Raw genomic sequence first — 57,671 nt, forward strand, 5'->3', positions numbered from 1 at the left:
CTGAACGATGTCTATTTAAAACTTCATTTACGCACAGAAGTTTAAACTCATAATTGTACTTGATTTTTCTTTCCATAAAAATGCCCCCAAATAGTGTCTAACTTTTTGGGGGCAGTTCATTTTTAAGCTTCGGATTTTTTTGTTCTATTTAGAAAGCTCTGATTTTGTTTGTAAACAAATTGTGATGATACTATATCGTATTCCTGCGGTTGAAACCTCAGGCTATATTTTTACAATGGAATTGGATGAGTTAATTTTTGTATATTAGTTTTGATAAAGGAATTTTAAAGTTGTAGTTGTTACAATTAACAATTAACAATCAACAATTATTAAAATTACCATTCATTTACTTTATTAGCATCCATTTTAAGGAAAATAAACAGCAATATGGTAAAGCCCCAAAGTCCAGATCCTCCGTATGAAAAGAAGGGCAGAGGCACTCCAATAGTAGGGAAAATTCCAATTACCATAGCAATATTTACGAAGAAGTGAATAAAGAGAATTCCAGCGACGCAATAGCCATAGACTCGGCTGAATTTGGTTTTCTGTCTTTCGGCTAAATAAATTACTCTTAGTAATAGTCCCACGAAAAGGGCAACAACGGTTAATGAACCAGCAAATCCCCATTCTTCACCAACTGTTGTAAAGATATAATCGGTATGTTGCTCAGGTACAAATCCGCCTTTGGTTTGTGTTCCTTCAAGAAAACCTTTTCCAATCCATCCGCCAGATCCAATTGCAATTTCAGATTGGTTGGTATTATATCCAATACCTTTCATATCGACTGTTTTACCTAGTAAAATATTGAAACGGTCTCTATGATGCTGTTTGAAAACATTATCAAAAACATAATCTACAGAAAACACAAAACCAGACATTAAAGCCAATAAAATTGCACTTAATAACAAGTTTCGATCAACAACTCTTCCCTTGAAATGTATAATTGCCAAAACAATAAAAGCGATCCCGATAACTACATAAGGCTCTAAAACCAATGTAAGAACGAAAAGCACAATAGTTATAAAAGCCGTCCAAACATACCAAGAAGGCAATCCTTCTCTGTATAGAACAAGAATAAAAACGCTGTAAATTAAAGCACTTCCAGGATCCGGCTGAGGTAAAATTAAGATTACAGGCAAAAGCATAATTGCCAGCGCCTGAATTTGTCTATTTGTTTCTTTTAGATTAATTTGAGTATCACTTAAGTATTTGGCTAGAGCCAATGAAGTTGCGGCTTTAGCAAACTCTGAAGGCTGTAAAGTAAAACTTCCTATCGCATACCAGCATCGCTGTCCTGCAATTGTTTTTCCAAAAAGAAACAACCCTGCAAGAGAAAGTAAAGAGACTCCAAATATGATACTGGCGTACTTTTCGTAAAATTTACCATCAACAAAAAGTACAACAAATATCAAAGGAATGGTACAGCAAATAAAGATTAATTGCTTTTGATAAGTTCCATCTGTAGATAAAAGAGAAGACGAATAAATATTCAGCCAACCTAAAGTTACCAGCGCAATGTAGATAAAGACACTTATCCAATCAATATTATTTTTTACACTTTGATTCTTCATTTGAAATAATCTTTCTTAGTTTTTCTTAGTAGTGTCTACCGCTGTTTTTTTAACTTCAGTTTTTGGTGCGGTTGTAATTGGCGCTTTTGGTTTTACAATTTTAGCTTGTAAAGCAGAGTCTTTTGGCACAGATTCAATTTTAAGAGCAGCGCTTATTCCGCCTAGTTTCGCATATTCAGAAAGTAAACTTTTGTTTAAGACTCTTACTTCCAAATCAGTTCTCGTAATTTTCTTTCTCAAATATTTTTCAATCATCAAACTCGCAATAGGACCTGCAACTGTTGCTCCAAAACCTCCATTTTCAATCATAACAGCAATTGCAATCTTTGGATTATCTTTTGGTGCAAAAGCCACAAAAATAGAGTGATCCTTTAGTTTTTCTCTTTTGCCGTTTATTTTAGCATAATTCTCTGCGGTTCCTGTTTTTCCGCAAATATCAATTCCTTCTACTCTAAGCGCGTAAGCTGTACCTTTATTGTATACATCAAATAATCCGCTAATAACTGGCGGGAAATATTTTTGATCAATTGAAGTCACATGTTTTGTTGTGAACTTTTCATCTATTTTTTCTCCTTCAATTTTTTTAATGATATGAGGAGTATAGTAATAACCTTGATTGGCAACAGTTGCCATCATATTAGCTAGCTGAATAGGCGTCATCAAAACCTCTCCCTGACCAATTGCATTCGATACAATGGTGGAGCTTCTCCATCCTCCGTTAGGATAAATTCTCTTATATGTTTTTGAAGTTGGAATATTACCTCTTTTTCCAATAGGTAAATCATAACCCATAAATTGTCCTAAACCAAAACTTTTTACGTGATCACTCCAAACATCTACGGCTTTGCCTGGATCTTTATACTTATTGATCGTAAGCATATAAGCTTGACCAAAATAGGTGTTACAAGAGTTATAAATTCCGTTATGCAATTGATGTGGTCCAAAACCGTGACATTTCATAAATCGGCCACCACCATAACTAAAACCATGATGACACATAAAAGTCGTTTGTTCATTTACAACACCTTCTTGAAGAGCAATTAAACCAGTTAGGATTTTAAAAGGAGAACCTGGAGGATATTCTGCTAAAAGACCTCTGTCATATAATGGTTTTGCAATAGAATCGTAATATAAAAGCGTGTAATTCTTAGATCTTTGGCGTCCAACAAGAATTCCGGGATCGTAAGAAGGAGCGGTTACAAGTGCTAAAATTTCGCCAGATTTAGGTTCGATAGCAACAATTCCACCTCTTTTATTGATCATTAATTCTTCGCCATATTTTTGAAGTTCAGCATCAATGGTCAAATTAATGTCTTCTCCAGCAACAGCAATAGTATCGTATTTTCCTTCTTTGTAAGGGCCTATTTCTCGGTTGTATTTATCTTTCTGAATATATTTTACACCTTTAATTCCCCGTAAAGTTTCTTCGTAGCTTTGTTCTACACCTTGTTTTCCAATTAAATCTCCGCTGTTATAGTATGGATTTTTGGCAATTAATTTTTCATTAACCTGAGTAATGAAGCCAAAAATGTTTGCACCATAGTCTACCTCATAATCACGCAATGATCTTTTTTGAAAATAGAAACCTTCATATTTTCTTATTTTTTCTTGAAAAGCGGCAAATTCATTTTTATTTAACTGAGATAAAAATACAGAAGGAAGTCTAGGGCTGTAAACTTTTGCCTTTTCGATTCGTTTATGGTATTCTTCTTGAGTTATGTTTAAAAGTGCGCAAAACTCTGCAATATTAAGGTCTTTTTTTATTTCCCTCGGAATAACCATAATATCATATGAAGCCTGATTTGCAACAAGAAGTTTGCCGTTACGATCATAAATATATCCTCTTTCAGGATAATCATACACTTTTTTGATCGCGTTATTTTCCGATTTCAATTTGAAAGAATCATCGATAACTTGAAGGTAGAAGATTCTGATCACTAGCAAAGATGCTGCAATAATAATTATAGTGGGCAGCAGAACTTTTCTCATCGTTTATTGGGCTTAATAAGATAAATTATTATTATAGAGGTAATTATCGTGAAAATAGAGCTAAATAACGTTCGGAGTAAAATGTCCCAAATAAAATTGAACTGGAAGGCTAGTAGTACAAATAAAACAATGTGATGCATTAAAACCGAAACCAATATAAATGAAAATCGTTCTGGCGTTAAAGAGTCATTCAGTTTAATAGTCTGGTATTCATAACTTAATCCAAACGAAAATTTAAAAATATAAGGCCTATAGTAAGCTAAGATAACACAGGCAGTCGCGTGTATTCCGCCCGAATTACAAAACATATCCATTGTTAATCCAAGTAAAAAACTCGAAAGAATCAGACCGGCTTTATTACTGTTTACAGGATAAAGAATAATGTATAAAATATACGGAAAAGGACTTATGTATCCTAAGAAATTCATATTGTTGAAAATAACAATCTGAATTGCTAGCAGTATAATAAATCGAAAAATATTGAGTAACACTGCGCTATTCATCTTTTCCTTTTTTTTCTAAATTAATAAGTTCTTCTCTGTCCTTGCTTTTGATAATATAAACGTGTCCTAAGTTTGTCATGTCATTAAATAGCTTGACTTTTATAACATAAAAACTTGTTTGCGTTTCTTTGTAAATGGTTTCAACAGTTCCGATATTAATCCCTTCTGGGAAAATTACAGATTGTCCACCAGTTACAATAGTGTCACCTTTTCTAACAGAAGCTAATCTTGGAACGTCTTTAAGTTGTACAAAACCTGTGCTAGCTCCATCCCACGTCAAAGAACCAAAATGATTTGATTTTTTTAACTTGGCATTAATCTGAGATTTCATATTCAGAATACTGATGACAGTAGAATATCTTGGTGATGTATTGTCCACAATACCAACAATTCCTAAACTGTTTATTACTCCCATATCTGGTTTTACTCCTTCGTTAGAACCAGAGTTTAAAGTAATAAAGTTTTCGTGCGTGCTGTATGTGTTATGAATTACTTTTGAAACAATGATATCAGCAGGTTTTACACCTTTGATAGTATCAGGTAAAGGTAATTTTGTAGTGTCTTCTTTATTGAATAAAAGACTTTTTAATCTTGCGTTCTCAAGTACAAGTTCGTCGTTTTCAGCTCTTAAATTCAAGTATTCATTAACACGATTGATTTTTTCATAAACTCCGCCGCTTAAAAAATTAGCTGAATTTATTACTCTGCTTCTGTGAAAGGAATGGGACTGAATAGTGAGTCCTAACGAAATACCTAAAAGCAGCAAAAACAGCAATCGATTACTGTTTCTTATAATGAAATTAAATATTTGCTGCATTTCTTGTCTGGTTATTTTGTTTCAGGATATGCTTTAAGGTTTCAAGTTTTACAAGGGTCAAATATTAAAAATTCAACCCTTATAAAAGTAAATTGATTGTTATTTTGAATCTTATTTGATTAAGATACTTTTAAATTTTGCAATATTTTTAAGTGCCATCCCTGTACCGCGAACAACAGCTCTTAATGGATCTTCTGCAATATAAACAGGTAAATCTGTTTTTTGAGAGATACGTTTGTCAAGACCTCTTAACATAGATCCACCACCAGCTAAATAAATACCAGTATTGTAGATATCTGCTGCTAACTCTGGTGGAGTCTGAGATAATGTTTCCATTACTGCATCCTCGATACGCTGAATAGATTTGTCTAACGCTTTCGCAATTTCGCGGTAAGAAACATCAACTTGTTTTGGTTTTCCAGTAAGTAAATCTCTACCTTGAACTGACATATCTTCTGGCGGTCCGTCTAAATCTTCGATAGCCGCTCCAATTTGAATTTTAATTTTCTCAGCAGTGCTTTCTCCAACAAATAAATTGTGTTGTGTACGCATATAGTACACAATATCATTTGTGAAAACGTCACCTGCAATTTTTACAGATTTGTCGCAAACAATACCTCCTAATGCGATTACAGCAATTTCAGTTGTACCACCTCCGATATCAACAATCATGTTTCCTTTTGGTTGCATGATGTCAATTCCAATACCGATTGCTGCGGCCATTGGTTCGTGAATTAAGTAAACTTCTTTTCCATTTACTCTTTCACAAGATTCTTTTACTGCACGCATTTCAACCTCAGTAATTCCAGAAGGAATACAAACTACCATTCTTAATGCTGGAGTAAACATTCTCTTTTTTAACGCAGGAATGCTTTTAATGAACATATTGATCATTTTTTCAGACGCGTCAAAATCGGCAATTACACCATCTTTCAAAGGCCTTATGGTCTTGATGTTTTCATGCGTTTTACCTTGCATCATGTTGGCTTCTTTACCAACAGCGATGATTTTGCCTGATACTCTGTCGCGTGCTACGATAGAGGGGCTGTCAATAACAACTTTATCATTGTGGATGATTAAAGTGTTTGCGGTACCAAGGTCTATTGCAATATCCTCGGTCATGAAATCAAAAAATCCCATAAGTTTTTTAGGGGTTTAAAATGTTATAAATTATTTATCGAACAAAGTTAAACAAATTAATGTTTAAAATGACGAGTTCCAGTAAATACCATTGCAAGATTATTTTCATTGCAATAATTTATGCTTAATTCGTCTTTTATTGAACCTCCTGGCTGAATTACAGCTGTAATTCCTGCTTTTTTAGCCAATTCTACACAATCCGGAAATGGGAAAAATGCATCACTTGCCATTGAAGCACCGTTCAAATCAAATCCAAAAGCTTTTGCTTTGTCGACAGCTTGTATTAAAGCGTCAACTCTTGAAGTCTGACCTGTACCAGAAGAAATCAATGTTCCGTTTTTAGCAAATACAATAGTGTTTGATTTTGTATTCTTGCAGATTTTAGAAGCAAAGATCAAATCTTCGATCTCTTGAGCAGTAGGTTCTGTAATTGTAACGGTTTTTAAATGCTCTTTATTATCCGTAATATTATTTCTGTCTTGAATTAACAAACCATTAAGACAAGTTCTTACTTGACGAGCTGGTAATTCAACTTCGTTTTGAACAAGAATAATTCTGTTCTTTTTCTCTTGTAAAACGTTGATAGCCTCATTATCATAAGATGGAGCAATTACTACTTCGCAGAATAATTTGTTGATTTCCTGAGCTGTTTCTAAATCAATTTTGGTATTAGAAATTAACACTCCGCCAAAAGCAGAAGTTGGATCACAAGCTAAAGCTGCTAAGTAAGCCTCGCTGATTGTTTTTCTAGAAGCCAATCCGCAAGCATTATTGTGTTTTAGAATCGCAAATGTTGGTCCGTCAGTTTTAAATTCAGCAATTAAATTTACTGCAGCGTCAACATCTAATAAGTTGTTGTATGATAATTCTTTTCCGTGAACTTTTTTGAACATTGCGTCAAAATCTCCAAAGAAGAATCCTTTTTGGTGAGGGTTTTCACCATATCTTAAAACTTGACCATCTGCAATACTTTCTTTGTAGATAGTTTCGTCTGTATTGAAATAATTAAAAATAGCTCCATCATAGTGAGATGAAACATGGAATGCTTTAGTAGCCAACAATCTTCTGTTTTCTAGAGTTGTTGCTCCGTCTTGTTCTGTGATTAAATCTAAAAGCAAGCTGTACTCATTAACAGAAGCAACAATTACAGTGTCTTTGAAATTTTTAGCACCAGCACGAATTAATGAAATTCCACCGATATCAATTTTTTCGATAATATCTTGTTCACTTGCACCAGAAGCAACCGTTTTTTCAAAAGGATACAAATCAACAATTACTAAATCAATTTGAGGAATGTCAAATTCTTTCATTTGCTGAACATCGCTTTCGTTGTCCTGACGATTTAAAATTCCACCAAAAATCTTTGGATGTAAAGTTTTTACTCTTCCTCCAAGAATTTCAGGAAATGAAGTAATATCTTCAACAGGAACTACTGGAATTCCAAGGTTTTTAATAAAATCTTCTGTTCCTCCAGTTGAGTAAAGTGTTACATTTTGTTCGTGTAATTTTCTAACAATTGGTTCTAATCCATCTTTAGAAAAAACAGAAATTAATGCTGATTGTATTTTTTTTGTTGTGCTCATTGTGTAGTTATGATTTTGAGACTGCAAAAGTAGTTTTTTTATATATTATTTTAAAGAAATTAATGTAACATTATGCTAAAAAAATCTACTGATGAGTAAGTTAACTTTTATTAGGTTTTTGAATTTAAATTATTGAATTTTACTTTATTGAAAAATACGAAAATATGCTTGTTTATCTTAGATTATTAAAAGAAAGTTTGAGTTTCGCCATTAATGCTTTGCGAAATAATAAATTGAGAACTTTGTTGTCTTTATTAGGCGTGACTATTGGTATTTTTTCAATTATTGCGGTCTTGGCGGCAGTTGATTCTTTAGATAAAAAGATTTCGAAAGATCTAAGCAGTTTAGATAAAAATACAATTTATTTAATGAAGTTCTGCTTCGGACCATCTAATATTCCGCAATGGAAACGCGAACAATTTCCAAATGTAAAGTACGACGAATATATAGGCTTGAAAAATTCGATGAATAATACCGATCAAGTCGGATACCAGCTTTTTGTAAATAGAGAAAGTTTAAAGTACGATTCTAAAACAGTCAGCGATGTAAATATTATTCCGTCTTCAAACGAAATGGTCGATATCGATGGGTTGAGTTTTGATAAAGGAAGATTTTACAATGAATCTGAATCTAATTCGGGAACTCCAGTTATTGTCTTAGGATATGATATAGCTGACGGACTTTTCGGGACAAGCGATCCGATTGGGAAAAATATTCGTTTATACGGACAGCGTTTTACTGTAATTGGTGTAATGGCAAAGCAGGGTGCAGGTTTCTTTGGAGACAGTAATGATACTTCTGTTTATCTTCCTGCTAATTTTTTAAGAAGAATGTATGGCGATAGCGATGCGATGACGCCTGTAATTGTCTTGAAGCCTGAAAAAGGGGTTGATATGGAGGCGTACAAAGCAGAAGTAGCACAAAAATTAAGAGCAATACGCGGAATGAAAGCAGGAGAAATGGATAATTTCTTTATCAATGTTCTTTCTGGATTTACCGATTTCATAGACGGTATTTTAGGTCAGATGAATGTAGTAGGATGGATCATCAGCGGATTTTCTCTTCTTGTTGGTGGTTTCGGAATTGCAAATATTATGTTTGTTTCGGTTAAAGAAAGGACTAATCTTATCGGAATTCAAAAATCACTTGGCGCAAAAAATAAATTTATCTTATTCCAATTTTTGTTTGAAGCAGTAATCTTGTCTGTTATTGGAGGAATTATTGGTCTTTTAATGGTTTGGGGAATTGCTTTTCTGCTAACAAAGTTATTGGACTTTGAATTTGTTCTAAGTTTAAGTAATATCCTTTTAGGTACTGGTTTAGCGGCATTTATTGGTTTGGTGTCTGGAATTCTTCCCGCAGTTTCTGCAGCAAAACTTGATCCCGTAGAGGCGATTAGAACGGGAATGTAGTTGTTTAAGATACAAAGGTTCTGAGGTGCTAAGATTCTAAGGTTTTTAGTGACAAAGGTTCAGAGAAACAAAGTTGCAAAGGTTTTTAAGCTTTGGTGCTGTTTCAACTAAATTTGGAATTTTTAATGAATTGCCTCTAGCTTTTGCTGGAGAATTATTTTAAGATTAGAAAGAGACTTTAGTCGAATTTTTATAGCTCATTTTTTTGAAGTTTTGGTTTTATAAAGGGAAGTGTGATTCTGTCTTCATTCCATTTTATATCTTCATAATTATAGTACTCATTTCTCTTCTTGTATTTTAGAACGGTATCTTCTTCTTGTGTTGTTCTTCTAATTTTGTAAGCTTCTAGTTTATTTGCAAAATTAAGAATTGATGTATTTTTTATTGTGTCATTTTGAGATGCAATAATTAATCTTTGTTTATTTTTTTCTTTACTAAGAATGTTTAGAGAAAGAAAATCATTTACATTTGAAGGTGGGAGTTTGATTAAATCTATAGGTTCTAATTTTAATAGGTATGGAATAGTATCAGTTTCGATTGTAGTTCTGCATATTCTCGGAATGTATTCTATTTGATAAAAGAAAAGGTTTCCTTTTTTGTCTATTAAAATTTGATTTTGGCAATAAAAACCTTTTCTAAGAAATACTACAGTTTTACTGTTGCTTTTTTTCAAGGAATCAATATAGTTTTGAAGTTTTCTGTCTTCATAAGAAATAATGTAATCTTTATTTTTTACGGCAGTTTCTTCTTTTTTCTTTTCACAATTCAAAAAGAAGAAACAAATTATAAAACCAATAAAAATTCTTTTCATAAAAATCAGATTTAAAATAAAGATATAAAAAAATCCCAAGAAGTAATTTCTTGGGATTTTGTGTTTTAAATAGTCTTAAAACTATTTTCTAATATCATTATTTTGAATCAAATCGATATATAAGTTGATCTTATCTTTCAATTCTTTTCTAGGCGTGATAAAGTCTAAGAAACCGTGCTCTAATAAGAACTCAGCAGTTTGGAAACCTTCTGGTAAATCTTTTCCTGTAGTGTCACGAACAACACGAGGTCCAGCGAAACCAATCAAAGCACCCGGCTCAGAGATATTAATGTCTCCTAACATAGCGTAAGATGCAGTTGTTCCTCCAGTTGTTGGGTCTGTACAAAGAGAGATGTATGGTAATTTAGCTTCCGCTAATTGAGCCAATTTCACAGAAGTTTTTGCCAATTGCATTAAAGAATAAGCAGCTTCCATCATACGTGCTCCACCAGATTTAGAAATCATTACAAAAGGCAATTTGTTTTTGATCGCATGATCAATTCCTCTTGCAATTTTTTCACCTACAACTGCTCCCATAGATCCACCAATAAAGGCAAAATCCATACAGCAGATTACAAGTTCTCTTCCTTTAGATTTTCCTACTCCCGTGCGTACAGCGTCTTTAAGATGAGTTTTTTCCATTACATCTTTCAAACGCTCTGCATATTTTTTTGTATCCACAAAATGCAGAGGATCTTTAGAAGTCATGTTTTTATCTAACTCAACAAATTCATTGTTGTCGAATAAAATTTCAAAATAGGTTGCGCTTCCAATTCGAACGTGAAAATCATCTTCAGGGCTAACGAATAAATTTCTCGCTAATTCGTCTGCATCAATAATTTTTCCAGTAGGAGATTTGTACCACAATCCTTTCGGAACGTCCATCTTGTCTTCTGTCGCGGTTGTAATCCCTTTTTCTTGTCTTTTAAACCAAGCCATTTTTTTAATTTTAGAATGTAGATTTTAAATTTTAGATTTTTCAATCTGAATTCAAAATTTAAATTTCAGGCTTCATTAGAAATCTGAAATCTAAATTCAAAAATCTAAAATTTAAAGCGTATTTACGTTATTTAAGTCTGCAAAAGCTTGTTCAAGTCTTGCGTTGAATGTTACTTCGCTTTCACGAACCCATCTTCTTGGGTCATAATATTTTTTGTTAGGAACATCAGCACCTTCTGGGTTACCAATTTGAGATTTTAAATAGTCAAGGTTTTTAACCATATAATCACGGATTCCTTCAGTGTATGCAAATTGTAAATCTGTATCGATATTCATTTTGATAACTCCGTAGCTAATTCCTTCTCTGATTTCTTCAAGTGTAGAACCTGAACCTCCGTGGAAAACGAAATCAACTGGATTATGTCCTGTGTTGAATTTGTTTTGTACGAAATCCTGAGAATTTTTTAAGATTTTTGGAGTTAATTTTACGTTTCCTGGTTTGTAAACACCGTGAACGTTTCCAAAAGCAGCAGCAATTGTAAATTTAGGACTTACTTTAGATAATTCTTCGTAAGCGTAAGCTACTTCTTCTGGTTGAGTATATAATTTTGAGCTGTCAACATCAGAGTTATCAACACCATCTTCTTCACCACCTGTAATACCAAGTTCGATTTCCAATGTCATACCCATTTTGCTCATTCTAGCTAAATATTCTTTACAGATCTCGATGTTTTCTTCGATAGGCTCCTCAGACAAATCGATCATGTGAGAACTGAATAATGGTTTTCCTGTTTCTGCGAAATGTTTTTCAGAAGCATCTAATAAACCATCAATCCAAGGTAAAAGTTTTTTTGCACAGTGGTCAGTGTGTAAGATTACAGTTGCACCGTAAGCTTCTGCCAAAGTGTGAATATGTTTTGCTCCTGCGATTCCTCCCGCGATTGCTGCTTTTTCACCTGCATTAGATAATCCTTTTCCAGCGTTGAATTGTGCTCCTCCGTTAGAAAATTGAATGATAACTGGCGCGTTTAGTTTCGCTGCAGTTTCAAGAACTCCGTTAATTGTGCTTGATCCAGTAACGTTTACTGCTGGAAGAGCAAACCCCTTCTCTTTAGCATAATTAAAGATCTCTTGTACTTGATCTCCTGTAGCTACTCCTGGTTTAATGTTATGTGCCATTGTAATTTTTTTTATAGTTGTTTTTAGTTTTTAGGTTGCAAAAATAAGAATTAATTAGCATTAGAATGGATAATTTATTCCAAAATTTAAAACCGAGTGCCCAAAATTGTATTCTTTAAACCATCTATCTCCTTTGTCATGCGAGGGATTATAGGTCTTAAAGCCTAAATCTAAACGAATAACAAAAAAGCTTAAATCGTATCGTAAACCGAATCCTGTACCCAAAGCAATTTCTTCTAAATCGTTTAAGTTGTCAAATTTTGCTTTCGGATCTACAACATTATCGAGTACATTCCAGATATTTCCGGCATCTGCGAAGAAAGCTCCTTTAACATCTCCGAAAATTTTGAAACGGAATTCTGCACTTGCCGCAATTTTCATGTTGGCCTCGTTAAAGTCGTTTACTGCATTTGTGCTTCCGGGACCTAAAGCATAGGGTTGCCATGCACGGTTGTCATTTGAACCTCCGCCATAATAACTTCGTGAAAACGGAATGTAGTTTGAATTTCCAAACGGAATAGCAATTCCGAAGAAAGTTCTAACAGCCAAAACCTTTTCTTTCCCAAAATCCCAATGTTTGATGTAATCAAATTCAGTCTTAATGTATTCGGAATATTCTAAATTGAAAATTTCGTAATTTCCTCTAGTGTTTTTCTGCAGATTACCAACTTCAGAAACCAACGTTAGTAAAGTTCCCGCTGATTCAATCTTTGTTCTGAATTGATAAAAGTTATTGTCAGCCAGATCTTTTTTAGTGGTTTTGGTGAAAGTATAACTAGTCGCTAAAATAAAGTCATTTTCAGTCAAACGAACTCTTCTTTCTTCTATACTCGCCACTTCTTGATATTGCGGATCACCAGGTTGTAAAGCGGTGGTATTAGTTAAAACATCATTGGTAAATCCTGCTGTTCCTGTAGGTATTGTTAGGTTTTTATTAGCTTGTTCTTCTGGTGTTAATCCCCAGTTATTAAGTGTTTGATTATAATCTTTACCAATGTTATTTAAATCATCATAAGAAGAAGTATAAACTCTAAAATAATTTCCTGGATTTAAATTACGAACAAATTGCGCATTCAATAACTCCAGTTTCGCTGTATTATGGCGTTTTGGGGTCCAGTTATATGAAATACCTCCCGTGAAATTCTCTTTATCCAAACCAATATTTCGCTGTTTAGAAAAACCAGATGTTATAGAAGTGTAAGGTATCATGCTTTTCGGAATAATTTTCTCTGTTCCAAAAGGCAATAAAATTCTTGGGAAATTCAGCTTTAAATCTAAACCATATTCCGAAACATTGAAGAAATTATCATTCGGATTGGCCATGTCTCTTGAGGAACCAACATTTAAACGAGCTGAAATTTCTAAAGTTTCCGCACGGTTAAATACGTTTCTAATAGTTTCTGAGATACTGGCTCCAATACCAAAATCTTGAATATTGGAATGGGTTAAATCGAGGGTAGCTCCAAAACTATATTTTTTTCGAGGTGTCAGATAAACATTTGCAATAAGAGATTGAGCGGTAGAATCTCTCTTGTCAACTTCATATTGAATAGAAGGGTAATTAAAAACCCTTAAATTGTTTAAATATCTTGACGATAATGTAGTTCTAAAATCGGCAAAAGTACTTCCTTTGGTTATAAAGATAGCATCTGTAATAGCACGCGGTTTGTATTTTAATTTATTATAACTGTAAAGATTGAAATTGTTGTACGTTGTACTATCCGTTGGCTTCTTCTTTGCATTTGCAGCCGAATAATCGGTATAAATATTTACATCGCTAATAGTGTAAAGTTTAAAAGGTTCTGTACGGCTCGAATCTCTTCCTTGAATAGTATTGTCACTAACTTTTAAAGTCACATCGGCTTTGGCTTTTTTGCCTATGGTATCAATGTCAAAAGTTACATAAGTTGGCTGGAAATAATAAGCACCGTGATTTCTAAAATAGGTTGTGATACGATTTTTTTCGTCTTCAAAATCTGTTGTTTTGTATTGATTGCCAGATTTTAATAATGAAGGTTCGGGATTAGTTCTATATAAAGAATCTAACGCAGGAGTTTTGATGTTGGTTCTAATGGTGTCTAATTTATAAGCAGGCCCTGTTGTAATGTTGTAATTAATTGCAGCTCTTTTACGGCCAACAGTATCAATAGTGTAATCTGTCAGAACGTTAAAATAACCATTATTGAAATAATAATACTTCAAACGTAATAATGATTTTTTAGTTTTTGCTGTATCGACAATTACAGGTGGCTCACCGGTACTTTTTAAAAACTCATGGATTCCTTTATAATAAAAAGATTGCCCAAGACGATCAACTTGTTTTGCTGAAAATATTTTAGACATGCGTTCATACTTTCCTGGATTGTTTTTGAACTTTGCCTGATAAGTCGAATCTGGATTTAAATTGGCTAAATTGTATAAATTCAAACGAAGTTTATAACCTAATAGTTTTCCATTCGGTTTTTGATACATTTGATTAGAAGCCGTTTCGTCGTTTGTTGACTTTCCATTTACTAAAATATTGTTTCTTACAAGAAGGTTTTTTCCATCTGGAACTCTTTTTACGGCATTACAAGCGCAAATTAATATTGCAATTAGAAGAAATGCTATTATTTTTGTGGAATTATTTTTCAAGTGTTGTTAAATATTTAATTCAAAAGTACATTATTTTATGGTTAGTAAAAACCAAATAAAGCTTATCTCAGGCTTACATCAAAAAAAGCAGCGTTTTGTTAATCAATTATTTTTTGCCGAAGGAGTAAAAGTAATTCAAGAATTGCTGCAATCCAATTTTGAATTAGAACATTTATACACGACTTTAAATGATTTTGAAGCTGTTGAAACTTCAAAACGAACTTTAATCAATGAACAAGAGCTTAAAAAAATAAGTGCTTTGTCTACTCCAAATACCTGTTTGGCAGTTTTTAAAATTCCAACCGAAAAGAAAATAATCGATTCGGGTTTAATTTTAGCTTTAGACGATATTAGAGATCCTGGAAATCTAGGAACTATTTTGCGTCTGTGCGATTGGTTTGGCATTAAACAGGTAATTTGTTCAAAAGAAACAGTAGATATTTACAATCCAAAAGTGGTGCAAGCTACAATGGGATCTATTTCTAGAGTCAATGTTAACTATGTCGATTTGAATCTTTTCCTGGCTCAAACTAAACTGTCTGTTTTTGGAACTTTTATGGACGGAGAAAACATTTATCAATCCATTTTGCCCCAAGACGGAATCATTATTATGGGTAATGAAGCCAATGGAATATCATCTGAAATCGAAAAATTAGTAACCTCTCGTCTAACAATTCCTAGATTTGGAGAACTGCAAAAAACTGAAAGTTTAAATGTAGCTACCGCAACAGCAATTATTCTTAGTGAATTTAAACGAAATAGTTAAGATTTTGTTTTAATGAAAAGTGAAATTTATTAAAATCGCTCTAGATTTCATCGAATCGATATTGTCTGTATAAGCACTTGGCGAAGTATTGTCTCGAATTAATTCGTCTGTGATGCCGAACATTCCTCTTATCGAAGGAGAAAAGATGAAATATTCGGTAAAAATATCAATTCCTACACCTAGTTCGTAAGCAGCTGTCCATTGTTTTACTCTAAATTTCTGCTGGTAATTATCATCCTGAGATTTCGCATTGCTCGATAAATTTAGAGTCGTAGACATACCGCCAACTAAATAAGGACGGATGTTTCCTGTTCTCAAGGCAGAAAATTTTAGTAATAAAGGAAAGTGAATGTAAGTACTGTTTACTTCTCTTAAGTAATCACTTTCCGAATTTCCTACACCATTAAAGTATAAATCGCGTTTTGTATAATACAAACCAGGTTCAAAACGAAGATTAATATATTCCTGAAGTCTCAAATCGGCTACAACACCAACATTAAAACCAGTAGTTTTTTTAACCTGAATATCTTGCGGTACAGGAGTTTTATAATCAAATTTAAAGTCAAAACTGTTAAAACCTAAATAATAGCCAAAGTAGACACGCTGCTTTTGCCAGTTTTCAAGATTAATAATAGGGTCTTTGCTAAACAAATTTTTAGCAAATTGCGAATGCCCTTTTGTCGTTAAGACTAATAAAAATAAGATTACAGCTTTTTTCATACTATTTTTTAGATGCAGAATAAATTGTTGCGACTCCAAAAGTTTGAGGCATTGCCACAACATCTATAAACCCAGTTTTTCTCAAAATATTGTTTAAGGCTTCTCCATACGGAAAAGCAGCAGCAGATTCAGATAAATAGCCATAAGCGTCATTGTCTTTAGAAAATAATTTTCCGATTAAAGGAAGTATATTTTTGCTGTAAAAATTGTAACCTTGTTTGTAAGGAAATTTGTCTGGAACAGAAGTTTCTAATATTACAAATACCCCGTTCGGTTTTAAAACTCTTAAGATTTCTGCAAAACCTTTTTCAAGATGTTCAAAGTTTCTTACACCAAAACCTACTGTTATGGCATCAAAATAATTATCTTCAAAAGGCATATTTTCAGAATCGCCTAGAACTAATTCAATAATGTTAGAAAGGTTTTTTTCTTCCACTTTCTTTTTTCCAACTTCAAGCATTCCGGCAGAAATGTCTAAACCGATAATTTTTTCAGCTTTTGTCTGTGTTAATAAAATAGCTAAATCGCCAGTTCCAGTTGCAATATCTAAAACAATTTTTGGTTTTTTGTCTGAGACTATTTTTAATACTTTTTTACGCCATTTCACATCAATTCCAAATGAAATGACACGATTCAAATTATCGTAATTCCCAGAAATGGTGTCAAACATTTGGGTTACTTGCTCTTTTTTTCCTAAAGAAGAGTCTTTATACGGAGTTATTTTTTCAGACATTTTTTTTATTTGGGCAAATATAAACAATCTAGTTTAACTGTAATTGAGTTTTTTACTTAGTAATTAAATGTTTTAAGACGATTGGCTTTAAGTTTTTAAAGCATCCCTAAATCTAGGTATTTTAATAAAATCACTAAAAACTGGTATTGTGCAATGTTCCTATTTTGAACAACTTTGCTAAAGTAAAAATGATTAAGTTTTAAATGATTGGTAGAGCCAAAATGACTTAAAGCAGGTAATTACTTTTTTGCGCTGGTATTTTATCTGTTCTTGAAAAGGTTTTGAAAAGTATTGTTCTTTGGGGGGAAATACTAATTTTAAAGTGCAAAATACGTTCTTAGGATTAAATTTGTTTTTGGAAATTTTAATTTTCTGCCTTTAATATCTTAGTGGTATTTGTTATTAGAGGCTTTTTGAGATGTAGGTCTCAAATTAACATTAAATGTTATTCAGTTATTTCAAATGTTTTAAACATTTGTGATTTTTAACAAAACTAATTCTTGAGCGAGTCCGGTTCAATAACTAATCGTTTTAAAAACATCCTCTGAAAAGAGGATGTTTTTTATTTTCTAATGTATGTTTCGTAAGTATAATCGTAAAGATGTTTTTCGTCTTTAAAATTTTCTTCAGATTCTACCAAAACCCATTCACTTTTATTAAGTTTTGGAAAAAAAGTATCAGCTTCAAAAGTATGATGAACTTTAGTTAGTTCTATTATATCTGTAAAAGGAAGTGCTAGGTTGTAAATTTCACCTCCTCCAATAATATAATTATCTTCATTTTCAGGACAAATCGCTATTGCTTTCTCAATACTGTCTACAACAATGCATCCTTCTGGTTTATAATTTTCTTGACGCGTGATAACAATATGCACTCGATCTGGTAATGGTTTCGGAAAACTCTCAAAAGTTTTTCTTCCCATAATGATATGATGACCAGTGGTAAGTGATTTGAATCGTTTAAAATCGTTTGGCAAATGCCATACTAATTCATTGTTTTTTCCAAGCGCATTATTTTCGGCTGCAGCCGCTATCATTATAATCATGGTATGCTGTACTAAATTTTATTTTGATTCTCTTCGCTGATAGAAGATTCAAGCTGACTGATTCTTTTTTGCTGTAAAGCAACTAGTCGGTCAATTTGTTCTCTTTCCCATTTTTTATTCATAAAACGGTCAGTTATGTACACTTTAATAAAGTGCAGGATAAAAATAAAAAGCCAGATCGTGATACCCCAAATGCACCAATTTTGAGTTGTGACTTCTCCAAAACCAAAAAATCTATTGGCAATAAATAAAAATAAACTTCCAAGCAGGAAAAGAACAAAATGAAGATATAAAACTTTTTTTTGTCTTAATCGTCGTCTGGCGTATTCGTATTGTTCGTGCACTTCTTTTTCCATAAGATAAAAATGAGATTATAAAGTTAAAATTTATTTTTGAAAGTCAATATTTTGGCTACAGAATATTTGCCTTTAAAAACAAGATGAATTTGAAAAACAAAATTTTAAGTGCTTTAAATTACATATAAAGCTAAAATAAGACGCTGTTTTTAATATTATGATAAATCGGTAAGCGGGTTAGTGAGGGTTTCGTTGAATTTGATTAATTTTAATTCTATAAATCTAAAAACTAAATAGTTATGTCTTTAAAGAAGCAATTCGTAAAAACGAAACCCGTATGTAAAGTTACATTTTCTATAGATGCCAAAGATGCTGATTCGGCAGCAGTCGTTGGAGATTTTAATAATTGGAATGTTGAGGAAGGAACTTTAAGTAAGTTGAAAAACGGTACTTTTAAAGCAACTTATGATTTGGTTAAAGATGCTATTTATGAATTTAAATACGTGATTGACGGAATCTATGTTAATGATCCTGAAGCAGACTTTTACAAATGGAATGATTATGCTGGAAGTGAAAACAGTGTATTAGTTGTATAAAAAAATCCGCTTATTAAGCGGATTTTTGTTTTTTATACGGCAACACTTCCTTTTATAGCAGGATGCGGATCATAATCAACTAATGTAAAATCATTGAAATCAAAATCAAAAATGTTTTTAATCTCTGGATTTAAAATCATTTTTGGTAATGGTTTTGGTTCGCGTGTTAATTGCAGTTCTAACTGCTCAAAATGATTATTGTAAATATGCGCGTCACCAAAAGTGTGAATAAAATCTCCTGCTTCTAAATCGCAGACTTGTGCAATCATCATCGTTAATAATGCATAAGATGCAATATTAAAAGGAACACCTAAAAAGATATCAGCACTTCTTTGATATAACTGACAAGACAATTTTCCTTTAGTTTCACCTTTTTCTAAATCTGGTGAGGCAACATAAAACTGAAAAAAGGCATGACATGGAGGCAAAGCGGCTTTATTATTAGCGACATTTTCCTCAAATGATTTTTTAGTATCAGGTAAAACAGAAGGATTCCATGCAGAAACCAACATTCTACGGCTGTTCGGATTTGTCTTTAATTCTGTAATTAATTCCGTAATCTGATCGATTTCTTCGCTGTTCCAATTTCTCCATTGATGTCCGTAAACAGGACCTAAATCACCGTTAGAATCTGCCCATTCATCCCAGATTTTAACTCCATTTTCCTGAAGATATTTGATATTCGTATCGCCTTTTAAAAACCAAAGCAATTCGTAAATAATCGATTTTAAATGTAATTTTTTGGTCGTAACCATTGGGAAACCTTCACTTAAATCAAAACGCATTTGATATCCGAAAACGCTTTTTGTTCCAGTTCCTGTACGATCTCCTTTTTGATTGCCGTTTTCTAAAACGTGTTTTACTAAATCTAAGTATTGTTTCATGTTTTGTTTATTCGGTTATTCGTTTAATTGTTTAATCGATTTAACGAATAAACAAATCAACGATTAAACAATAATTTTATCTTTTCGAGATTTCATCTCTAATTTTAGCGGCTTTCTCGTAATCTTCCTGAGAAACTGCCTGATCAAGAAGGTCGTTTAATTCTTGTAAACTGTGTTTAGAATAGACGTCGCCAGATTGATTGCTTTCTTCTTCGCGTCCAAAAGTTTCTGGATTAGAAAGCACATCGTCAATTTCCTGAGCTCCAGAATCTGTTTCAGCAGTATTAGATTTTAAATAAATACCAGCTTTATCTAAAATGTTCTTATAAGTAAAAATAGGAGCATTAAATCGCAATGCTAAAGCAATTGCATCAGAAGTTCTGGCATCAATAATTTCTTCAATTTTATCTCTTTCGCAGATTAAACTTGAATAAAAAACACCATCAACCAATTTATGAATGATAACTTGTTTTACTACTATGTCAAATCTTTCAGCGAAATTTTTAAATAAATCGTGCGTTAATGGGCGAGGTGGCTTAATCTCTTTTTCTAAAGCAATAGCGATTGACTGGGCTTCGAAAGCACCGATAACAATAGGTAGTTTTCTTTCGCCATCAACTTCATTCAAAATTAAGGCATAAGCGCCATTTTGAGTTTGACTGTATGAAATTCCTTTTATGGATAATTTTACTAGACTCATATATGTTTGTAAAACGGGCACTTAGCACCGCATTTTAATACTTTTTGTGTTTGAAAAATAAAGCTGCAATTTTAGTCAAAAAATATGGAACAAAAAAGCTGCCTATAAACAAAGATACAATATCTTGTTTTTAGGCAGCAAATATTTTGAAGAGAATTCTTGAATTAAGAATGCTGAGCTTTAAAAGCTTTTAATTTCTCTGTTAATTGCGGTATGATTTCAAAAGCATCTCCAACTACACCATAATCAGCAACTTTAAAGAAAGGTGCTTCTGGATCATTATTGATTACTACTTTTACCTTCGAAGAGTTGATTCCAGCAATATGCTGAATAGCTCCAGAGATTCCAACTGCGATATACAAGTTGGTTGCAACTGGTTTTCCTGTTTGTCCAACGTGCTCGCTATGAGGTCTCCATCCTAAATCTGAAACTGGTTTAGAACATGCAGTTGCAGCACCTAAAACAGCAGCAAGATCTTCAATTAATCCCCAGTTTTCAGGGCCTTTTAATCCGCGTCCGCCAGAAACTACAATATCAGCATCAGCGATAGAAACTTTTCCAGAAACTTTTTCTACAGATTCTACTTTTACACCAAAATCGTTATCTCCGATTGTTGGGTTAAAATCTTCTTCAGTTGCAGATCCTGCACTTTCGAAAATTCCGTAAGAGTTTTTAGCCAAACCGAGAACTTTTACATCGGTATCGATTTGTGTAATGTTGAAAGCTTTGTTTGAAAAAGCATTTCTTTTTACTTGAAATGGAGAAGTGCTCACTGGCAATCCGACAACATTTGATGCAAAACCAGCATTTAAAGCTACTGCAACTAATGATGAAAGATAAATGCTGTCTGTTGTAGAAGAAAGTAAAACTACTTTTGTGCCTTCTTTTTCAGCAGCTTGTTTAATTACATCAGCATAAGCTTTAGCAGTAAAACCAGCTAATTTATCATTGCTTACTTTTAAAACTTTATCAACTCCATATTTGCCTAGTTCGCTTACGTCGCTAATGTTTACTGTTAAAGCAGTAACAGTTGTTCCTAAACTTTCGGCTACTTTTTTTGCATAAGAAGCTAATTCGAAAGCTACTTTTTTAAATTTTCCTTCTGCAGATTCTGCATATATTAATATTGACATAATAATTTTAGATTTTAGATTTTAGATTTCAGATTTTTAAAATTGAAATCTAAAAAGATTATTGATTTTAGATTTTGAAGTGAATCAAATGTTGATTTTAGATTTAGTATTGCGATCTGCAATCTAAAATCTACAATCTTAAATCACTTTAGCCTCGTTGTGTAATAAATTGATTAACTCATCTAAATTATCTGCAGAAACTAATTTTACTGCTGATTTTGGAGCTGGTTTTTCAAATTTCACTGCTTTTGTATTTACAGCTGCATCAACTGGCTCTAAAATTGTAAGCGCTTTAGTTCTTGCAGTCATAATTCCTCTCATGTTCGGAATACGTAAATCTTTTTCTTCAACAAGACCTTTTTGACCACCAATAATTAAAGGTAGAGTAGTGCTTACTGTTTCTTTTCCGCCGTCAATTTCACGAACCGCTTTTACATTATTTCCATCAACAGTTAAAGAAGTACAAGAATTTAAAAAGTTAGAACCTAAAATTCCTGCAATCATTCCAGGAACCATTCCACCATTATAATCAAGAGATTCTTTTCCTGCAATAACAAGATCGTAACCGCCGTTTTTAATTACTTCTGCTAATTGTTTTGCAACGAAAAAACCATCAGTTGGATTTGCGTTTACACGAATTGCTTCATTAGCACCAATTGCCAAAGCTTTACGCAATGTTGGTTCTGTATCTGGACCTCCAACGTTTACAACTGTTACATTTGCACCTTGTTGCTCTTGGAACCAGATAGCGCGTGTAAGACCGAATTCGTCGTTAGGATTAATTACATATTGTACGCCGGCTGTATCAAATTCTGAATCGCCGTTTGTAAAGTTAATTTTTGAAGTAGTATCAGGCACATGGCTGATGCAAACTAGTATTTTCATAAGTATATATTTTGAATTTATAATATGCTTTTACAAATTTAGAATATTATTTGGAATAATTATACTATGCATGCATAATATTTTTTAAAACTATTACGATTTCGCAAATTGTGTAGTTTTAGATGGTTTTAATCGGAAAGTAAAAATAAAAAATCATTCATTTAATCTGATTATTAGGAATTTTGCAATATTTGACGACAATTAAGGCAATTGTTTTTTGTCTGATAAATACTAAAATTTGATTTTTTACGTTTTTATGAAGGAATTTTGAAAGAACAGGAATTAAACAAATAAATTAAAGTTTGTAAAAAAAAGTTTTAAGCTGATAAGTGTGAATTGCACGTTATTATATCGTTTTCGTAAATATCACAATTAAGTTTAAAAAGTTAAAACCCAAAACGAGATTGAAGTTAGTGCGATTTTAAATTCAATTTATGCTTTTAAGTTATTTAAAATATTTATTTTTGCTCTTCAGAAAATTCAACATACAATATAAAATATGAGAACAATACAATTTAGAGAGGCCATTTGTGAAGCGATGAGCGAAGAAATGCGTCACGATGAATCCATATATTTAATGGGCGAAGAGGTTGCAGAATACAATGGAGCATACAAAGCTTCAAAAGGAATGCTTGCTGAGTTTGGAGAAAAAAGAGTAATCGATACTCCAATTGCTGAGCTTGGTTTTACAGGAATTGCAGTAGGTTCTGCAATGAATGGTAACCGACCAATTGTAGAATATATGACTTTCAACTTCTGTTTAGTTGGTATTGATCAAATTATAAATAACGCTGCTAAAATGCGTCAAATGACAGGTGGACAATTTAATGTGCCTATCGTTTTCCGCGGACCAACAGCTTCTGCTGGTCAATTAGGAGCAACTCACTCTCAAGCTTTAGAAAACTGGTTTGCTAATACTCCAGGTCTTAAAGTGGTTGTGCCTTCAACACCTTACGATGCAAAAGGACTTTTAAAATCTGCAATTCGTGATAATGATCCAGTTATTTTTATGGAATCTGAGCAAATGTATGGTGATAAAGGTGAAGTGCCAGACGGAGAATACACTATTCCATTAGGAGTTGCTGACATCAAACGTGAAGGAACAGATGTAACTATTGTTTCTTTCGGAAAAATCATCAAAGAAGCTTTTATCGCTGCTGATGAATTAGCTAAAGAAGGAATTTCTTGTGAAATTATCGACTTAAGAACTGTTCGTCCTATGGATAAAGATGCGATTCTTAAATCTGTTAAAAAAACAAACCGTTTAGTAATTCTTGAAGAAGCTTGGCCATTTGCAAGTATTTCTTCTGAAATTACTTATATCGTTCAAGAGCAAGCTTTTGACTTCCTTGATGCGCCAATTCAACGTATTACAACTGCAGATACTCCAGCGCCTTACTCGCCAGTATTACTAAAAGACTGGTTGCCAAATGCTGGTGATGTAGTAAAAGCAGTTAAAAAAGTATTATACAAATAATACATATTTAAAATACTCACAAAACTTCATCATTCATAGTTAATTGATGAAGTTTTTTTTTGTCCAGACAATGAAAAGAATAATTTTACTCAGCCTATTTTTTGTATTCGCATTTGCGACTATTGCTACTGCACAAACGAAAGTGAGTGGAATTGTTTTGGACAAGTCTAATCAACCAATACCTTTTGCAAATGTTGTTTTTAAAGGTTCAAATATTGGAATTGTTTCTAATGAAGACGGTCGTTTTTACTTAGAATCGCCAAATACGTATACGGCTTTAATTGTTACTTCGGCAGGATTTTCAGATAAAGAAATTCCCTTAGAAAAAGCAGTTAATTATAATTTCAAAATTGTTTTAGGTGAAGCCGAAGCATTGAATGAAGTTGTAATTTTTACAGGAAAGACTTCTAAAAAGAACAATCCAGCATTAGATATTTTGAGAAAAATATGGGAAAGAAAGCGTAAAAACGGACTTTACCAATTCAATCAATATCAAATGCAGAAGTATGAAAAAGTAGAGTTTGACATGAATACTATTGATAGTGCCTTCATGAAAAACAAACTTTTCAAAGGAATGGAATTTGTCTTCAATCATGTTGATACTTCAGATGTTACGGGAAAAACATATCTTCCAATTTTCATTAACGAATCTGTTTATGATGTTTACGGAGATAATAAATTAAAGAAGGTAAAAGAAAACTTGACAGGAAATAAAATGTCTGGTTTTAATGGAAATCAGCAGATTTTATCTTTCGTAAAAGACCTTTATTCAGATTATAATATTTACGACAATCACCTTAAATTTTTTGATAAAAGTTTTACAAGTCCGCTTTCTAAAACCGGAATCGACGTCTATAATTATGTCTTAAAAGACAGTGCGTATATCGACAAAAAATGGTGTTTTAATATTGTTTTTTATCCAAGACGTAAAAACGAATTAACTTTTAAAGGAGATTTTTGGGTTAACGATACCACTTTTGCCATCAAGAAAATTAATATGGGCGTTACTAAAAGTGCCAATATTAACTGGGTAAAAGATATTTATATCGAACAGGAGTTTGAAGTAGAAAACGATTCAGTTTTCCTTTTAACGCGCGATTATATGATGTCTGATTTTGCTTTAAATAAAAAAGAAAAATCAAAAGGAGTTTACGGAAAACGAACGACACTGTATCGTAATCATAAATTCAATATTCAGAAACCTGATAAATTTTATAAGGAAGAAGTCAATTTTATAGATAATGCCGTCTATGATCGACCGCCTGAATTCTGGGAAGAAAATCGTTTTGAAAAACTAAATAAAGACGAAGCGGGTATTTATAAAATGCTCGATACATTGCAAACCGTCAAGCGATTTAAGCAGCTGTATAATCTCGTCTCCATTTTAGGCAGTGGTTATGTCGAATTTAAAAACTTCGATTACGGACCAATTTTCTCTACTTTTGGTTATAATGAAGTAGAAGGTTTGCGATTGAGAGTTGGAGGAAGAACATATTTCGGTCCAAATGATCCTTGGCGTATACAAGCTTATACGGCTTATGGATTTGATGATAATAAATTCAAATACGGAGTTTCTGGAAAATGGATGGTCGATAAGAAAAATCGAGTTATTATCTCTGGAGGAAATAGGCGTGATATCGAACAAATTGGAGCTAGCTTAACCACAACAAATGACGTCTTGGGACGAAGTTTTGCATCTTCCGCTTTATTCACTACGGGAAGTAATGGAAAGCTAACCAACATTAATTTGAGTAACGTTTCTGTTGAAATGGAAGTCAAAAAGAACTTTGTAGTTTCGGCAGGACTTTCATATCGAACGTTAGAATCGGCGTCAAAAACTTTTAGCTTAGATTATTATACGACTTTGCCAAGCGCTACAAATCCTACGGGAGTTATAAAAAGTGATGTAAAACAGTCCGAAGCAAATATTCAGTTTGAGTATATGCCAAACCGAAAAACCATTGGTTATGGTGTTGAAAGAGATTTAGTTGATAGTCCTTTTAGTCATTTCTTTGTTAATTTTAGTTACGGTCTAAAAGGAGTTATGGACAGTGATTTTGCTTACGAAAAAATTCAGATCTTTTACAAACAACCTATTATAATCGGACCTTTAGGAAGATCTAATATTATTTTGGAAACAGGAAAAACTTTCGGAACAATTCCGTTAGGTTTAATGAGTGTGATTCCGGGTAACCAGACTTATTTTACAATTGAAAATACGTTTAGTAACTTGAATTTCTACGAGTTCGTTACCGATCAATATACAACTTTGCAATGGAATCATGATTTTGGTGGAAGATTGTTCGCTAGAATTCCATTTATGAGAAAATTGAATTGGAGAGAATTTATTGGAGTTAGAGCAGTTCATGGAACTATTTCTGATGCTAACCGTGCCATTAATGCTTCGGGATTGCCATATAATGCTCCAGAAAAAGTGTATTGGGAATATAACGCTGGAATTGGAAATATATTCAAAGTTTTCCGTCTTGATTTTTCATGGAGAGGAAACTATTTAGATATGCCAGATGCACATAAATTTGCCATAAAAGGATCTTTCGGGTTTTATTTCTAGTTAGAAAAGGCACAAAGATTCAAAATTACAAAGTCGCAAAGGTTTATATTCTTTGCGACTTTTTTTATACTTATTTTTTTTCACGCAGATTTTGCAGATTTAAGCAGATTTATTTTTACAATTTTAAATTATTTAATCTGCGTTTATCAGCTTAAATCTGTAAAATCTGCGTGAAACCAAAACTATCATTTACTAAATACTTTTTTATTTAATTTTGAAATAGATTTAAAAACGAAAGTAATGCAAGAAGCTATCGATTTCTTAACCAATAAAAATTCCATATTTCGGGAAATAATCGAAAAGTATGGATTGCCGCCCATTCCAAAGCGTCCGCAGGGTTTTGAAACTTTAGTGTTATTAATTCTGGAACAGCAAGTTTCTATCGATTCGGCGAAAGCTACATTTTTAAAAATAAAATCGTATACCACTTGCAATCCTGAGACAATGGCTGTTCTTTCAGATGAAGAATTTAGAAATCTCGGAGTAAGCCGTCAAAAAACAAAATATATTAAGATTTTAGCAGAGGCAATTTTAAGTAAAGAATTAGATATTGAAAGTTTAGCTTTAAAATCTGCAAAGCAAGTTCGAGAAGAACTAATTAAACTAAAAGGTATCGGAAATTGGACTATTGATATCTATTTAATGTTCTGTCTTGAAGAGTCCGATTTAATTCCGTTGGGAGATATTGCAGTAATTAATACCATAAAAGAATTGCTTGATATTCATGATAAGCAAGAAATGCAAATTCATGCTGAACAATGGAGTCCGTATCGATCTTATGCAACTTATTTGCTCTGGCATTATTACCTCAAGAAAAGAAATCGAACAATAACTTATTAAATGCTTGTTTTTTAAACTCTAATGCGGATAATTTAACCTTGTTTTTTATTGTAAAACTGGATTCTTTAGTTATTTTTGCAACCGAAATTATAGAAACAATAAAAAACGAAAATGACCGCAGACAAATTAACGACTTTCGATGTATTAATCGAAATACCAAGAGGAAGCAGAAATAAATACGAGTACGATTTTGAAATTAAAAGAATGCGTTTCGACAGAATGTTATTCTCTTCAATGATGTACCCAGCAGATTACGGATTTATTCCAGAAACTTTAGCTCTTGATGGTGATCCTCTTGATGTATTGGTTTTAATAAACGAACCAACTTTTCCTGGATGTGTTATTGAAGTAAAACCAATTGGTGTTTTCCATATGGCAGATGATAAAGGACCAGACGAAAAAATCATTTGTGTACCAGTTTCAGATCCAATCTGGAATTCATTAAATGACCTTTCAGATATTAATGGACACTTATTGAAAGAAATCGAGCATTTCTTCCAAGTATACAAAGATCTTGAAAACAAGCAAGTAGATGTTGAAGGTTGGGGAGACGTTAACGAGGCATTCGCAATTATTGCAGAATGTACAAAACGTTTTAACGATATTGAAAATAAACCAGAGGGATTATTTAGTATTAAATAATTTATACCCTTTTCTATTATAAAAAAAGCAATACTGCCGTCAGGAGTATTGCTTTTTTGTTTAAATTCGTTTCAGTTAGATTGTTGACTATTAACCAAAACCATTAAAATATTATGAATGCATTTATGATTTACCTGCCAATTGTTATGGCAGTTTTAGGATTATTCTTCATGGGAATAAAAAGGACTTGGGTTTTAAAACAAGACGCTGGAGACGGTAAGATGAAAGAGATTTCAGATTACATTTACGAAGGAGCCTTAGCCTTTCTAAAAGCAGAATATAAATTACTAACCATTTTCGTAATTATTGCCAGTTTAGCTTTGGCAGGAATTACATTTATTCCAGGAGTTAAAACACATTTATTAATCGTAATTGCCTTTATTTTTGGTGCTTTATTTTCAGCTTATGCTGGAAATATTGGGATGAAAATAGCAACTAAAACAAACGTAAGAACAACTCAGGCTGCTCGTACAAGTTTACCGCAAGCGTTAAAAGTTTCTTTTGGAGGAGGAACAGTTATGGGTTTAGGCGTTGCAGGTTTAGCCGTTTTGGGTCTAACATCATTCTTTATTATTTTCTTTCATTTATTTTCTGACGGAGTTTGGAAAGATACCGAGACTATGACGGTTGTTTTAGAGACCTTAGCGGGCTTTTCGTTAGGAGCAGAATCAATCGCTTTATTTGCTAGAGTTGGAGGTGGAATTTACACAAAAGCCGCTGACGTTGGAGCCGATTTAGTGGGTAAAGTAGAAGCTGGAATTCCAGAAGATGATCCTCGTAATCCAGCAACAATTGCAGATAATGTTGGAGACAATGTTGGAGACGTTGCAGGTATGGGCGCTGACTTATTTGGTTCTTATGTAGCAACGGTTTTAGCCGCAATGGTGCTTGGAAACTATGTCATAAAAGATATGGGCGGAAATATTAATGATGCTTTTGGCGGGATTGGTCCAATTTTACTTCCAATGGCAATTGCTGGTTTCGGAATTATATTCTCGATTATAGGAACACTTTTAGTGAAAATTTCAGACGATAATGCAAAAGAAGCGCAAGTGCAAAAAGCATTAAATATTGGAAACTGGGCTTCTATCTTATTAACGGCTGTCGCTTGTTTCTTCTTAGTACAATATATGCTTCCAGAAACCATGCAGATGAGTTTTTTTGGTGAAGGATCAAAAGCCATTTCCTCAATGCGTGTTTTTTATGCAACTTTAGTCGGATTGGTTGTTGGTGGAGCTATTTCATCAGTAACAGAATATTATACAGGATTAGGGACAAAACCCGTTTTGGCAATTGTTCAAAAATCTTCAACAGGAGCAGGAACAAACGTTATTGCAGGTTTAGCAACAGGAATGATTTCTACATTTCCAACAGTAATTTTATTTGCTGTAGCAATCTGGATTTCTTATGCTTTGGCAGGGTTTTATGGGGTTGCATTAGCGGCTTCTGCAATGATGGCAACAACTGCGATGCAATTAGCAATAGATGCTTTTGGACCAATCTCTGATAACGCTGGAGGAATCGCAGAAATGAGCGAATTACCAAAAGAAGTTCGTACCAGAACCGATATTTTAGATTCAGTAGGAAATACAACTGCAGCAACCGGAAAAGGATTTGCAATTGCTTCTGCAGCTTTAACTTCTTTAGCTTTATTTGCTGCGTATGTAACGTTTACTGGAATTGACGGTATTAATATTTTTAAAGCGCCAGTTTTAGCAATGTTATTTGTCGGTGGAATGATTCCTGTGGTTTTCTCCGCTTTAGCGATGAATTCTGTTGGAAAAGCAGCGATGGATATGGTGTACGAAGTGCGTCGTCAGTTCAAGGAAATTCCTGGAATTATGGAAGGAACAGGAAAACCTGAATATGGAAAATGTGTTGAAATTTCTACAAAAGCCGCTTTACGCGAAATGATGCTTCCAGGAATTTTGACAATTGGATTTCCTATTTTAATTGTTCTTTTAGGCAAATTAGTCTACTCCGATAATAATCAGTTGATTGCTGAAATGCTAGGAGGTTATATGGCTGGAGTTACCGTTTCTGGTGTACTTTGGGCAGTTTTTCAAAACAATGCTGGAGGTGCTTGGGATAATGCTAAAAAGTCTTTTGAAGCTGGAGTTATGATCAATGGTGAAATGACTTATAAAGGTTCTGATGCACATAAAGCTGCCGTAACAGGTGATACAGTTGGAGATCCATTTAAAGATACATCTGGACCTTCAATGAACATTTTAATCAAATTAACTTGTTTGATAGGATTGGTAATTGCGCCAATTTTGGGTGAAGGAAAAACACCTTCTGATATTGCAGGAAAAACTTCTTGCTGTGCTAAAACAGAATTACATGCAGGAGGAGTTTCTAAATGTGGCGATCTGTCTAAAATAACAAAAGAAGAATGTATTAAAATGTGTAAAGAAAAAGGCTGTTCTCCAGAAGAAACGGCTAAATGTTTAGCTCACTTTGATGAAAATGGAAAACCTTATCAAAAAACAGATTGTTTTGATACCAGCAAATATGAGAAAAAATCTGTTCGTGTTGAGGTTAAAAATATAAACGGCAAAGCTACGGGAACGATTACCAAAACTGAAAATGGTAAAACTACTACAGAAGTTTATGAAGGAACTGAAGAAGAAGTTCAAGCAAAAATTAACGCTGCACAATAAAATAACTTTTTAAAGATTAAATTTTGATAAAGTTTCTTAAAACAAAAATGCCTCTAAATAATTTTAGAGGCATTTTTTTATTTCGTGTAAATCTGTGTAATTCGTGTTTTAAAACAAACCGTTTAATTCAGCATCAATTCTATTAATGATGTCTCCTAAATCTTCAGGATTGTCAACAAAATTAATATTGTCAACATCAATAATCAATAATTTTCCTTTAGCATAAGTCTGAATCCACGCTTCGTATCTTTCGTTCAAACGGCTTAAATAATCGATAGAAATCGAGTTCTCATATTCGCGTCCGCGTTTATGAATTTGCCCTACTAAATTTGGAATAGAGCTTCTTAAATAAATCAACAAATCTGGAGCTTTTACCAACGATTCCATCAATTCAAAAAGAGAAGTATAGTTCTCAAAATCACGACTTGTCATTAATCCCATTGCATATAAGTTCGGAGCGAAAATATGCGCATCTTCATAAATCGTTCTGTCTTGAATGATTTTTTTACCGCTTTCACGGATTTGCTGCACTTGACGAAAACGGCTGTTCAGGAAATAAATTTGAAGATTAAATGACCAGCGCTCCATTTGATGGTAAAAATCATCTAAGTACGGATTATCAACTACATCTTCATAATGAGGTTCCCATTTGAAATGTTTCGCTAATAATTTGGTCAGAGTAGTCTTTCCTGCGCCTATGTTTCCTGCTATTGCTATGTGCATTACGGTGTTACGATTTTATAATTTGATATATCTGTAGTTGTAAAAATAGATAAAATTTGGTCTTTGTAATAAAAATTGTCAAAGGTTTTTTCTAAAATTTTAATCTCAGAAACCGTGCTTGGATTTGATTTGTCAATTCCCCTAAAAAACAATAAATTATCTTTAGCAAAAAGATATTCTGAAGAACTAACAATTGCAATTTTATCAAAATCAGCTATTTTGCCTAATAAACTTATTTTTCCAAAAATATCACAAGAGTACCAGTTGTTTTTTTTATCAATCCAAATGAAAGTATTAAAGTCAGTTTGATAATATTTAATAGGCTCTGTTAATGGTATGGAAACGGTCTTGTATTCGTTTTTTAAATAATCAAAAAGACTAATTTGTTGATTTAAAGTGTTATAAATCCAAATCTGATTTTGCGTTGACATTCCGATTGCTGTAACTACAATTGGTGTTGGATTTTGAGAGAAATTAATTTCAGTCATTTTATTTAGCTGATTATCTAATAAAACAACACTATTAAAATCTTCGTAAAACAATACTATTTTTAATGGATTTTGTAAATCGACTTTGGTAATTTTTCCTAAAGAAACATTTTTATACTCAAAAAGTTCGCTGTCTTTTACTTTGCTAAAAACATTGTTTTTAATTTGATAAGAATATCCAAATGCATCAAAGCCTAAAAATTCATCTGAGTTATTTTTAAAATGCGAAAGTAAAGTAGGGCTTATGCTTGAATTCTGGGCAGAAACCGCATTTATAGTGCAGAAAATAAGAAAAGAAAATATAAGCTTTTGCACTTTTTTAGACATTAGAAAATGGATTTATAAGAGTACCAAATTACAAAAAACCTTTATTAGAAAATCAATTTTGACGCTTAAACCTTTTTTTATTCTAATAGTCTAAAAAATAGTCGGTTCTATCTATATCCTTTAGCAGTTAATATATTTAATTTTTAGGATTTTAAAATTAGTAATACATTTGAATGTAAGTTTTCTCGGATTTACTCACTTTAAAGAAAATGAAATGAAGAAATTATTTTTTTATATGACATTGATGCTTGTTTCTCTACAAATTCAGGCTCAAAAAGATTTTCAAGGAATGGCTGTTTATGAGTCAAAAACGCAGGCGCCAAAGTTTGAAGGAATGCGCGGAAACAGAGACATTACCCCAGAAATGCAGAAAAGCATGGAAGAGCGTATGAAAAAAATGCTCGAAAAAACGTTCGTTTTAAACTTTGATAAATCGGCCTCTATTTATAAAGAAGAAGAAAAATTAGAAGCGCCAGGTCAACAGCAAGGTGGTTTTCGTGTAATGTTTGGTTCATTAACAGGCGGTGGCGGAACGTTTTATAAAGATGTTAAAACAAAATCGTATACAGTTGATAAAGAATTTATGGGCAAGGAATTTCTTGTTGTCGATTCTCTGCCAAAATTAAATTGGAAATTAGAACAAGAAACGAAACAAATCGGCGGTTATAATTGTTATAAAGCAACTGCAGTAAAAGTAGCTAGTAAATCCGATTTCAGAAATTTCAGGCCTAAAAACAACGACGATAAGAAAGATGAAGCGAAAAAAACTTCTGGAGATACCAAAACCAATTTTACAGACAATTTTGAAATTCCAAAGGAAATCGTGGTAACCGCTTGGTACACTCCCGAAATTCCGGTTAATCAAGGGCCAGAAAATTATTGGGGACTTCCTGGTTTAATTTTAGAAATTAACGATGGAACAACAACTATTTTATGTTCTAAAGTAGTTTTGAACGCAAAAGATAAAGTAGAAATAAAACCTTCTAAGAAAGGAAAAGTAATTTCTCAGAAAGAATATGACGAGACGGTTATTAAAAAATTGGAGGAATTTAGAGAGATGAATCGTGGCCGTGCTGGTGGACCGCCACCAATGGGAAGATAAAATTCTAAAATTTCAAAGTTTAAATGCCAAACTCCAATATTCTGATAATGAATAAAACGCTTTTTATTTTTGCCTTACTTTTTACTTCTTTATGCTTTTCTCAAAGTGTTCGTTTTGATGGTTTTATTCGAGATGAACAAAAAAATCCATTGGAAATGGCCAATATTATGGCGATTAACAATGGTACAAAAGCTATGGATTCTTACGGAATTACCAACGATAAAGGAAAGTTTCAGCTGACCTTAAAACCAAATACGGCTTATACGATTAAGGTTAGTTATCTCGGAATGAAATCTAAAGAAATTCCGGTTGCCACAAAATCTGAAAACATGACCCAAAATATTGTTTTAGATGGCGCAGGAATTGAGCTTGAAGGTGTTGAAATTGTTCGTGAAATGCCTGTTTCAATCAAAGGAGATACAATTGTTTACAATGCTGATTCTTTTAAATCTGGAACAGAAAAGAAGTTAGAAGATGTTTTGAAAAAACTTCCAGGTGTCGAGGTAAATGCTGATGGAGAAATTGAGGTAGAAGGAAAAAAAGTGAGTAAATTGATGGTGGAAGGCAAAGATTTTTTTGATGGAGATACCAAATTAGGGGTCAAAAATATTCCTGCAGATGCTATTGATAAAATTCAGGTTTTACGAAATTACAATGAAGTAAGCCAACTAAAAGGCCTTGAGAACGATCAGGATAATGTGGCAATGAACATTAAATTGAAGGAAGGTAAAAAGAACTTTTGGTTTGGAGATGTAACGGCAGGAATTGGTGTTGCAGAATTGGATAGCCGCTACATCATTAACCCGAAGCTATTTTATTACAGTCCGAAATACAGTATCAATTTAATTACCAATTTTAATAATATTGGTGAATTGCCGTTGACTGCACAAGATTATTTTAAGTTTACAGGCGGATTTAAAAATATGATGAAAAAAGGAGGAAGCAGCTTTAATGTATCTTCTAACGATTTAGGAATTTCGCTGCTTCGAAATAATCGAGCAAAAGAAATTGAAACCAAATTTGGTGCAACAAACTTTGCTTATTCGGTCAATAAAGCTTGGAATTTAAGCGGTTTTGGAATTCTTTCTACCTCAAAAACACAATTAGAAACCAAATCGCAGACTACCATTTTGGATTCTGGCAATAAGGACAATCGTAACGAAAATACGAGCCAGAAAAATAATTTGGGACTTTTTAAGTTAAGTTCAACTTACAAGCCCAATGACAAATTTCAGTTTGATTATGATATCTTAACCAAATTGACTAAACAAGAAGAATATTCAGATTTGTTTAGAGAACAGATTGTGAAGAATGTCGCCACTTCAGAAGATATTTTTACAACTAAAAAGCAAGATCCGACTTCTGTTAATCAGAATTTGAGTTTGTATTATACCCAAAGCGCTAAAAATATCTTTGCTTTTGAAATGCAGCACTTATATCAGGACGAAAATCCGTTTTATAATGCCAATCTGCAGACAGCTCCTTTTGATGAGGATGTTTTATCAGGGTTTACTCCAAATCAAAATAGAAATGATTACAATCAGAATCGTTTTGTAAAAACTAATAAGTTGGATGCAAAATTGGATTACTATTATATGGTAACGCCAAAAAGTAATTTCAATATTACATTAGGAAATACGTATTCTTATCAAAATTTCAATTCTCATATTTTTCAGATGTTAGATAATGGAGATAGAAACGATCTGAATGATCCCCAAAACAATAATGATGTAGATTACAGATTTAATGATGCTTTCGTAGGTTTCCATTATAAAATACTCACAGGAAAATTTACGTTGACACCAGGTGTAAGTCTGCATACTTATCAAATGGCGAACGGACAGCTAGGAACAGATTATTCTCAAAATTTCACTAAAATACTGCCAGATTTCTTTGCTTTATATCAAATCAAAAAATCAGAGACATTGACATATAATTTCTCTTTAACAAATGATTTTACCGATATTAATCAGCTGGCAGCGGGTTATGTTTTGTCTAATTACAGTAGTTTATTTAGAGGAAATCGTTATTTGGAAAATGCAACTTCACAGGTTCATTCGCTTCGTTATTTCAAGTACAATATGTTCAATTTTGAAAATATTTTTGCCAATGCAACTTATACAAGAAAAGTGGATGCCATTAAAACGAAAGCAGATTTTGATGGAATTAATCAGTCTTCGGTTCCTTATAATTCCAATTTAGCCGATGAAACTTTTTCTGGAATGGGAGCTTACGGACGTTCATTTTTGAAAAACTATAAAGCTTCTGTAAATGGAAGTGTAAACTGGTCAAAATTCAACAACATTCAAGATAACGAACAAAGAACAACAGAAAGTTTTGTACAGAGTTATACAGTAAGGGCTTCGACAAATTACAAAAAACTGCCAAATATTGAATTTGGATACAACCTTTTGATTAATAAATATAGTGGTTCTACTTTTTACACCGATAAACCTTTTGCAAGATTGGATTACTATTTTTTAGATAGTTTTTCTTTTGTATCTGAGTACGAATTTTATCATTATTACAATGGAGATAAATCGGTTGATAATGAATATGATTTCTTAAGTGCCAGTTTAATCTATCAAAAGAAAAATAGTAAATGGGAATACAAATTGGCGGCAACCAATTTATTAAATACAAGATATCTTAACGATGATAACTTTACGCAATTCTCTACAAGAGTTTCGCAATATACAGTTCAGCCTCGTTATATTATCTTTTCAATGAAATACAATTTATAAGACATTTGGCTGATTTTTGAAATAAAGACATATGATTTTGGAATGAATGGAATATCTTTACATCAATATTAACAGCCAAATTTTTATATTATGCGCAATTTTATTTGGAGTCTACTGCTATTTACTTTGGCAGTTTTTACGTCTTTTTCTCAAACAAAAGGCATCGAAAAAGGTACTTACTTGTCAAACAATAAAGGTCAAAAAATTAAGCTGAATTTATTAGACGATAACAAATATGAACTGGTATTTTATTCAGGAGAATATGCAATAAAAGGAGACTCGTTATTATTTATTAAAAATACTCCATCAGGAAATAGTTTCGATCTAGCTTTTAAAATAGATAAAAAAGCTAAAAATATAAAAGTAAATTTTGTAGATCCATCGTACTATTCATTTTATGTTGGAACACAAAAAGGAAAAGAAGAGGTTAAGTATCAAAGGCTTACTGATATTCGTTCCAAACAAGATCCAGAATGGGTCAAAAATAATTTAGAGTTTGAGATTGAAAAAACAGACTTTTTGTATTTAGTCTATGAAGAATATGATGGAAAAAGTGATGTTTATAAATATGAACTTCCAAAAGATGTTTCAGAAGTTACTATTACTTATGAATTAGCTGTTTTAGGAGATTTAAAAATTTCCGGCTTCTTTGATAAAAATGCGAATGAGCTGCGAATTTCAGAGAAATCAGGAGTAAATCCTTTGGTTTTTACCAACGAAAAAGATCCTCAGCCAGTTAAGAAAACTTCAAAAGTAATTCCGCTTGAAAGCAAATCCGTTTCAAATTGGACTTATCCAGGAAAAGAAACTTCAAGTTATGATTATGGAGCAGGAGTGGTTGTTGATAGTGTTGCAACTGCTACAGATCTTACAATAGCTCCACCAGCCTACAATCAATATAATTTTAAATTAAAGATTGAAAGTAATTTAAACAAGGCTATTTCAGAAACTAAAAAATCGAATACTACTAAGTTTTTGGGAGTTTACGTAGATAGTAAAAAAAACGCAAAAGAAAGTTTTGATTTTTTTGTGAAAGATCAGGAAACGCAAACAGGTTATAGTATGTACGATGGCTATAATCCTATTTATGATGTTTTTAATTATTATTTGGCTGGAGCCGATGATAAAAAATGGCTAAAAAACAATGCAATTGCAAATAATCCAAGTGTTGTTGTTGTAAACGGACAGGGAAATATATTGGCTATTGCAAAATCTGACTTAGAAACGCAAAAATATCAATTTAACTATTATGGCGATTTCTATCGTAAACTTCTCAGAGCAAATGCTTTTGTTTCTTTAAATAACGCGTTAAAGAATAAAAAAGCTTCAGATGCAGATTTAATTAATGCCTTTAACAAAGCGGCAGCGTTAGAATCTGCTTATGATTATGACGCTGAATATAGTGTAGATGCTAGCAATTCGACCGAATTTGTCATTACAAAAACAGCTTTAGACAAAAAAGAAGTCTCACAGGCTTGGAAAAAGTTAATCGAAGCACATCAAAAAGATAAGCAGGTAAACATGTATTTGGCAGAAACTATTGTTAAAGAAATCAAGAATTTAGGTTTTACAAAGCAGCTTTTTAATGAAGATAAAATCTTAAATGACACCGATTTCTTGGCGATTGATTATCTGTTGAAACATTCTGAAGAAATAGAAAACAACCGCACAGCATTTAATAGTAAACAAGGAGAAATTCATGCTCTTAATAATGCAGTTTCAGAAGTTTCTAATGCTTTACAGCAGAATCTTTACGCTTCTCAAGATGGTTTAACGGGAGATGTAAATAAGGATAAAATCAATTCTGTCTATAAAAAGATCATTGCATCTGGAAAAGGAAACTTTGATGCTTACAGAAATTACTTTTACTATCTAAGTCAACTTCAAGAAAATGACGGTTCTAATACAACGTATTTAAAAGAATTTAATACTTATTTTGATTCAGCTCTTGCAGGCGGGAGCCCAATTGAAAAATTAGATGCAATGTTTTCTGGTTTAGATTCTAGTTCAAGTTATTCTTATGATGGATGGAATTCGTTTAAAGAATATCATTCTAGTACAGCCAATTCTGCAGCTTGGACAGTTGTAGAAAATCCAATGAATGCAAACTATTTGAAAGATGCTATAAAATGGTCTGAATATAGTTTGGCAGTAACTAAAAATAATCCATATTATTTAGATACACTTGCTCAGCTGTATTATAAAGATGGGCAAAAACAAAAAGCAATAGAAACTCAAGCACTAGCGGTAAAATATTTAGATGCAAGTACAGACGAAGTAACCGCACAAGAGATTAAAGAAGTTTTAACTAAAATGCAGAACGGAACTTACTAAAATAAAATAATCCTAAAAAATATAATGGCTGTCTGAGTAGACAGCCATTTTTATTTGATTTTTTACGGGTAATATCTGATTTTGGTAGGAAAAAATTAAAATTTTTCCATGAAATGATTAAATTTATAAAGTAAAATTAAAATGTATGAAAAACAAAATGACTCTTGTTTTACTTGCTTGTGGTGCAATGACTTTTGCACAAGCAGTTAAAAAACCATTAGTTTCAGCCATAACGGATAAAGATCTTAGAACAGATATGTATCAAATGGCTGGCGACCATTTTAACGGTCGTGAAGCTGGAACTTTAGATGAACTAAAAGTCTCGATGTGGCTGGCAAATAAAGCTAAAGAAGCTGGAATGGCTCCAGCAGGTGATGATGGAACCTATTTCCAGTTTTTTGATTTGTACAGACATCAAGTTACGTCAAATTCTAAATTTAAAATTGGACAAAAGGATTATAAATTATGGAAAGATGTTTTGGTTGCAGAAACCACTAACATAAAAGTTGAAGGTTCTCTAATATATTTGGGAGCAGCAACAAAAGAAGAAATTGAAAAAGCTGATATAAAAGGAAAAGCAGTTGTTTTATTGGCATCAAAAGAAGGAATTGCCGATGATATTTCGCTATTTGACAGACGTTATCCGGGTTTAGTAAGAAATAAGTATTACGATCTAGTTGTTAAAAAAGGTGCTATAGCACTTATTATGGTTGCAGATGAATTGGCAGAGCAAAGCTGGTCTCAGGTTGAACCGCAAATGACGAGAGGATTATACGGAATTGAGGGTGTTCGCGATAAAATTGGTTCGACAATGCCTGTTTTTTGGGTACATGGAAATCAGCTAGAATATTTGAAATCGACGAAAGATGTATTGTCAGCAGAAGTGGTTTCTGAAACATACAAATATCCTTCGGTAAATGTTGTAGGTACGATTGCAGGAACTGATGCAAAACTAAAAAGTGAATATGTACTTTTTAGCGGACACCAAGATCATGATGGAGTGCGTCAAAAATACGGGCAAGATTCTATTTATAATGGAGCCGATGATAATGCCAGTACGTGTGTAGCAATGTTAGCGATTGCAAGAGCTTATAAAAAACAACCTGGAAAAAGAACGGCACTGTTTGTATTTCACGGTTCTGAAGAGCGTGGTTTGTTAGGTTCTAGATGGTATGCATCGCATCCGACTGTTCCTGAAAAAGATATTATAGCGGTTTTAAATGGTGATATGATTGGAAGAAATAATGTCAATCAAGCAGCATTATTAGGATCTAGTTCTCCACATGAAAATTCTTCAGATTTAGTAGCAATTGCGAAAAGAGCTAATGATGAAGGGCCAAAATTTGATTTGGATAAGCTTTGGGACAGACCAGAACATCCAGAGTATTTTTACTTCCGTTCGGATCATTTACCATATGCAAAAAAAGGAATTCCTGCAGTTTTTTTTACCAGCGTGCTGCATAGTCAATACCATACGCCAATGGATGAATCTGAAAATATTGATTACGTAAAATTGCGTAAAATGACCGAATGGATGTACCGCACAGGGTGGATTTTATCAAACGATGTCAATCGCCCAAAAACATTGCCGAATGTACAATTAGAAAGATAAGGTTAATATTTTAAAGAAAATTAGGTGTTATATTGTATTTTATTGTAGTAAAATATTTGCAATTTTAAAATGTTTTTGAATATATTTAAAAGATATAACCAAAAATAACATTCAAAAATTGACGCCATGTTTAAAAAAATTAGCATTTATTTTTATACTTTAATAGTTCTTACTTTTTTCGGATGTAATTCGGATGAACACAATACTCCAAACGATAGTATTGGTAGAGCTCACGTATGGTTTGATGATTTTAAATCAAATATATCGCTTTATACACGATTTAAAGATTTGAGTTATCATTGGGAAGCGGCCAAAGAAACGGTATTGCCAGATGGTTCGAAAACAATTGTAGTGCCTGTATCAATTAAAAATGTGCAGCTTGATTACAAAGGCTCAACATTTCTATATCTTTATAAGATAGAGCAAAACAAATATGATGCTGCATTGTTTGAAATTATACCAAGCAAAGAATATGAAGAAGAATTAAGTGTTATTAATTTAGATACTTTTAACGGATATATTCTTAAATGGGATTTGGTTGAAGGGTTTATTAAAGGAAATAAGTTTGTTTCAGGTCAAGAGGGAAGGGAGGTTGTAGATACAGATAATCCTAAATCTGCAAGCAGTATATTTAGCAAAAAAGGGCCTATAGAGCTAGATGAAGTTGTTGTAACAGCTCCAGGACCTGGAAACCCTTCTGGAATTCCTACAGGTTCAACGGTTGTAATTGGTGGAGGTCCCGCAAGTAATTATTTTAGTTATGTAAGCGGAGGAGGTGGTGATGGTGCCCCTACAGCAGCTACTAGAGCACAAGTAGCTAAAGCAATACAAAAGAAAATTGACGGAAGTAAACTTGATCCATGTGTAAAAGCAATATTAGATAAACTAAAAACCTTAACTCAAAATGATATTGCTAGTATTTTTAGAAAACTAGGAGGAGATTCGGATATTTATGTGTTGTCTATTGAGTTTGGAGAAGTGGAAGGTAATGATGTTGCAGGTACAAAACAAACCTCTTATAATTGTTATACAACAGTATTGGATAATGATTTTGTTTATGGCCTAAATGGTACTAGTAAAAATACACCGCCTACAGATTTAGCAATTGCTGCAGTAATGATACACGAAATGGTTCATGTTTATTTTTTTAGTGTGTTTGATGACAAAGTTAATAGCGGTATGGCTCATGCACTTGATAATTATGATATTTTGTATCAAAAATATGTAAACAATACTTACATTGATAAAGGACAGGATAATGCACAGCATGCACAAATTTGGAAAAGTTACATAAATATTATGTCGTCAGCGCTAGAGGAATATGCTACAGGTAATATAACAGACACTCCAAATCAATTTTATCAAGATATTATTATGGGTACTTTGATGAGAACTAAAACTTTTGACGATAAATTTCCTGATGGAAGTGAAGGAAAAAGAAGAATAATTAATAATTATATTTCTGAGAAAAATGGAGAAAGTAATGATCCAAACTATCAACCTAAAGGGAAACGATGTAAATAAGCAATTATGAAAAATGTAGCTGTATTAATTTTAGGAGTTTTAATTTGTTCATGCTCATCATCACAGTTGGAAAAACAAATTATAAACGATTTTTTGGATAAAGAATTTTTAACGGATAAACATGTAAGTGTTTTAGTAGAAGAAGCTATACCCAAAATAAAAGCTTTAGAGTATTACGAAAAAGCTTATAGTGAGAGAAATCTCTATTTTGGAGAAATTCGTTTTGCGCCATTAGGTCCTCCTCCTTACAAATGGGAAATTGATTCTGTAGAAATTAATCTTTTAAAGAAAAAATATAAAAATGATACACTAGTTTATTATTGGAAAACATCTGATTTTAAAAACCCAAAATTCCAGATTTATCCATATCAGATTTTAAGAAGACCAGATTGTCCTAAGGTAGGTTCTAATGGGATTTATTTGTCAAAACCTTTAATCAGTTTAGATGAAAAATATGCATTTTTATTTTACCGTCCATTTGCTGTGGGATTTGGAGGGGGTGATGAAAGAGCTGTTTTATTGAAAAAAATAAATGGAAAATGGGAAGAACAAAACAGTTATACTAATTCAAAGTCAATTAATTGATTTAAGCAAAAAAACATAGCCTAGATATTGGGCAATTATAGCATTAATGCACCAGACGATTCATATGTGTTTTTTTAGTTTATTCGAGGATTATAAAAATATGCGTATGACCAAGGTATTTGACCGCTTTAATTATTTATGTCAAAGATAAGAGTTGAAAATAATTGAAAGTTATGAGAAAAATAGTAGCAACAATATTTGGTTTGCTATTTGTTTCCTGTTCATCAATGAAAATGAAACAAAATGGCTGTCCAATTAGACAGCCATTTTAATATGTAAATATTTTATATTGAATTACAATCCAAATGCAGTTTTAACTTGGTCAACAAAATCAAGTTTTTCCCATGTAAATAATTCAACTGTAACTGTTTTTTCGTTTCCGCCTGGAGCAGAGAAAGTTTTAGTTACTGTTTCTGGTTTACGTCCCATGTGTCCGTAAGCAGCAGTTTCACTATAGATTGGGTTTCTTAATTTTAAACGTTGTTCGATAAAGTAAGGACGCATATCGAAGATAGCTTCTACTTTTTTAGCGATTTCACCGTTTGTTAAGTTTACTTTAGAAGTTCCGTAAGTTTCAATGAAAATTCCCATTGGTTCAGCAACTCCAATTGCATAAGAAACCTGAACTAAGATTTCATCAGCAACACCAGCAGCAACTAAGTTTTTAGCGATATGACGAGTTGCGTAAGCAGCACTTCTATCCACTTTACTTGGATCTTTTCCAGAGAATGCACCACCACCGTGAGCACCTTTTCCACCGTAAGTATCAACGATAATTTTTCTTCCTGTTAAACCAGTATCTCCGTGAGGTCCTCCAATAACGAATTTTCCTGTTGGGTTAATATGGTAGTTGATTTTATCGTTAAATAAATGAGCGTGCTCAGGATTTTTAGCGATAATTCTAGGAATCAAGATTTCGATAATATCTTTTTTGATTTTAGCCAACATTGCAGCTTCTTCATCAAAATCGTCGTGTTGCGTAGAAATTACAATTGCATCAATACGAGTTGGTTTATTATCGTCACTATATTCTAAAGTTACCTGAGATTTAGCATCTGGACGTAAATAAGTGATTTCTTTGTTTTCACGTCTTAAAATAGCTAACTCTTGTAATAATTTATGAGATAAATCAAGCGCTAATGGCATGAAGTTTTCAGTTTCGTTTGTAGCGTAACCAAACATCATTCCTTGATCTCCAGCACCTTGTTCTTCTGGCTTAGCTCTGTCAACTCCCTGATTGATATCAGCAGATTGTTCGTGAATAGCAGAAAGAATTCCACAAGAATTTGCTTCAAACATGTACTCGCTTTTAGTATATCCAATTTTACGGATTACTTCGCGTGCAATTTGCTGAACATCAAGATAAGTATTCGATTTTACTTCACCAGCCAAAATTACCTGACCTGTCGTAACTAAAGTTTCACATGCTACTTTTGAGTCAGCATCAAATGCCAAAAAGTTGTCAATTAATGCATCCGAAATTTGATCTGCAACTTTGTCTGGATGCCCTTCACTAACAGATTCTGACGTAAATAAATAAGCCATAATAATGTATTAAATTTAAAATTAATCGAGAAAAATAATTGCTAAAAAGGGCTAAAGGAGAGTTTCTGCTTTAGCATTTTTTACTACTGAAAGGAATTTTTCAGCATTCATAACGAAATCATTTCATTATGAAGAGGTTGCAATCAGTTCAAATTTTTCCTCTGTTTCGGGTGCAAAGGTATAAAACCATTTTGATTTGCAAATTAAAGTTCAACTTTTTTTAATTTTTTAAGTAGAAATTTAACAAAAACATACTAAATTGATAGGGTAATAGAAATTATTTTGGTTTTTGTTTGGCTGGTTAAAAAATAGTTCGCACATTTGCCTCGTTAAAATAACATAACCAAATGAAATTTACAGTTTGCAATATGATGTCTTGTAAGATGCCGGAATTTTCCGCAGAGACTCTATTGTAGTTTTTTTTCAACGATATATAGAACCTCTGCAGACCGCAGAGGTTTTTTTTTGTTCAAAAAAGAAAACTATAGGATTTTTTCTAAAGCCAAAAACTAATTAATCAGTAAAAAGAAATGAAGAAAAATGCACTCATCGTTTTAGGTCTTTTGACATTTTCGGGCGTTTATGCTCAAGAAAATAAAAAAGAGCAGGATAGTTTAAAAAATAATGAATTATCAGAAGTTACTATTATTGGATCAAGAAGTAAAAACAGAGTAAAGACAGATGTGCCGGTTCCGGTCGATGTTTTTAATGTTACTGAAATAACTAAAGGAGCACCGCAAACTAGTGTAACTCAGATTTTAAATTATGTAGCGCCGTCGTTTACAAGTAACGCAACATCTACGGCAGATGCAACAGATCACGTTGATCCAGCGCAGTTAAGAGGGTTAGGGCCAGATCAGGTTTTAATTTTAGTAAATGGAAAAAGAAGGCATACGAGTGCTTTAGTAAATATAAATGGATCTCCAGGAAGAGGTTCGGTTGGAACAGATTTAAACGCAATTCCATCTTTTGCAATAGAAAGAATTGAAGTTTTGAGAGATGGAGCTGCAGCACAATATGGTTCTGATGCTATTGCAGGAGTAATTAATATCGTATTGAAAAAGAACCCCAATTATTTAACTGGAGGAATTCAATACGGAACGAATTTATCTTCTGGATCTAATAATTTTAAAGGCGGATCTGACGGACAAACCGTGCAAGTCGATTTAAACTACGGAACTTCTTTAGGAAAACCAGGAAGTTTCTTCAATATTACAGGTAGCGCCGTGACAAGGCAAGCTACAAGTAGAGCAGGAATTAGAAATAATGCCATTTTTAACGCCTACAATGCAGTTGAAAATAGAGCTGCACAAAATGGTGTTGAAATCAATTCATTGTTTAGTAATATTAATGCTACTCCAAACTCAGCACAAATTTTATCATCATTAAAACAATATGCGCCGCAGGTAAGTTATTTTACAACTGCACAACAAAATGCGATTTCGTCTGCAACAACCATTGCACAAATGCAGACCGCTTTGAATTTTGATGTCACAAATAACGAATTGGCTTATAGAGGTCAGCAGAGAAGTGATTATAATATGAGTGTTGGCCAGTCAGAATTGGCTTCGGGACAAGCGTATTATAATGCTAAATATCCTTTAACAGAAACGACTTCATTATATTCTTTTGGTGGAATATCATATAGAAACGGTCAGTCGTATGCTTTCAACAGATTGCCAAATGGCTCAGGAACATTCACGCAAGTGTACGAAAACGGATTTTTGCCAGAAATCGAATCTAAAATTTTAGATGCTTCTGCGGCGGTTGGAGTAACTACAGAATTGTTTGGATTTGATACCGATTTAAGTTCAACTTTAGGTTCAAACTCATTTAATTATGATGTTAATAATACGATCAATGCTACTTTAGGAACCAATTCTCCTTTTAGTTTTGATGCTGGAAAAGTTTCCTTTTTGCAAAGTACAACCAATCTAGATTTCAGTAAAAAACTAGACGTTCTTTCAGGATTGAATGTGGCTTTTGGTGGTGAGTTCCGATATGAAAATTACCAAATTAAAGCTGGAGAACAAGCTTCTTACGGATTATATGATGTAAACGGTAATTTTGTATCAGGAGTTTTACCTACAACTTCGCCCTTAATTGTTACTGATTTTTTTGGAAACAAGCGTGGGGCAGGAGCGCAAGGATTTTCTGGATTTCAACCTTCAGATGCTAAAGAAAGAGACAGAAAAAGTGGCGCGGCTTATATTGATTTAGAGTTGAATGCCACAGAAAAATGGTTAATTAATGGAGCGGCTCGTTATGAAAATTATTCCGATTTTGGGAATACCGTTACTTTCAAATTGGCTTCTCTTTTAAAACTAACAGACAACATCAATTGGAGGATTTCTGGACAAACTGGTTTTAGAGCGCCTTCGCTACAGCAAAGATATTTTGAAGCAAGTTCAACTCAATTTATCAATGGTGCGCCATATCAAGTAGGTTATTTTACAAATGATTCGCAAGCTGCAAAAAGTATCGGAATTGAGAGCTTAAAACCAGAAAAATCAAAAAGCATCAGTACAGGATTTACATTTAAAATTCCTGAAGCTAATATAACCATTGCAACCGATGCTTATTTTACAAGAATAAACGATAGAATTGTACTTTCTGGACAATATTCAAGACCGACAGATGCACAAATCGGAGCAGCAACTTCTCCAGAACAAGCCCAAGCTTTAACTTTATTCCAAGAAGCATTTGATTTAAAAGGTGTTGAAAGGGCTTCTTTCTGGACCAACGGAATCGATTCTGAAACAAAAGGTATCGATTTGGTAATTTCTCAAAAATACGATGTAATTCAAGACTTTGTAATCAGAAATGATTTTGCTTTAAGTTTTAATGAAACCAAAAGAGTAGGCGATTTGCACGTGCCAAAATCGATAATTGATGCTGGTGGAGATCCATATATTTATTCTTTCTTTCCAGAATCAAGCCGTGTTTATTTAGAAGAAGCAATTCCGAAGTTGAAAGCCAATTTAATGACGACTTTCAGTATTAAAAAATTGGATATTTATTTGAGAAACAGTTATTTCGGAAAAGTTACAGATCCAGGAGCAACAGATGTTAATTTAGACGGATTTTCTTCTGTTTACGAACATCCAGAATACAGCGCAAAATTGGTTACCGACTTATCTTTAGGATATCAGATCAATGAACATTTTAGAGCAACAATTGGGTTTAATAATATAGGAGATGTTTATCCAGATAGAAATAATCCTTCTACTCCAGCATTTACAAATACAACTCCGACCTTGTCTCCTGCGCCAAGTACAGATTTGACCAATGCCAATCAGTTTGCTTATTCGAGAGCAGTTTCTCAATTTGGACTAAACGGAAGATTTGGTTTTGCTCGTTTGAGCTTTAAATTCTAAAATATTTTTTTTCATTCAAGCCTTGAAAACAAAGGCTTGAATGAAAAAATCAAAAAAATAATACAAAATTTCGATTTTAAATTTGGTGGTTAAATAAATACTTACTACTTTTAATCTATAGAAATAGTCGAGTTTAAAAAATAAGATTAATTATAAAATAATATGAAAGCAATAGCAAAAAGAAATATGATGTGTTGTGGAATGATGCAAATGTGCATCCCTCATTGCTGTTGCCAAAAGTGAAAGATAAAATCTTTGTTATAGTTAAGCTATAAGCCCTTTTGGTCGCCATCCGAAAGGGCTTTTTTATTTCAACCATTTAAATTTTAAAATCATGAAGACATTAGATATCAATACAATCGCATTTCAATACTTATTAAGAAATAATAATTCGGAAGAATTATCAACTGAAACACTACAATATGATCCAGCAAAGAAGATAAAAGCTCAAAAATCATTGCTGTTTCATTTATACGATCTTGAAGAGGAAGCGGAAGATATTTTAGCTTAAATCAAATACAATATCAAATACAATATCAATATATAACATATTAACAATATTAAAAAACTAAGAAATCATGAGTACTCAAAAATTTGCAACAAACGCATTACACGCTGGACATGATGTTACTAAAAATGGATCAACTAGGGCAGTGCCGATTTACCAAACTTCATCATATGTATTTAATAACGCTGATCACGCAGCCAATTTATTTGGTCTTGCCGAAGCTGGATTTATTTACACTAGATTAAATAACCCAACCAACGATGTTTTAGAACAACGGTTAGCCGCACTTGAAGGTGGAATTGGGGCTGTTGTAACCGCCTCTGGAGCATCAGCAATTTCTACAACATTATTGACTTTATTGCGAGCTGGCGATCATATTGTGGCTTCAAACAGTTTATACGGAGGAACTTATAACCTTTTAAAAGTGACTTTACCTCGATTAGGAATTACGACAACTTTCGTTGATCCTTCAAAACCAGAAAATTTTACAAAAGCTGCAAAAGAAAATACACGAGCTTTCTTTGTTGAATCTCTCGGGAATCCAAAATTAGATATATTGGACTTAAAAGCAATTTCGGCAGAAGCCAAAGCATTCAAAGTGCCATTTATAGTAGACAATACAGTTGCGACACCTTATTTATTAAACCCAATTAAATATGGTGCCGATATTGTAATTCATTCCTTAACTAAATATATCGCAGGAAACGGAACTTCGTTAGGAGGCGTTATCATTGATGCTGGAAACTTTGACTGGGCAAACGGGAAATTTCCAGAATTTACCGAACCATCTGCAGGATACCACGGATTAGTATATCATGAAGCTTTAGGAAATGCTGCTTTTATTGCAAAAGCAAGAATTGAAGGATTACGTGATTTCGGTTCTGCTTTGAGTCCGTTTAATGCTTTTCAGATCATTCAGGGATTAGAAACGCTTCCGATCCGAATTAAGAAACATAGTGAAAATGCTTTGGCTCTGGCGGAATGGCTAGAAAAACAAGATGAGGTGGTGTGGGTAAATTATCCAGGACTAAAATCAAGTAAATATCATGACTTGGCTCAGCAATATTTACCAGAAGGTCAAAGCGGAATTATCACTTTCGGATTAAAAGGAGGTTTTGATGCGGCTAAAAAAGTAGTAGATGAAACTAAATTATTCTCATTGCTAGCCAATATTGGTGATACAAAATCATTAATTATTCACCCAGCAAGTACTACGCATCAACAATTGACAGAAGAAGAACAAGCAGAAACAGGAGTTTCTAAAGACTTGGTTCGTTTGTCTGTCGGGATCGAAGATATCGAAGATTTGATTGCAGATCTTCAGGCTGTTTTTGAAAGTGTTAAGCTTTCGCAATACAGCATTAATAAAAACTAGGTTTTTTTGTTTTTTGTTTGAAAGATTGCCTTTAGCGATTGGTTTTGCTAAAGGTAATTTTTTATGAAAAGCATCATTATAAAAATTAAACCATATAAGTGATATAAGTTCATTTTAGTAAAGACGAATAGAAAACGTCTAATTTTTAGATAATAATATTTAAATGAACTTATATAACTTATATGGTTAAAAAACAAAAATTATGTCAAAGCTTAAAATAAACATCATCCTTTTCGGAATTGGAAATATCGGAAGCACTTTGATCAATCAAATAATTGAAAGTCAGGAATTTTTTCTGGAAAGTAAGAATGTCGATTTTCATTTTCCGATTATAACCAATTCGACGGTTGCTTTTTTTGAAAAAGAAGGTGTCGGTTATGCTTGGGAAACCAATTTTTTACAATTGGCTGTTCCATTTAAAGTGGAAGATATTATAGAATTTGCCAAAGAAAACGAATTTGAGAATTTGATTGCTGTCGATGCTACTGCAAGTGACGAACTGGTAAAGCATTACAATACGCTTATCGAAAACGGATTCAATATTGTGGCAGTAAATAAAAAAGCAAATACACTTCCGATTGACTTGTATAAAGAATTGCGAGTGAACCTAAAGAAACATGACAAAGAGTTTTTGTATGAAACGTCGGTTGATACAGGAATTCCAGTTTTACAAACTTTAAGAGATTTGTATTATTCGGGAGAAAAAATAACAAAAATTAGAGGAGTATTCTCGGATAATCTTAGTTATGTTTTTAATCGATTTTCGGCAGAAGAGGTTACATTTTCTTCTGTTTTAAAAGATGCGAGTCTTTTAGGTTTGATGAAATCTACTTTCAAAGAAGATTTGTCGGGTAATGATACCGCGAGAAAACTTTTGATATTAGCCAGAGAAATAGGAAAAGATTTTGAGCTATCAGATATTAAAATCAGACCTTTTATTACAGAACAACATTTAGAAAAAAATGGCGTACTGAATAAAGATGCGGTTGATAAAGCATTCAAAATTGCAAAAATCACGCAATCAGAAAATCATGTTTTGAGATATGTTGGCGAATTTGATGTAGAAAAAGGCAGTTTAGAAGTCAAATTGATTTCGGAACCGACACATTCAGCAATCGGACAATTGAAAGGCTCGGATACTATTTTCGAAATTTTCACAAAATCCTATGCCAATGTTCCCATCGTAATTCAAAGCGCATCGCCATGCAAGCAAGCAATTTCGAGAGGAATTATAACCGATATTTTAAAAATTGCTGAAAGAATAAGAAATAAAGAGGCTGTCTGGCTTTAAATTTCTTAGAAAAAGAAAAAAGAAAGTTTAAAGTTCTTTGATAAACTGATTTGTCAAGTGGAGTTAGAAATTAATAAAAGCTTATTTTTGTAGGTTTTTTACTTGTGTTATTCTGTTTTTATCTTTGTAAGACATTTTTTAACGTTAAAAAGACGTTTTTTTAACGATTTTTGTAATTAAATTCTTGATTTTCATTTGTGTAATTAGAAAAATAGTTGCATATTTGTGATACCCAAAAACTACTAGAAATCAAATGAACTTAAAAGTCAACAAAATGTTTTGTGCCATTTCGGTTATAACCGAGGCTGGGTTGTCTATTGCTTAAAAATTGTAAGAAAACAATATATAGTAAAAGCCTCCCAAAAAAATATTGGGAGGCTTTTTAATTTTACACAAATGAATAATTTAAAAATACAATATAAATCACAGATGAATAAATCCTTACAGATGGACACTAAGATGTTTGCTGTCGCGCTTATTTGCGTACTGGTCTGTTGATACTAAAAAGTATAAATGAGTTTAATAACTTAAACCCTTTTGGTATCTAAAAATCCAAAAGGGTTTTTTTATTCTTTCAAGGGAATTAACAAAAAAATAAAAGAGAAATAAAGATTATAAAACAACTGAACTAAAACTTAATATCATGAGCACATTGAACTACTTAGCAGAAAAAATTTCAAAATTGAAAAACAGAAGGACAAAAAATAACAATCCGCCACCGCCTACGAATGAATTGGCTCACCCAAGATTCGGAATAACAGAGGCTGATAAAAATGCAGAGAAAAAAGCACCGAATTCTTTAATGTTTTTAATGTATTCAAAAGAGAATGAAACGCTTTTCATCTAAATTGAAAAGTGACATAAACTAGGGTAACACCTGCTTAATTTTACTGGGCATTCCTGTTCGGTAATTTTTTGCGTATAATAGTTTTTGCTGAGAGTTGTTCAAGAAATTTAACAAACTGTTTTATAATAAATTTGTTTGTTAAAGAAATTAGTAGTTAATTTGCACCGTTAAGTTCAAAAAAGTATTGAAATGTTATAAAGAAAGGACGAGGGATTAGACCCGATGAATCCTTAGCAACCCTTCGTTAATTCGAAGAAGGTGCTGCATTCTACCACGCCCAACGTGGAAAGATAACAACGAGATTTTTCTAGTTTAAACTAGTTTTTTCTTTCTAATATTTCCACATACAAATCAGATAATACAACAGATTTGAAATTGGAAAATATACCAAACCCTATTAGCATACAAAATTTCACCACAGAAAATGGTGCGTTTTATCATACATTGCCTTTAAGTTTTACTATCGCTGGCCAGTCCTTGCATAGTGCGCCTATCGTTTTGGTAAATCATGCCTTAACAGGAAACTCTCAAGTTACGGGAGAAAATGGCTGGTGGAATGATTTAATTGGAGAAGGTAAAACCATTGACACTTCTGTTTACACCATTTTAGCTTTTGATATTCCAGGAAATGGAAGCAATTCTTTTTTAGTTGAAAATTATCTTGATTTTACGGCTAGAGATGTTGCTCGAATTTTTATTGAAGGAATAAAAGCGTTACAAATCGAAAAGCTTTTTGCCATTATCGGAGGTTCTGTTGGCGGTGGAATCGCTTGGGAAATCTTGGCTTTAGAACCAAACATCACCGAAAATCTTATTCCGATTGCGAGCGATTGGAAATCTACAGACTGGCTTATTGCCAATTGTTTCCTGCAAGAACAAATCTTAAACAATTCTTCAAAACCAATTGAAGATGCAAGAATACACGCTATGTTGTGTTACCGTTCCCCAGAATCTTTCAAAGAAAAATTTCAGCGTACCATTAATCAAGATTTATTAATTTTTAATATCGAAAGCTGGTTAGCGCATCATGGAAAAAAATTGCAGCAAAGATTCCAATTGTCTTCTTATAAATTAATGAATCAGTTGCTTAAAACAATTGATATTACTAGAAATAGTGAAAGTTTCGAGAATTTATTGTCTAAAACTAACGCTTCAATTCATATCGTCGGAATCAATTCAGATTTGTTTTTTACAGCAAAAGAAAACGTAGAAACTTACGAAGAATTAAAGAAGTTTAAAGACAATGTTTTCTACAGCGAAATTGTTTCGGTTCACGGACATGACGCTTTTTTAATCGAGTACAAACAATTAGATCATTTACTTGCCGACATTTTTAAGGCAGAAACAATAAAGAAATAAAATGAAAGTATTAAAATTTGGAGGTAAATCATTAGCAAACGGAGAAGGACTTAACAAAGTTGTTTCTATCATTTCTGATAAAGTAAGTCAAGGTGAAAAAATTGCCGTTGTAGTTTCTGCACGCGGAAACGCTACAGACGAATTGGAATTTATCTTAAGCATTGCTGCAAAAAATGGCAGTTATAAAGAATTATTAGAGAATTTTAAAAAATATCAAATCTCAGATTATCCGCAGGTAGATTTGTCTGAAGAATTTAATGTTTTAGACAAACTTTTTGAAGGTGTAAGCTTAATTGGAGATTACAGCAAAAAAATCAAAGATCAGATTTTATCAAAAGGAGAATTGCTTTCTGCTAAATTATTGACGGCTATTTTATTAGAAAAAGGAATTCCAGCCAACTTTGTAGATACAAGAGAATTGCTAAAAACCGATTCTAAATTTGGAGATGCACAGCCTTTAGAACAGCTTTCAAAGAAAAATGTAGTCAATTATTTCAAAACACATAATGGCGAAACGGTTAATATAGTTACAGGTTTCATTGGTTCAAACAACAACAACGACACAACTACTTTAGGTAGAAATGGAAGTAACTATACCGCTTCGTTAATCGCTAATTATTTAAATGCCGAAGAATTACAAAACTTCACGCACGTTGACGGAATTTATACCGCAAACCCAGATTTAGTGGCTGATGCTAAAAAAATTGAATATTTATCGTTTAATGAAGCAAACGAACTGGCTAATTTTGGAGCAACGATTTTGCATGCCAAAACGATTATCCCTTTATTAGAAAAAAATATTCCGCTACGTATTTTAAATACTTTCAATCATGAAAATCGTGGAACATTAATTACTTCAGATTCTACGAAAGAAGGGATAAAAACGCTTTCTGTATTAGAAAATGTTTCTCTTGTAAATCTTGAAGGACGCGGATTGCTTGGAAAAGCTGGAGTTGATGCTCGTATTTTTAAAGTAATGGGCGATCATAATATCAGTGTAAGTATCATTTCTCAAGGTTCTTCAGAAAGAGGAATCGGACTTGTGGTGGCTACAGATAAAGCAACAACAGCGGTCGTGGAATTAGAAAAAGAATTTGAAAATGACTTTTATTCTAAAGATGTAAATCAAATTACGGTTACAGATAATGTATCGGTAATTTCGATTATCGGGCAGGATTTGAGTACGTTCCACAAACCTTACACGGCTTTAATCAGAAATAAAATTGTTCCGATTTTGTTCAACAACACCGTTACAGGTAAAAACGTGAGTTTGGTTGTTAAGAAATCAGAACTGAATAAAGCGTTAAATGTAATTCACGGTGAGATTTTTGGAGTTTCTAAAAAGATCAACATCGCGATTATCGGTCACGGTTTGGTAGGCGGAACTTTAATCAATCAAATCTTAGAATCGGCTTCAGCTATTGAAAAACGTAAAGGAATTAAGCTGAATGTTTTCGCTATTGCGAATTCTAAAAAAGTGCTTTTAAACAAATATGGTGTTGCTGATAACTGGAAAAACGAAATTGATACAAAAGGAGAAGCGTACACTATAAATGATATTATTGCTTACGCGAATGAAAATCATTTAGAAAACTTAATTGCAGTAGATAATACGGCAAGTGCAAGTTTTGTAGAGAATTATATTCCGCTTGTAGAAAACAGTTTCGATTTGATTTCTTCGAATAAAGTGGCCAATACATTAAGTTATGGTTTTTATAAAGAATTGAGAAGTGCTTTAGAAGAAAATCAGAAGAATTATTTGTACGAAACCAATGTTGGTGCAGGATTGCCGTTGATTGATACAATTAAATTATTACACCTTTCTGGTGAAAATATCACTAAAATTAAAGGAGTTTTCTCTGGAACATTGAGTTATTTATTTAATAATTTCTCTGCTAAAGATGCACCGTTTAGTGAAATTCTTCAAGAAGCAATCGATAATGGATACACAGAACCAGATCCGCGTGAGGATTTAGGCGGAAATGACGTTGGAAGAAAATTATTGATTCTAGCGAGAGAATTAGATTTACAAAATGAATTTGAAGAAATTTCAATTCAGAATTTAATTCCAGAACACTTACGTGAAGGAAGCGCTGCCGATTTCTTAACGAAATTAAAAGAATTTGACCCAATTTATGCTAAAATAAAAGCAGAACAACAGCCCAATCACGTTTTGAGATATATTGGTGAATTGTCAGGAGATTTACAAAATGACAAAGGAAATTTAGAAGTAAAATTAGTTTCAGTTCCTTCAGACACTGCTCTAGGTGGATTAAAAGGTTCTGATTCTTTCTTCGAAATTTACACAGAATCTTACGGAGATCGTCCAATTGTTATTCAGGGAGCTGGTGCAGGTTCTGCAGTAACAGCAAGAGGAGTTTTTGGAGATATTTTGAGATTGTCTGACAAGGGATAATTAATTTTAGATTTTAGAATGTAGATTTTAGATTGAGCTTAGTTTGGCATTTCGACGTAAGTAGAAATCACACACGAAACTCCATAAAGCAAAGCTTTGATCTTTGTCAACAAACTAGTGTGATTTCTCCTTACGTCGAAATGACAAGATTGTGGAAATTACACTAATAAAACAAAAACAAAAAAAACAACAACACAATGAAAGTAACTTTAAACAGAGTAAACGACGCATTTCATTTTAAAGTAAAAAATGAACGCGGACACGTAGTTGACGTTGACAGCAGAGCCGAATTTGGCGGAAGCGATTTAGGTGCAAGTCCAATGGAATTGGTATTAATGGGTGTTGCAGGATGCAGTGCTATTGATATGATTTCGATCTTAAAAAAACAACGTCAGGAAATCACTTCTTTTGATGCTGAGGTTGAAGGACTTCGTGTTCAGGTTGGTGAGGCAAAACCTTTTAAAGAAATTGATGTGGTTTTTTATTTAGAAGGAGAAATCAATCCAGAAAAAGCAAAAAAAGCGGCGCAACTTTCTTTCGAGAAATATTGTTCAGTTGCCAAAACGGTAGAGCCAACAGCAACAATTAAATACAAAGTGGTTTTAAACAACGAAGCTTTATAAAATTAGATAATTAGTCAATTAGATAATTTGAAAATGTTCAGATTGAGCATAAATAATTGACTTGTTTTAGTTTAGACTTCAGTTTTTAAAACTTGAAACTTGAAACTTGAAACCTCAAACTTGAAACAAAAAACAATAAACAACAACACAATGAATACAGAAGAATTTGGTTTTGAAACACAAGCCATTAGAACACATTTAGAAAAAACACAGTTTCAGGAACATTCAACACCTTTGTACTTATCTTCAAGTTTTATATTTGAAGACGCAGAGGATATGAGAGCTTCTTTTACAGAAGAAAAAGTTCGTAATATTTATTCTCGTTTCAGCAATCCAAATACAACGGAATTTGTTGACAAAGTTTGCGCAATGGAAGGTGCAGAAGCGGGTTATGCTTTCGCAACAGGAATGGCTGCAATCTATTCTACGTTTGCTGCATTATTAGAATCAGGTGATCACATTGTTTCGGCAGGAAGTGTTTTTGGATCAACTCACGCGTTATTCATGACTTATTTTCCAAAATGGAAAATCGAAACTTCTTATTTTGATATTAATAAGCCAGAAACAATTGAAAGTTTTATTCAGCCAAATACTAAAATTCTTTATGCTGAAACGCCAACAAATCCAGGTGTAGATGTAATCGATTTGGAATTACTAGGAGCGATTGCAAAAAAACACAATTTGATTTTAATAATTGACAACTGCTTTGCTACCCCATATATTCAACAGCCTATTAAATACGGAGCTCATATTGTAGTACATTCAGCAACAAAATTAATGGATGGACAAGGCCGTGTTTTAGGAGGAGTTGCAGTTGGAGAAGCAGAGTTGATTCGCAAAATTTATTTGTTTTCAAGAAATACAGGGCCAGCACTTTCACCGTTTAACGCATGGGTTTTGTCAAAAAGTTTAGAAACTTTGGCTGTTCGCGTAGACAAGCATTGCGAAAATGCTTTAAAAGTGGCAGAATTTTTAGAGAGCCACCCAAATGTACAAAGTGTGAAATATCCATTCTTGAAATCACATCCAAAATATGAAATTGCCAAAAAACAAATGCGTTTAGGTGGTAATATTATTGCTATCGAGATTAAAGGTGGTCTTGAGGCTGGAAGAAAATTTTTGGATAAAATTAAATTATGCTCTCTTTCGGCAAATATTGGCGATGTAAAAACGATTGTAACACACCCAGCTTCTACAACACACAGCAAATTATCTGAAGAAGATCAATTAGCGGTTGGAATCACACAAGGGTTAGTACGTGTTTCTGTTGGTTTAGAAACGGTAGAAGATGTAATTTCAGATTTAAAACAAGCATTAGGTTAATTATATATTTCAATTTTCAAATACTTTAAAGACGATTTTGACGGTAATTCATTTGCTGTTTAAAATCGTCTTTTTTTTAGTCTTCATTCTTATAAAAAGCCTATTTTTGCTTGAATCGAAAAGAATTAACCAAGTAATTTGATGGATTTAGTAGAATTTAACTTTATTCTTTTGTGATAGTTCAAACAAAAAGCATACTTTTGTTGTTTAATAATTTGTAAAGGTTTGAATCGAAAGAATCTAAACGCTACAATCTAAAATTTACATTAGTGCTTTCAAAGAAAACAAAATACGGAATTAAAGCTTTAACCTATTTAGCCAGAAGAGAAAATAACGAACCGGTTCAAATAGCTGAAATTGCAAAAAGTGAACATATTTCGATAAAATTTTTAGAAAGCATTTTACTGCTGTTAAGAAATTCAGGATTTCTTGGGGCAAAAAAAGGAAAAGGTGGCGGTTATTACCTAATCAAAGATCCGAAAGAAATCAGCATGGCTAAAGTCTATCGTATTTTAGAAGGGCCAATCGCGTTATTGCCTTGTGCAAGTCACAATTTCTACGAAAGATGTGATGATTGTGACGACGAAGCGAGCTGTGCGGCGCGCAGACTAATGACAGAAGTTAGAGATAATACACTTAAAATATTAGAAAGCAATTCTTTAGCAGATATAGCATTTTAATTTTTCACCATATAAGTTCATTTAATTTATCATCGTTTAAATTTAGACGCACTGCTGTGTGCCTCTACTAAAATGAACTTATATTACTTATATGGTGAAAAATATGCTTCTTAAAAAATCAATTTATATCCAGCAAGGAAAAGCATTACAGCAATTGCATTTCTAAGAAATTGATCTGGTACTTTTCCGCTTAGCATACTTCCCATATATATGCCAGGAAGCGATCCCATTAATAATTGTCCTAATAAGCCTAAATCCAAATTACCCATTGAAGCATGTCCAATTCCAGCAACTAAAGTTAAAGGAACAGCATGAGCAATTTCAGTTCCAACCAAGCGGGGAGTTGGCAATAATGGAT

The 57,671-nt window shown here is 32.9% G+C and carries 46 protein-coding genes and 1 riboswitch (1 of these 47 running past the window's edge); of the genes, 24 read left to right on the forward strand and 22 right to left on the reverse strand.

Annotation, left to right across the window (positions count from 1 at the left end; translation table 11 throughout):
* Positions 1-335: 335 nt before the first annotated feature.
* From rodA to purH, 6 genes are all read right to left on the reverse strand, one after another.
* Positions 336-1,571: a rod shape-determining protein RodA gene (gene rodA, locus LL966_RS15505; protein WP_229354519.1), complete on the reverse strand. Its 1,236-nt coding sequence runs from the start codon at positions 1,569-1,571 to the stop codon at positions 336-338.
* Positions 1,572-1,586: 15 nt separating this feature from the next.
* A complete protein-coding gene (mrdA, locus tag LL966_RS15510) occupies positions 1,587-3,560 on the reverse strand; it encodes a penicillin-binding protein 2 (RefSeq protein WP_229354520.1) in 1,974 nt (657 codons plus the stop codon).
* Complete coding sequence (locus LL966_RS15515) at positions 3,557-4,063, reverse strand: rod shape-determining protein MreD (protein WP_229354522.1); 507 nt, start codon at positions 4,061-4,063, stop codon at positions 3,557-3,559. The genes mrdA and LL966_RS15515 overlap by 4 nt, the downstream gene beginning before the upstream one ends.
* Positions 4,056-4,880: a rod shape-determining protein MreC gene (mreC, locus tag LL966_RS15520; RefSeq protein ID WP_229354524.1), complete on the reverse strand. Its 825-nt coding sequence runs from the start codon at positions 4,878-4,880 to the stop codon at positions 4,056-4,058. The genes LL966_RS15515 and mreC overlap by 8 nt, the downstream gene beginning before the upstream one ends.
* A gap of 111 nt (positions 4,881-4,991) precedes the next feature.
* Entirely contained in the window at positions 4,992-6,020 is a 1,029-nt protein-coding gene (locus LL966_RS15525; RefSeq protein ID WP_008466528.1) for a rod shape-determining protein, read from the reverse strand.
* 56 nt (positions 6,021-6,076) lie between these two features.
* Positions 6,077-7,603, reverse strand: coding sequence for a bifunctional phosphoribosylaminoimidazolecarboxamide formyltransferase/IMP cyclohydrolase (gene purH / locus LL966_RS15530; protein ID WP_229354525.1), 1,527 nt, complete (start codon positions 7,601-7,603; stop codon positions 6,077-6,079).
* A gap of 164 nt (positions 7,604-7,767) precedes the next feature.
* Between purH and LL966_RS15535 the strand changes: the two genes are divergently transcribed.
* Complete coding sequence (locus LL966_RS15535; protein ID WP_229354526.1) at positions 7,768-9,015, forward strand: ABC transporter permease; 1,248 nt, start codon at positions 7,768-7,770, stop codon at positions 9,013-9,015.
* 190 nt (positions 9,016-9,205) lie between these two features.
* Here LL966_RS15535 and LL966_RS15540 read toward each other — a convergent pair whose 3' ends face one another.
* The 4 genes from LL966_RS15540 to tamL form a co-directional block, all read right to left on the reverse strand.
* On the reverse strand, positions 9,206-9,826 hold the full coding sequence (locus LL966_RS15540) for a hypothetical protein (protein ID WP_229354527.1): 621 nt from the start codon (positions 9,824-9,826) through the stop codon (positions 9,206-9,208).
* Positions 9,827-9,907: 81 nt separating this feature from the next.
* A complete protein-coding gene (gene accD, locus LL966_RS15545; RefSeq protein ID WP_135221320.1) occupies positions 9,908-10,765 on the reverse strand; it encodes an acetyl-CoA carboxylase, carboxyltransferase subunit beta in 858 nt (285 codons plus the stop codon).
* Between the two features lie 111 nt (positions 10,766-10,876).
* Positions 10,877-11,944, reverse strand: a complete 1,068-nt coding sequence (fbaA, locus tag LL966_RS15550) for a class II fructose-bisphosphate aldolase (protein WP_229354528.1) — start codon at positions 11,942-11,944, stop codon at positions 10,877-10,879.
* Positions 11,945-12,004: 60 nt separating this feature from the next.
* A complete protein-coding gene (gene tamL, locus LL966_RS15555) occupies positions 12,005-14,578 on the reverse strand; it encodes a translocation and assembly module lipoprotein TamL (RefSeq protein WP_229354529.1) in 2,574 nt (857 codons plus the stop codon).
* A 37-nt stretch (positions 14,579-14,615) separates the two neighbouring features.
* Here tamL and LL966_RS15560 point away from each other — a divergent pair, with 37 nt between their 5' ends.
* On the forward strand, positions 14,616-15,344 hold the full coding sequence (locus LL966_RS15560; RefSeq protein WP_229354530.1) for an RNA methyltransferase: 729 nt from the start codon (positions 14,616-14,618) through the stop codon (positions 15,342-15,344).
* A gap of 9 nt (positions 15,345-15,353) precedes the next feature.
* Here the strand turns inward: LL966_RS15560 and porT are convergent, their stop codons facing one another.
* From porT to LL966_RS15580, 4 genes are all read right to left on the reverse strand, one after another.
* A complete protein-coding gene (gene porT, locus LL966_RS15565) occupies positions 15,354-16,064 on the reverse strand; it encodes a type IX secretion/gliding motility protein PorT/SprT (RefSeq protein WP_229354531.1) in 711 nt (236 codons plus the stop codon).
* 1 nt (position 16,065) lies between these two features.
* On the reverse strand, positions 16,066-16,797 hold the full coding sequence (gene ubiE, locus LL966_RS15570) for a bifunctional demethylmenaquinone methyltransferase/2-methoxy-6-polyprenyl-1,4-benzoquinol methylase UbiE (RefSeq protein WP_229354532.1): 732 nt from the start codon (positions 16,795-16,797) through the stop codon (positions 16,066-16,068).
* Between the two features lie 562 nt (positions 16,798-17,359).
* Positions 17,360-17,842: a dihydrofolate reductase gene (locus tag LL966_RS15575; protein WP_229354533.1), complete on the reverse strand. Its 483-nt coding sequence runs from the start codon at positions 17,840-17,842 to the stop codon at positions 17,360-17,362.
* Positions 17,843-17,853: 11 nt separating this feature from the next.
* Positions 17,854-18,198, reverse strand: coding sequence for a 2TM domain-containing protein (locus tag LL966_RS15580; protein WP_229354534.1), 345 nt, complete (start codon positions 18,196-18,198; stop codon positions 17,854-17,856).
* Between the two features lie 239 nt (positions 18,199-18,437).
* On the opposite strand from LL966_RS15580, the gene LL966_RS15585 reads away from it, so the two are divergent.
* A complete protein-coding gene (locus LL966_RS15585) occupies positions 18,438-18,734 on the forward strand; it encodes an isoamylase early set domain-containing protein (RefSeq protein WP_229354535.1) in 297 nt (98 codons plus the stop codon).
* A gap of 32 nt (positions 18,735-18,766) precedes the next feature.
* On the opposite strand, the gene LL966_RS15590 is transcribed toward LL966_RS15585, so the two are convergent.
* The 4 genes from LL966_RS15590 to LL966_RS15605 form a co-directional block, all read right to left on the reverse strand.
* Positions 18,767-19,618 (reverse strand): thymidylate synthase, encoded by an 852-nt coding sequence (locus LL966_RS15590; protein WP_229354536.1) that lies wholly within the window; start codon positions 19,616-19,618, stop codon positions 18,767-18,769.
* Between the two features lie 76 nt (positions 19,619-19,694).
* The gene (locus tag LL966_RS15595; RefSeq protein ID WP_229354537.1) at positions 19,695-20,318 is read right to left on the reverse strand and encodes a bifunctional nuclease family protein; all 624 of its coding nucleotides are present in this window, start codon (positions 20,316-20,318) and stop codon (positions 19,695-19,697) included.
* A 164-nt stretch (positions 20,319-20,482) separates the two neighbouring features.
* Positions 20,483-21,451, reverse strand: a complete 969-nt coding sequence (locus tag LL966_RS15600) for an electron transfer flavoprotein subunit alpha/FixB family protein (RefSeq protein WP_229354539.1) — start codon at positions 21,449-21,451, stop codon at positions 20,483-20,485.
* A gap of 138 nt (positions 21,452-21,589) precedes the next feature.
* Positions 21,590-22,336 (reverse strand): electron transfer flavoprotein subunit beta/FixA family protein, encoded by a 747-nt coding sequence (locus LL966_RS15605; RefSeq protein ID WP_229354541.1) that lies wholly within the window; start codon positions 22,334-22,336, stop codon positions 21,590-21,592.
* Between the two features lie 499 nt (positions 22,337-22,835).
* Here LL966_RS15605 and LL966_RS15610 point away from each other — a divergent pair, with 499 nt between their 5' ends.
* The 5 genes from LL966_RS15610 (at position 22,836) to LL966_RS15630 (ending at position 30,530) form a co-directional block, all read left to right on the forward strand.
* A complete protein-coding gene (locus LL966_RS15610) occupies positions 22,836-23,813 on the forward strand; it encodes a pyruvate dehydrogenase complex E1 component subunit beta (RefSeq protein ID WP_071636151.1) in 978 nt (325 codons plus the stop codon).
* 70 nt (positions 23,814-23,883) lie between these two features.
* Complete coding sequence (locus tag LL966_RS15615) at positions 23,884-26,385, forward strand: DUF5686 and carboxypeptidase-like regulatory domain-containing protein (RefSeq protein ID WP_229354542.1); 2,502 nt, start codon at positions 23,884-23,886, stop codon at positions 26,383-26,385.
* Between the two features lie 240 nt (positions 26,386-26,625).
* The gene (locus LL966_RS15620) at positions 26,626-27,225 is read left to right on the forward strand and encodes a DNA-3-methyladenine glycosylase family protein (protein ID WP_229354543.1); all 600 of its coding nucleotides are present in this window, start codon (positions 26,626-26,628) and stop codon (positions 27,223-27,225) included.
* A 111-nt stretch (positions 27,226-27,336) separates the two neighbouring features.
* On the forward strand, positions 27,337-27,867 hold the full coding sequence (locus LL966_RS15625) for an inorganic diphosphatase (RefSeq protein ID WP_026983866.1): 531 nt from the start codon (positions 27,337-27,339) through the stop codon (positions 27,865-27,867).
* 113 nt (positions 27,868-27,980) lie between these two features.
* A complete protein-coding gene (locus LL966_RS15630) occupies positions 27,981-30,530 on the forward strand; it encodes a sodium-translocating pyrophosphatase (protein ID WP_229354544.1) in 2,550 nt (849 codons plus the stop codon).
* 108 nt (positions 30,531-30,638) lie between these two features.
* Here the strand turns inward: LL966_RS15630 and LL966_RS15635 are convergent, their stop codons facing one another.
* Entirely contained in the window at positions 30,639-31,253 is a 615-nt protein-coding gene (locus tag LL966_RS15635) for a deoxynucleoside kinase (RefSeq protein ID WP_229354545.1), read from the reverse strand.
* Complete coding sequence (locus LL966_RS15640; RefSeq protein WP_229354546.1) at positions 31,253-32,068, reverse strand: hypothetical protein; 816 nt, start codon at positions 32,066-32,068, stop codon at positions 31,253-31,255. The genes LL966_RS15635 and LL966_RS15640 overlap by 1 nt, the downstream gene beginning before the upstream one ends.
* A gap of 214 nt (positions 32,069-32,282) precedes the next feature.
* Between LL966_RS15640 and LL966_RS15645 the strand changes: the two genes are divergently transcribed.
* The 6 genes from LL966_RS15645 to LL966_RS15670 all read left to right on the forward strand — a co-directional run bounded on the left by LL966_RS15645 (position 32,283) and on the right by LL966_RS15670 (position 41,969).
* Positions 32,283-33,170 (forward strand): GLPGLI family protein, encoded by an 888-nt coding sequence (locus tag LL966_RS15645; protein WP_229354548.1) that lies wholly within the window; start codon positions 32,283-32,285, stop codon positions 33,168-33,170.
* A gap of 47 nt (positions 33,171-33,217) precedes the next feature.
* Entirely contained in the window at positions 33,218-35,914 is a 2,697-nt protein-coding gene (locus LL966_RS15650; protein ID WP_229354549.1) for a carboxypeptidase-like regulatory domain-containing protein, read from the forward strand.
* A gap of 90 nt (positions 35,915-36,004) precedes the next feature.
* The gene (locus tag LL966_RS15655) at positions 36,005-38,248 is read left to right on the forward strand and encodes a CDC27 family protein (RefSeq protein ID WP_229354550.1); all 2,244 of its coding nucleotides are present in this window, start codon (positions 36,005-36,007) and stop codon (positions 38,246-38,248) included.
* Between the two features lie 145 nt (positions 38,249-38,393).
* Positions 38,394-39,860, forward strand: a complete 1,467-nt coding sequence (locus LL966_RS15660) for a M28 family metallopeptidase (protein WP_229354551.1) — start codon at positions 38,394-38,396, stop codon at positions 39,858-39,860.
* A gap of 288 nt (positions 39,861-40,148) precedes the next feature.
* Positions 40,149-41,384, forward strand: coding sequence for a hypothetical protein (locus LL966_RS15665; RefSeq protein ID WP_229354552.1), 1,236 nt, complete (start codon positions 40,149-40,151; stop codon positions 41,382-41,384).
* 6 nt (positions 41,385-41,390) lie between these two features.
* On the forward strand, positions 41,391-41,969 hold the full coding sequence (locus LL966_RS15670) for a hypothetical protein (RefSeq protein WP_229354553.1): 579 nt from the start codon (positions 41,391-41,393) through the stop codon (positions 41,967-41,969).
* 294 nt (positions 41,970-42,263) lie between these two features.
* Here the strand turns inward: LL966_RS15670 and metK are convergent, their stop codons facing one another.
* Positions 42,264-43,514 (reverse strand): methionine adenosyltransferase, encoded by a 1,251-nt coding sequence (metK, locus tag LL966_RS15675; RefSeq protein ID WP_113677371.1) that lies wholly within the window; start codon positions 43,512-43,514, stop codon positions 42,264-42,266.
* A gap of 530 nt (positions 43,515-44,044) precedes the next feature.
* Here metK and LL966_RS15680 point away from each other — a divergent pair.
* The 10 genes from LL966_RS15680 (at position 44,045) to LL966_RS15725 (ending at position 57,313) form a co-directional block, all read left to right on the forward strand.
* Positions 44,045-46,891, forward strand: coding sequence for a TonB-dependent receptor plug domain-containing protein (locus LL966_RS15680; RefSeq protein WP_229354555.1), 2,847 nt, complete (start codon positions 44,045-44,047; stop codon positions 46,889-46,891).
* Between the two features lie 334 nt (positions 46,892-47,225).
* The gene (locus tag LL966_RS15685; protein ID WP_229354557.1) at positions 47,226-47,402 is read left to right on the forward strand and encodes a hypothetical protein; all 177 of its coding nucleotides are present in this window, start codon (positions 47,226-47,228) and stop codon (positions 47,400-47,402) included.
* A 67-nt stretch (positions 47,403-47,469) separates the two neighbouring features.
* Complete coding sequence (locus tag LL966_RS15690; RefSeq protein WP_229354559.1) at positions 47,470-48,774, forward strand: O-acetylhomoserine aminocarboxypropyltransferase/cysteine synthase family protein; 1,305 nt, start codon at positions 47,470-47,472, stop codon at positions 48,772-48,774.
* Between the two features lie 202 nt (positions 48,775-48,976).
* Positions 48,977-50,065, forward strand: a complete 1,089-nt coding sequence (locus LL966_RS15695) for a homoserine dehydrogenase family protein (protein ID WP_229354561.1) — start codon at positions 48,977-48,979, stop codon at positions 50,063-50,065.
* Positions 50,066-50,708: 643 nt separating this feature from the next.
* The gene (locus LL966_RS15700; protein WP_229354562.1) at positions 50,709-50,912 is read left to right on the forward strand and encodes a hypothetical protein; all 204 of its coding nucleotides are present in this window, start codon (positions 50,709-50,711) and stop codon (positions 50,910-50,912) included.
* A 189-nt stretch (positions 50,913-51,101) separates the two neighbouring features.
* Positions 51,102-51,209, forward strand: a riboswitch (SAM riboswitch).
* 78 nt (positions 51,210-51,287) lie between these two features.
* On the forward strand, positions 51,288-52,271 hold the full coding sequence (locus LL966_RS15705) for an alpha/beta fold hydrolase (RefSeq protein ID WP_229354563.1): 984 nt from the start codon (positions 51,288-51,290) through the stop codon (positions 52,269-52,271).
* Between the two features lies 1 nt (position 52,272).
* A complete protein-coding gene (gene thrA, locus LL966_RS15710) occupies positions 52,273-54,687 on the forward strand; it encodes a bifunctional aspartate kinase/homoserine dehydrogenase I (RefSeq protein WP_229354564.1) in 2,415 nt (804 codons plus the stop codon).
* A 197-nt stretch (positions 54,688-54,884) separates the two neighbouring features.
* Positions 54,885-55,310: an OsmC family protein gene (locus LL966_RS15715; protein WP_229354565.1), complete on the forward strand. Its 426-nt coding sequence runs from the start codon at positions 54,885-54,887 to the stop codon at positions 55,308-55,310.
* A 150-nt stretch (positions 55,311-55,460) separates the two neighbouring features.
* A complete protein-coding gene (locus LL966_RS15720) occupies positions 55,461-56,633 on the forward strand; it encodes a trans-sulfuration enzyme family protein (protein WP_229354566.1) in 1,173 nt (390 codons plus the stop codon).
* 269 nt (positions 56,634-56,902) lie between these two features.
* Positions 56,903-57,313 carry an RrF2 family transcriptional regulator gene (locus LL966_RS15725; RefSeq protein WP_229354567.1) on the forward strand — a complete coding sequence of 137 codons (411 nt, stop codon included), beginning with the start codon at positions 56,903-56,905 and terminating at the stop codon, positions 57,311-57,313.
* A gap of 110 nt (positions 57,314-57,423) precedes the next feature.
* On the opposite strand, the gene LL966_RS15730 is transcribed toward LL966_RS15725, so the two are convergent.
* Positions 57,424-57,671, reverse strand: partial view of a sulfite exporter TauE/SafE family protein gene (locus LL966_RS15730; protein WP_229354569.1) — the end only. Its footprint extends 535 nt past the window's final position; 248 of the gene's 783 nt are visible here — the last part of the coding sequence; its start codon lies off the right edge, out of view; it ends in the stop codon at positions 57,424-57,426.

The sequence above is a fragment of the Flavobacterium chungbukense genome (genome assembly GCF_020805785.1).
Taxonomy (GTDB): Bacteria; Bacteroidota; Bacteroidia; order Flavobacteriales; family Flavobacteriaceae; genus Flavobacterium; species Flavobacterium chungbukense.

Bases quoted from the DNA above. Each gene is read 5' to 3' on its own strand.
- rodA (WP_229354519.1), bottom strand. From the start codon at position 1,571: ATGAAGAATCAAAGTGTAAAAAATAATATTGATTGGATAAGTGTCTTT.
- mrdA (WP_229354520.1), bottom strand. From the start codon at position 3,560: ATGAGAAAAGTTCTGCTGCCCACTATAATTATTATTGCAGCATCTTTG.
- LL966_RS15515 (WP_229354522.1), bottom strand. From the start codon at position 4,063: ATGAATAGCGCAGTGTTACTCAATATTTTTCGATTTATTATACTGCTA.
- mreC (WP_229354524.1), bottom strand. From the start codon at position 4,880: ATGCAGCAAATATTTAATTTCATTATAAGAAACAGTAATCGATTGCTG.
- LL966_RS15525 (WP_008466528.1), bottom strand. From the start codon at position 6,020: ATGGGATTTTTTGATTTCATGACCGAGGATATTGCAATAGACCTTGGT.
- purH (WP_229354525.1), bottom strand. From the start codon at position 7,603: ATGAGCACAACAAAAAAAATACAATCAGCATTAATTTCTGTTTTTTCT.
- LL966_RS15535 (WP_229354526.1), top strand. From the start codon at position 7,768: ATGCTTGTTTATCTTAGATTATTAAAAGAAAGTTTGAGTTTCGCCATT.
- LL966_RS15540 (WP_229354527.1), bottom strand. From the start codon at position 9,826: ATGAAAAGAATTTTTATTGGTTTTATAATTTGTTTCTTCTTTTTGAAT.
- accD (WP_135221320.1), bottom strand. From the start codon at position 10,765: ATGGCTTGGTTTAAAAGACAAGAAAAAGGGATTACAACCGCGACAGAA.
- fbaA (WP_229354528.1), bottom strand. From the start codon at position 11,944: ATGGCACATAACATTAAACCAGGAGTAGCTACAGGAGATCAAGTACAA.
- LL966_RS15560 (WP_229354530.1), top strand. From the start codon at position 14,616: ATGGTTAGTAAAAACCAAATAAAGCTTATCTCAGGCTTACATCAAAAA.
- porT (WP_229354531.1), bottom strand. From the start codon at position 16,064: ATGAAAAAAGCTGTAATCTTATTTTTATTAGTCTTAACGACAAAAGGG.
- ubiE (WP_229354532.1), bottom strand. From the start codon at position 16,797: ATGTCTGAAAAAATAACTCCGTATAAAGACTCTTCTTTAGGAAAAAAA.
- LL966_RS15575 (WP_229354533.1), bottom strand. From the start codon at position 17,842: ATGATTATAATGATAGCGGCTGCAGCCGAAAATAATGCGCTTGGAAAA.
- LL966_RS15580 (WP_229354534.1), bottom strand. From the start codon at position 18,198: ATGGAAAAAGAAGTGCACGAACAATACGAATACGCCAGACGACGATTA.
- LL966_RS15585 (WP_229354535.1), top strand. From the start codon at position 18,438: ATGTCTTTAAAGAAGCAATTCGTAAAAACGAAACCCGTATGTAAAGTT.
- LL966_RS15590 (WP_229354536.1), bottom strand. From the start codon at position 19,618: ATGAAACAATACTTAGATTTAGTAAAACACGTTTTAGAAAACGGCAAT.
- LL966_RS15595 (WP_229354537.1), bottom strand. From the start codon at position 20,318: ATGAGTCTAGTAAAATTATCCATAAAAGGAATTTCATACAGTCAAACT.
- LL966_RS15600 (WP_229354539.1), bottom strand. From the start codon at position 21,451: ATGTCAATATTAATATATGCAGAATCTGCAGAAGGAAAATTTAAAAAA.
- LL966_RS15605 (WP_229354541.1), bottom strand. From the start codon at position 22,336: ATGAAAATACTAGTTTGCATCAGCCATGTGCCTGATACTACTTCAAAA.
- LL966_RS15610 (WP_071636151.1), top strand. From the start codon at position 22,836: ATGAGAACAATACAATTTAGAGAGGCCATTTGTGAAGCGATGAGCGAA.
- LL966_RS15615 (WP_229354542.1), top strand. From the start codon at position 23,884: ATGAAAAGAATAATTTTACTCAGCCTATTTTTTGTATTCGCATTTGCG.
- LL966_RS15620 (WP_229354543.1), top strand. From the start codon at position 26,626: ATGCAAGAAGCTATCGATTTCTTAACCAATAAAAATTCCATATTTCGG.
- LL966_RS15625 (WP_026983866.1), top strand. From the start codon at position 27,337: ATGACCGCAGACAAATTAACGACTTTCGATGTATTAATCGAAATACCA.
- LL966_RS15630 (WP_229354544.1), top strand. From the start codon at position 27,981: ATGAATGCATTTATGATTTACCTGCCAATTGTTATGGCAGTTTTAGGA.
- LL966_RS15635 (WP_229354545.1), bottom strand. From the start codon at position 31,253: ATGCACATAGCAATAGCAGGAAACATAGGCGCAGGAAAGACTACTCTG.
- LL966_RS15640 (WP_229354546.1), bottom strand. From the start codon at position 32,068: ATGTCTAAAAAAGTGCAAAAGCTTATATTTTCTTTTCTTATTTTCTGC.
- LL966_RS15645 (WP_229354548.1), top strand. From the start codon at position 32,283: ATGAAGAAATTATTTTTTTATATGACATTGATGCTTGTTTCTCTACAA.
- LL966_RS15650 (WP_229354549.1), top strand. From the start codon at position 33,218: ATGAATAAAACGCTTTTTATTTTTGCCTTACTTTTTACTTCTTTATGC.
- LL966_RS15655 (WP_229354550.1), top strand. From the start codon at position 36,005: ATGCGCAATTTTATTTGGAGTCTACTGCTATTTACTTTGGCAGTTTTT.
- LL966_RS15660 (WP_229354551.1), top strand. From the start codon at position 38,394: ATGAAAAACAAAATGACTCTTGTTTTACTTGCTTGTGGTGCAATGACT.
- LL966_RS15670 (WP_229354553.1), top strand. From the start codon at position 41,391: ATGAAAAATGTAGCTGTATTAATTTTAGGAGTTTTAATTTGTTCATGC.
- metK (WP_113677371.1), bottom strand. From the start codon at position 43,514: ATGGCTTATTTATTTACGTCAGAATCTGTTAGTGAAGGGCATCCAGAC.
- LL966_RS15680 (WP_229354555.1), top strand. From the start codon at position 44,045: ATGAAGAAAAATGCACTCATCGTTTTAGGTCTTTTGACATTTTCGGGC.
- LL966_RS15685 (WP_229354557.1), top strand. From the start codon at position 47,226: ATGAAGACATTAGATATCAATACAATCGCATTTCAATACTTATTAAGA.
- LL966_RS15690 (WP_229354559.1), top strand. From the start codon at position 47,470: ATGAGTACTCAAAAATTTGCAACAAACGCATTACACGCTGGACATGAT.
- LL966_RS15695 (WP_229354561.1), top strand. From the start codon at position 48,977: ATGTCAAAGCTTAAAATAAACATCATCCTTTTCGGAATTGGAAATATC.
- LL966_RS15700 (WP_229354562.1), top strand. From the start codon at position 50,709: ATGAGCACATTGAACTACTTAGCAGAAAAAATTTCAAAATTGAAAAAC.
- thrA (WP_229354564.1), top strand. From the start codon at position 52,273: ATGAAAGTATTAAAATTTGGAGGTAAATCATTAGCAAACGGAGAAGGA.
- LL966_RS15715 (WP_229354565.1), top strand. From the start codon at position 54,885: ATGAAAGTAACTTTAAACAGAGTAAACGACGCATTTCATTTTAAAGTA.
- LL966_RS15720 (WP_229354566.1), top strand. From the start codon at position 55,461: ATGAATACAGAAGAATTTGGTTTTGAAACACAAGCCATTAGAACACAT.